At 68.1% G+C, this 56966-nt stretch carries 53 protein-coding genes and 1 riboswitch (1 of these 54 running past the window's edge); of the genes, 29 read left to right on the top strand and 24 right to left on the bottom strand.

Annotated elements, in window-relative coordinates; genetic code table 11:
- Both ABZ909_RS27700 and ABZ909_RS27695 read left to right on the top strand, forming a co-directional pair.
- On the top strand, positions 1 to 328 hold the 3' portion of the coding sequence (locus ABZ909_RS27700) for an enoyl-CoA hydratase family protein (RefSeq protein ID WP_357004893.1). Its footprint begins 467 nt before the window's first position; 328 of the gene's 795 nt are visible here — the last part of the coding sequence; the start codon falls outside the window, past its left edge; its stop codon occupies positions 326 to 328.
- A gap of 6 nt (positions 329 to 334) precedes the next feature.
- Positions 335 to 949 carry a TetR/AcrR family transcriptional regulator gene (locus tag ABZ909_RS27695; protein WP_357004891.1) on the top strand — a complete coding sequence of 205 codons (615 nt, stop codon included), beginning with the start codon at positions 335 to 337 and terminating at the stop codon, positions 947 to 949.
- A gap of 75 nt (positions 950 to 1024) precedes the next feature.
- Here ABZ909_RS27695 and ABZ909_RS27690 read toward each other — a convergent pair whose 3' ends face one another.
- Positions 1025 to 1591 (bottom strand): TetR/AcrR family transcriptional regulator, encoded by a 567-nt coding sequence (locus ABZ909_RS27690; RefSeq protein WP_357004890.1) that lies wholly within the window; start codon positions 1589 to 1591, stop codon positions 1025 to 1027.
- Between the two features lie 94 nt (positions 1592 to 1685).
- Between ABZ909_RS27690 and ABZ909_RS27685 the strand changes: the two genes are divergently transcribed.
- The gene (locus ABZ909_RS27685; protein ID WP_357004889.1) at positions 1686 to 2138 is read left to right on the top strand and encodes a DUF6463 family protein; all 453 of its coding nucleotides are present in this window, start codon (positions 1686 to 1688) and stop codon (positions 2136 to 2138) included.
- A 214-nt stretch (positions 2139 to 2352) separates the two neighbouring features.
- Here the strand turns inward: ABZ909_RS27685 and ABZ909_RS27680 are convergent, their stop codons facing one another.
- Together ABZ909_RS27680 and ABZ909_RS27675 are read right to left on the bottom strand one after the other, a co-directional pair.
- Positions 2353 to 2730 carry a DoxX family protein gene (locus tag ABZ909_RS27680; RefSeq protein ID WP_357004888.1) on the bottom strand — a complete coding sequence of 126 codons (378 nt, stop codon included), beginning with the start codon at positions 2728 to 2730 and terminating at the stop codon, positions 2353 to 2355.
- Positions 2731 to 2854: 124 nt separating this feature from the next.
- Positions 2855 to 3991: a GTP-binding protein gene (locus ABZ909_RS27675; RefSeq protein ID WP_357004886.1), complete on the bottom strand. Its 1137-nt coding sequence runs from the start codon at positions 3989 to 3991 to the stop codon at positions 2855 to 2857.
- A 217-nt stretch (positions 3992 to 4208) separates the two neighbouring features.
- Here ABZ909_RS27675 and thiD point away from each other — a divergent pair, with 217 nt between their 5' ends.
- The 4 genes from thiD (at position 4209) to ABZ909_RS27655 (ending at position 8953) form a co-directional block, all read left to right on the top strand.
- The gene (gene thiD, locus ABZ909_RS27670; RefSeq protein WP_357004885.1) at positions 4209 to 5060 is read left to right on the top strand and encodes a bifunctional hydroxymethylpyrimidine kinase/phosphomethylpyrimidine kinase; all 852 of its coding nucleotides are present in this window, start codon (positions 4209 to 4211) and stop codon (positions 5058 to 5060) included.
- Between the two features lie 137 nt (positions 5061 to 5197).
- A complete protein-coding gene (locus ABZ909_RS27665; RefSeq protein WP_357004883.1) occupies positions 5198 to 6442 on the top strand; it encodes a glycosyltransferase in 1245 nt (414 codons plus the stop codon).
- A gap of 157 nt (positions 6443 to 6599) precedes the next feature.
- Positions 6600 to 8636: a glycosyltransferase family 39 protein gene (locus tag ABZ909_RS27660; RefSeq protein ID WP_357004882.1), complete on the top strand. Its 2037-nt coding sequence runs from the start codon at positions 6600 to 6602 to the stop codon at positions 8634 to 8636.
- Positions 8637 to 8800: 164 nt separating this feature from the next.
- Complete coding sequence (locus ABZ909_RS27655) at positions 8801 to 8953, top strand: hypothetical protein (RefSeq protein WP_357004881.1); 153 nt, start codon at positions 8801 to 8803, stop codon at positions 8951 to 8953.
- A 200-nt stretch (positions 8954 to 9153) separates the two neighbouring features.
- Here ABZ909_RS27655 and ABZ909_RS27650 read toward each other — a convergent pair whose 3' ends face one another.
- On the bottom strand, positions 9154 to 10293 hold the full coding sequence (locus ABZ909_RS27650) for an epoxide hydrolase family protein (protein ID WP_357004880.1): 1140 nt from the start codon (positions 10291 to 10293) through the stop codon (positions 9154 to 9156).
- An 87-nt stretch (positions 10294 to 10380) separates the two neighbouring features.
- On the opposite strand from ABZ909_RS27650, the gene ABZ909_RS27645 reads away from it, so the two are divergent.
- Both ABZ909_RS27645 and ABZ909_RS27640 read left to right on the top strand, forming a co-directional pair.
- Positions 10381 to 11031, top strand: coding sequence for a TetR/AcrR family transcriptional regulator (locus ABZ909_RS27645; protein ID WP_357004879.1), 651 nt, complete (start codon positions 10381 to 10383; stop codon positions 11029 to 11031).
- Between the two features lie 101 nt (positions 11032 to 11132).
- On the top strand, positions 11133 to 11537 hold the full coding sequence (locus tag ABZ909_RS27640) for a VOC family protein (RefSeq protein ID WP_357004877.1): 405 nt from the start codon (positions 11133 to 11135) through the stop codon (positions 11535 to 11537).
- A 112-nt stretch (positions 11538 to 11649) separates the two neighbouring features.
- On the opposite strand, the gene thiC is transcribed toward ABZ909_RS27640, so the two are convergent.
- Together thiC and ABZ909_RS27630 are read right to left on the bottom strand one after the other, a co-directional pair.
- Positions 11650 to 13311: a phosphomethylpyrimidine synthase ThiC gene (gene thiC / locus ABZ909_RS27635; protein WP_357004875.1), complete on the bottom strand. Its 1662-nt coding sequence runs from the start codon at positions 13309 to 13311 to the stop codon at positions 11650 to 11652.
- A riboswitch (TPP riboswitch) is annotated at positions 13305 to 13415 on the bottom strand. It overlaps the preceding gene by 7 nt.
- Before the next feature lie 102 nt (positions 13416 to 13517).
- Entirely contained in the window at positions 13518 to 14909 is a 1392-nt protein-coding gene (locus ABZ909_RS27630; protein WP_357004872.1) for a lipase family protein, read from the bottom strand.
- 98 nt (positions 14910 to 15007) lie between these two features.
- Between ABZ909_RS27630 and ABZ909_RS27625 the strand changes: the two genes are divergently transcribed.
- Positions 15008 to 15682 (top strand): TetR/AcrR family transcriptional regulator, encoded by a 675-nt coding sequence (locus ABZ909_RS27625; RefSeq protein ID WP_357004870.1) that lies wholly within the window; start codon positions 15008 to 15010, stop codon positions 15680 to 15682.
- A gap of 124 nt (positions 15683 to 15806) precedes the next feature.
- Here the strand turns inward: ABZ909_RS27625 and ABZ909_RS27620 are convergent, their stop codons facing one another.
- The 4 genes from ABZ909_RS27620 to ABZ909_RS27605 all read right to left on the bottom strand — a co-directional run bounded on the left by ABZ909_RS27620 (position 15807) and on the right by ABZ909_RS27605 (position 21393).
- The gene (locus ABZ909_RS27620) at positions 15807 to 18155 is read right to left on the bottom strand and encodes an MMPL family transporter (RefSeq protein ID WP_357004867.1); all 2349 of its coding nucleotides are present in this window, start codon (positions 18153 to 18155) and stop codon (positions 15807 to 15809) included.
- Positions 18156 to 18257: 102 nt separating this feature from the next.
- The gene (gene fahA / locus ABZ909_RS27615) at positions 18258 to 19436 is read right to left on the bottom strand and encodes a fumarylacetoacetase (protein ID WP_357004864.1); all 1179 of its coding nucleotides are present in this window, start codon (positions 19434 to 19436) and stop codon (positions 18258 to 18260) included.
- 55 nt (positions 19437 to 19491) lie between these two features.
- Positions 19492 to 20697 carry a homogentisate 1,2-dioxygenase gene (locus ABZ909_RS27610; RefSeq protein WP_357004862.1) on the bottom strand — a complete coding sequence of 402 codons (1206 nt, stop codon included), beginning with the start codon at positions 20695 to 20697 and terminating at the stop codon, positions 19492 to 19494.
- A 69-nt stretch (positions 20698 to 20766) separates the two neighbouring features.
- Positions 20767 to 21393, bottom strand: a complete 627-nt coding sequence (locus tag ABZ909_RS27605) for a TetR family transcriptional regulator (RefSeq protein ID WP_357004859.1) — start codon at positions 21391 to 21393, stop codon at positions 20767 to 20769.
- Positions 21394 to 21548: 155 nt separating this feature from the next.
- On the opposite strand from ABZ909_RS27605, the gene ABZ909_RS27600 reads away from it, so the two are divergent.
- The gene (locus ABZ909_RS27600; RefSeq protein WP_357004856.1) at positions 21549 to 23468 is read left to right on the top strand and encodes an acyl-CoA dehydrogenase family protein; all 1920 of its coding nucleotides are present in this window, start codon (positions 21549 to 21551) and stop codon (positions 23466 to 23468) included.
- 503 nt (positions 23469 to 23971) lie between these two features.
- A complete protein-coding gene (locus ABZ909_RS27595; RefSeq protein ID WP_357004853.1) occupies positions 23972 to 25798 on the top strand; it encodes an acyl-CoA dehydrogenase in 1827 nt (608 codons plus the stop codon).
- A 51-nt stretch (positions 25799 to 25849) separates the two neighbouring features.
- Here the strand turns inward: ABZ909_RS27595 and ABZ909_RS27590 are convergent, their stop codons facing one another.
- Complete coding sequence (locus ABZ909_RS27590; RefSeq protein WP_357004850.1) at positions 25850 to 26062, bottom strand: hypothetical protein; 213 nt, start codon at positions 26060 to 26062, stop codon at positions 25850 to 25852.
- A 495-nt stretch (positions 26063 to 26557) separates the two neighbouring features.
- On the opposite strand from ABZ909_RS27590, the gene ABZ909_RS27585 reads away from it, so the two are divergent.
- Positions 26558 to 27196 carry a hypothetical protein gene (locus ABZ909_RS27585; RefSeq protein ID WP_357004847.1) on the top strand — a complete coding sequence of 213 codons (639 nt, stop codon included), beginning with the start codon at positions 26558 to 26560 and terminating at the stop codon, positions 27194 to 27196.
- Here the strand turns inward: ABZ909_RS27585 and ABZ909_RS27580 are convergent.
- Genes ABZ909_RS27580 through ABZ909_RS27570 form a run of 3 tightly spaced genes read right to left on the bottom strand, consistent with a single transcriptional unit; the run spans position 27193 to position 29640 of the window.
- Positions 27193 to 28008 carry an exodeoxyribonuclease III gene (locus tag ABZ909_RS27580; protein ID WP_357004844.1) on the bottom strand — a complete coding sequence of 272 codons (816 nt, stop codon included), beginning with the start codon at positions 28006 to 28008 and terminating at the stop codon, positions 27193 to 27195. The genes ABZ909_RS27585 and ABZ909_RS27580 overlap by 4 nt on opposite strands.
- A 51-nt stretch (positions 28009 to 28059) precedes the next feature.
- Positions 28060 to 29010, bottom strand: coding sequence for a GNAT family N-acetyltransferase (locus ABZ909_RS27575; protein ID WP_357004842.1), 951 nt, complete (start codon positions 29008 to 29010; stop codon positions 28060 to 28062).
- A gap of 6 nt (positions 29011 to 29016) precedes the next feature.
- Positions 29017 to 29640, bottom strand: coding sequence for a peptide deformylase (locus ABZ909_RS27570; protein ID WP_357004840.1), 624 nt, complete (start codon positions 29638 to 29640; stop codon positions 29017 to 29019).
- Positions 29641 to 29977: 337 nt separating this feature from the next.
- On the opposite strand from ABZ909_RS27570, the gene ABZ909_RS27565 reads away from it, so the two are divergent.
- From ABZ909_RS27565 to ABZ909_RS27545, 5 genes are all read left to right on the top strand, one after another.
- On the top strand, positions 29978 to 30295 hold the full coding sequence (locus ABZ909_RS27565) for a DUF3263 domain-containing protein (protein WP_357004837.1): 318 nt from the start codon (positions 29978 to 29980) through the stop codon (positions 30293 to 30295).
- A 91-nt stretch (positions 30296 to 30386) separates the two neighbouring features.
- Positions 30387 to 30938, top strand: coding sequence for a LytR C-terminal domain-containing protein (locus ABZ909_RS27560; protein ID WP_357004835.1), 552 nt, complete (start codon positions 30387 to 30389; stop codon positions 30936 to 30938).
- 173 nt (positions 30939 to 31111) lie between these two features.
- Positions 31112 to 31777, top strand: a complete 666-nt coding sequence (locus tag ABZ909_RS27555; protein ID WP_357004833.1) for a superoxide dismutase family protein — start codon at positions 31112 to 31114, stop codon at positions 31775 to 31777.
- 18 nt (positions 31778 to 31795) lie between these two features.
- Positions 31796 to 32944 (top strand): glutamate--cysteine ligase, encoded by a 1149-nt coding sequence (locus tag ABZ909_RS27550; RefSeq protein WP_357004832.1) that lies wholly within the window; start codon positions 31796 to 31798, stop codon positions 32942 to 32944.
- 244 nt (positions 32945 to 33188) lie between these two features.
- On the top strand, positions 33189 to 34490 hold the full coding sequence (locus ABZ909_RS27545) for a DUF5933 domain-containing protein (RefSeq protein WP_357005143.1): 1302 nt from the start codon (positions 33189 to 33191) through the stop codon (positions 34488 to 34490).
- Positions 34491 to 34512: 22 nt separating this feature from the next.
- Here the strand turns inward: ABZ909_RS27545 and ABZ909_RS27540 are convergent, their stop codons facing one another.
- The 4 genes from ABZ909_RS27540 to ABZ909_RS27525 form a co-directional block, all read right to left on the bottom strand.
- Complete coding sequence (locus ABZ909_RS27540; RefSeq protein ID WP_357004829.1) at positions 34513 to 35859, bottom strand: hypothetical protein; 1347 nt, start codon at positions 35857 to 35859, stop codon at positions 34513 to 34515.
- Positions 35860 to 36009: 150 nt separating this feature from the next.
- Positions 36010 to 38268, bottom strand: a complete 2259-nt coding sequence (locus tag ABZ909_RS27535) for an AAA family ATPase (protein ID WP_357004826.1) — start codon at positions 38266 to 38268, stop codon at positions 36010 to 36012.
- 71 nt (positions 38269 to 38339) lie between these two features.
- A complete protein-coding gene (gene pssA / locus ABZ909_RS27530) occupies positions 38340 to 39257 on the bottom strand; it encodes a CDP-diacylglycerol--serine O-phosphatidyltransferase (RefSeq protein ID WP_357005140.1) in 918 nt (305 codons plus the stop codon).
- On the bottom strand, positions 39257 to 39973 hold the full coding sequence (locus ABZ909_RS27525; protein ID WP_357005137.1) for a phosphatidylserine decarboxylase: 717 nt from the start codon (positions 39971 to 39973) through the stop codon (positions 39257 to 39259). The genes pssA and ABZ909_RS27525 overlap by 1 nt, the downstream gene beginning before the upstream one ends.
- A 293-nt stretch (positions 39974 to 40266) precedes the next feature.
- Here ABZ909_RS27525 and ABZ909_RS27520 point away from each other — a divergent pair, with 293 nt between their 5' ends.
- Positions 40267 to 41295, top strand: a complete 1029-nt coding sequence (locus ABZ909_RS27520) for a beta-ketoacyl-ACP synthase III (protein ID WP_357004823.1) — start codon at positions 40267 to 40269, stop codon at positions 41293 to 41295.
- Between the two features lie 42 nt (positions 41296 to 41337).
- Here the strand turns inward: ABZ909_RS27520 and ABZ909_RS27515 are convergent, their stop codons facing one another.
- Together ABZ909_RS27515 and ABZ909_RS27510 are read right to left on the bottom strand one after the other, a co-directional pair.
- Positions 41338 to 42042, bottom strand: a complete 705-nt coding sequence (locus ABZ909_RS27515) for an SIMPL domain-containing protein (RefSeq protein ID WP_357004820.1) — start codon at positions 42040 to 42042, stop codon at positions 41338 to 41340.
- Positions 42043 to 42057: 15 nt separating this feature from the next.
- Entirely contained in the window at positions 42058 to 42516 is a 459-nt protein-coding gene (locus ABZ909_RS27510) for an SRPBCC family protein (protein ID WP_357004817.1), read from the bottom strand.
- A gap of 266 nt (positions 42517 to 42782) precedes the next feature.
- Here ABZ909_RS27510 and ABZ909_RS27505 point away from each other — a divergent pair, with 266 nt between their 5' ends.
- From ABZ909_RS27505 to groL, 10 genes are all read left to right on the top strand, one after another.
- Complete coding sequence (locus ABZ909_RS27505; RefSeq protein WP_357004814.1) at positions 42783 to 42986, top strand: hypothetical protein; 204 nt, start codon at positions 42783 to 42785, stop codon at positions 42984 to 42986.
- A 108-nt stretch (positions 42987 to 43094) separates the two neighbouring features.
- On the top strand, positions 43095 to 44768 hold the full coding sequence (locus ABZ909_RS27500) for an FAD-dependent oxidoreductase (protein ID WP_357004811.1): 1674 nt from the start codon (positions 43095 to 43097) through the stop codon (positions 44766 to 44768).
- Positions 44769 to 44778: 10 nt separating this feature from the next.
- Complete coding sequence (locus ABZ909_RS27495; protein ID WP_357004808.1) at positions 44779 to 46266, top strand: ATP-binding protein; 1488 nt, start codon at positions 44779 to 44781, stop codon at positions 46264 to 46266.
- Entirely contained in the window at positions 46266 to 46619 is a 354-nt protein-coding gene (locus ABZ909_RS27490; protein WP_357004805.1) for a UBP-type zinc finger domain-containing protein, read from the top strand. The genes ABZ909_RS27495 and ABZ909_RS27490 overlap by 1 nt, the downstream gene beginning before the upstream one ends.
- Positions 46620 to 46733: 114 nt before the next feature.
- Positions 46734 to 47165, top strand: coding sequence for a hypothetical protein (locus ABZ909_RS27485; protein ID WP_357004802.1), 432 nt, complete (start codon positions 46734 to 46736; stop codon positions 47163 to 47165).
- A gap of 150 nt (positions 47166 to 47315) precedes the next feature.
- Positions 47316 to 48218 (top strand): RNA polymerase sigma-70 factor, encoded by a 903-nt coding sequence (locus ABZ909_RS27480; protein ID WP_357004799.1) that lies wholly within the window; start codon positions 47316 to 47318, stop codon positions 48216 to 48218.
- Positions 48219 to 48373: 155 nt separating this feature from the next.
- On the top strand, positions 48374 to 49459 hold the full coding sequence (locus ABZ909_RS27475) for an FAD-dependent oxidoreductase (RefSeq protein ID WP_357004796.1): 1086 nt from the start codon (positions 48374 to 48376) through the stop codon (positions 49457 to 49459).
- Positions 49460 to 49515: 56 nt separating this feature from the next.
- The gene (locus ABZ909_RS27470; RefSeq protein WP_357004794.1) at positions 49516 to 50271 is read left to right on the top strand and encodes a Clp protease N-terminal domain-containing protein; all 756 of its coding nucleotides are present in this window, start codon (positions 49516 to 49518) and stop codon (positions 50269 to 50271) included.
- 107 nt (positions 50272 to 50378) lie between these two features.
- Positions 50379 to 50681 (top strand): hypothetical protein, encoded by a 303-nt coding sequence (locus ABZ909_RS27465; RefSeq protein WP_071343351.1) that lies wholly within the window; start codon positions 50379 to 50381, stop codon positions 50679 to 50681.
- 225 nt (positions 50682 to 50906) lie between these two features.
- Positions 50907 to 52529 carry a chaperonin GroEL gene (groL, locus tag ABZ909_RS27460; RefSeq protein ID WP_357004792.1) on the top strand — a complete coding sequence of 541 codons (1623 nt, stop codon included), beginning with the start codon at positions 50907 to 50909 and terminating at the stop codon, positions 52527 to 52529.
- A 123-nt stretch (positions 52530 to 52652) separates the two neighbouring features.
- Here groL and ABZ909_RS27455 read toward each other — a convergent pair whose 3' ends face one another.
- The 4 genes from ABZ909_RS27455 to ABZ909_RS27440 all read right to left on the bottom strand — a co-directional run bounded on the left by ABZ909_RS27455 (position 52653) and on the right by ABZ909_RS27440 (position 56794).
- On the bottom strand, positions 52653 to 52868 hold the full coding sequence (locus ABZ909_RS27455; protein WP_357004790.1) for a TetR-like C-terminal domain-containing protein: 216 nt from the start codon (positions 52866 to 52868) through the stop codon (positions 52653 to 52655).
- 732 nt (positions 52869 to 53600) lie between these two features.
- Positions 53601 to 54467 carry an SDR family NAD(P)-dependent oxidoreductase gene (locus tag ABZ909_RS27450; RefSeq protein WP_357004787.1) on the bottom strand — a complete coding sequence of 289 codons (867 nt, stop codon included), beginning with the start codon at positions 54465 to 54467 and terminating at the stop codon, positions 53601 to 53603.
- Positions 54468 to 54520: 53 nt separating this feature from the next.
- The gene (locus ABZ909_RS27445; protein WP_357004785.1) at positions 54521 to 56353 is read right to left on the bottom strand and encodes a glycosyltransferase family 39 protein; all 1833 of its coding nucleotides are present in this window, start codon (positions 56351 to 56353) and stop codon (positions 54521 to 54523) included.
- A 141-nt stretch (positions 56354 to 56494) separates the two neighbouring features.
- Positions 56495 to 56794, bottom strand: a complete 300-nt coding sequence (locus ABZ909_RS27440) for a hypothetical protein (protein WP_357004782.1) — start codon at positions 56792 to 56794, stop codon at positions 56495 to 56497.
- Positions 56795 to 56966: the final 172 nt, after the last annotated feature.

Below are 56966 nucleotides of genomic sequence, written 5' to 3'. Positions count from 1 at the left end.
GCTGCCGCGCATGACCGGCCGGTCGGCGGCCCGCTACTTCCAGACCGGCGAGACCTTCGACGCGGCCGAGGCCGAACGCATCGGCCTCATCACCGTCGCCGCCGACGACCCCGCGACCGAGACCGCGCGCCTGCTCGGTGAGCTCCGCAAGGGCTCACCGCAGGGCCTGGCCGAAGCCAAGCAGCTCGTCAACGCGGACCTGCTCACGGCCTTCGATCGCGGGGCCGAGGACCTGGCCAAACGCTCCGCGAGCTGCTTCGGCACCCCCGAGGTGATCGAGGGCATCACAGCCTTCATGCAGCGCCGCCCGCCCAGCTGGGCAGAATAGGCAACCATGGCGACACCCCACGAACCCAAGCAGGACCGCAGCCGGGCCACCCGGCAGCGGCTGCTGGAGGCGACCATCGACTGCCTGGCCCAGACGGGCTGGGCGGCCGCCACGGTCGCCGTGGTGGCCGAACGGGCCGGGGTGTCGCGTGGTGCGGCCCAGCATCACTTCCCCACCCGTGAGGACCTGATCACCGCCGCACTGGAGTACATGTTCGACACCCGGATGGACCAGGCCAAGGCCGACGCCCTCGCGGTCGCCGACGTTGCCGAGGGCGTCGCCCGCACCGAGGCGGTGGTGGCCGGCCTGGTCGAGTCCTACACCAGCCCACTGTTCAAGGCGGCGCTGCAGGTGTGGACCCACGCGGCCGCCGACCCGGCCCTGCGTGAACGAATCGTCCCGATGGAAGCCCGTTTCGGCCGCATCTCGCATCGGATGGCGGTCGAGGCACTGGGCGTGGACGACTCGGATCCGGTCGCGCACCACCTGGTGCAGGCCACCCTCGACCTGGCCCGCGGCCTGGGGCTCGCCGATGTCCTCACCGACGACTCCTTGCGCCGCAAGGAAATCGTGCAGCAGTGGGCGGCCACCCTCCACACCGCCTTGGCCGCCCGGCACTGACCATCCGGCGACCGGCGCCACTCACTACCGACCGCTGAACAGTGGCGATCCGGCTGGTCGGAACAGCGTTGACGGCTATCGGTCCGGCTCTGCTGGGCGGTTGAAAACGATCGCGGAGGCGTGGGCGAGGACCTGGGTGCGGGTGCGGCCGGGATGGTCGGCGGCGAGGAACTGGTTTCCGATGGCCAGGCAGAAGGCGAGCAGGCTGCGGGCCTCGATCTCGTCGGGGTCGGAGCAGAAGGTGCCGATCGTCTCGCGCAGCAGGGCCATTCGGCGGTCGTCGACGCGGCGCAGTCGGGCGGCGACCGATTCGTCGCGGCGGGCCCAGTCCCGGATCGCCAGATCGATCGCAAGCAAACGGTTGGGGGACAAGGTCAACTGGCCTGCGAGCACGATCTTGTCCCGCGGGTCATCCTCGAGTGCAACGGTTTCGAGCACTTCGTCGGTGCTCTCGCGCTCCCAGACGTCCAGCATTGCCTCCAGAAGGGCTGCGCGGTCGGGGAAGTAACCGTAGAACCCGCCCTTGGTCACGCCCAGCTGCTTGGCCAGGACTTCGATGCGGACCGTTTCCACGCCGCTGTCGACGAGCGTCTGCAAGCCCTGCTCGATCCACACCTCGCGAGGGGTGCGGGCCACGCCCATGCGGTGACTCCTCTCACGCTTCGCCTTCTATACGGCACCGTATATCAGGGCTAGCCTCTCTGTTATACGCCACCGTATAACAGGACCCGCGGGGATGAGACACGCATCCCCGCACGGGAGATCGGGAGTTCTGATGATCAAATGGGCTGGTCGGCTCATCGTATTTTTCGGGGCCGCACACACCGTGAGCGCGTTGACGATCGAGCACGCGGCACGCCACGCCGGAGCGTGGTTCAGCGGGGAGCTGTGGGGCGACGACTTCGCCGCGATGAGCCCGGCGGACAGCGCCTACTGGCTCTCCCTGGACAGCTTCGGGATACCGCTGATCGTGGTCGGCTTGATCGTGCTCTGGCTGGACAACCGACGCGTCACGCCCCCGCCCTTCATTGCCTGGATTCTGGGGGTCTGGACCGTGATCGGCGCCATCGTCCTCATGCCCACACCCTGGCCGATCATGGCGGTCGCGACAATCCTCCTGTTCATCGGAACCCGCCGCGCCGCACACCACGACAGCCCTGCCCTGCGCACCCAAGGCGCCGAGAGATGACGAACGAAACGCTCACTCAGCGCGAAAGCCCCGACGTACACGCAATTTTCGCGAAGACTACTACGACTGGATGAACATCGTTCTGACACGCGGTGGAAACCTTCCCCCGAGTGGCCCTGCAAGACCGGCCGTGCAACGGGGAGTGCGAACCATCGTCCGAACGGGCCGCGAGCTTCTCAGCTCTCGGTTTGGGCACTCGGCAGTTGGGTGCTGGTCAGAACGGGTGGAGCCAGAAGCGGCCCACCGCGATGAAGAGGGCCAGGGCCAGGTAGAGCACGTTTGCGATCAAGGCCGCTCGGTCGCCGTGGCGGAGGTGGGTGATCATGGCGCCGATCATCAGGAGGATCCAGCAGACGGCGGTTACCGGGACCATGAACGGGGCTATGTCCAGGACTGCGGGGAGGGTGAGGCCGAGGGCGGCCAGGACTTCCAGGGCGCCGAGGGTTTTGACGAATGTGGCGGTGGCGTCGCCGGTCCAGCCGCCGCCGGGGGCGGCGGCCAGCTTCTCCTTGGGGACGACGATTTTCGTGAGGCCGCCGAAGAGGGCTACGGCTGCGAGCAGTCCGGCGCAGATCCACAGGGCGATATTCATAGTGGCGACTCCTTTTCAGCGATTCGCACACAAGAGTCGAAATCCTCCGGTCTTGTGACATCACCTTCGAATGACCTGCGTCACGGGCGGTGGGTTCGAGTGCGGTCGTAGCCGGATCGGCTGGTCAGGCGTGGTGGTGGGATGGTCCCCACGACGGGAAGGGGTCGGCGTAAGTGAGCCATTCCTGTTGGCCCGCAGCCAGTTCGGCGTCGGTGAGGAGGGCTGAGGTCAGGAGGTCGTGGACGTGGGGCCGGTCGAGTTCGATGCCGATGAAGACGATCTCCTGGCCGGGCCGCATGTCGAGGACGTCCCAGTAGGCGCCGGCTTCGAAGGTCAGGTTCGGGCCGGCTTGAGACCAGATGGCGGCCAGGTCGGGGCGGCTTGCCAGCCAGAAGAAGCCTTTGCTGCGGAGCAGTCTCTGTAGTCGGGCGAGGGCGGCGTCCAGGCGTTCGGGGTGGAAGGGGCGGTCGGCGGTGAAGGTGAGGCTGCTGATGCCGTATTCCTCGGTTTCGGGGGTGTGGCCGCCGGCCAATTCCTCGTCCCAGCCGTCGAATTGGGCCGCGAGATCGGGGTTGTAGCGCCCGGTGTCGAGGACCTCGGCGAGGTCGACGACGCCGTGTGCGGCCCGCAGGATTCGCGCGCCCGGGTTCAACCGCCGGATCGTGGCCTCCACGGTCCCGAGCGCATTCGCGCTCACCAGGTCGGTCTTGTTGAGTACCAGCACGTTCGCGAACTCGACCTGATCGACGAGCAGGTCGGCGATGGTGCGCGCATCCCCGGCTCCCGCTTGCAGATTCCGCTCGGCCAGGGCCTGCCCCCGCACCACGTCGGCGAGGAAGGTGGAGCAGTCCACGACCGTCACCATGGTGTCCAGGCGCGCGAGTTCACCGAGCTGAAAGCCGTCCTCGAACTCCCACTCGAAGGTGGCCGCCACCGGCATCGGCTCGGAGATCCCGGTGGATTCGATGACCAGCTGGTCGAAGCGCCCCTCCCGGGCCAGTTTTCCCACCGATTCGATGAGGTCCTCGCGCAGCGTGCAGCAGATGCAGCCGTTGGTGAGCTCGACCAGTTTCTCCTCGGTGCGGTCCAGGTGCCCCTGTCCCGCGACCAGTGCCGCGTCGATGTTCACCTCGCTCATGTCATTGACGATGACCGCCACCCGGCGGCCCTCCCGGTTGGCCAGGATGTGGTTGAGCAGGGTCGTCTTGCCCGCGCCGAGAAACCCGGACAGCACAGTCACAGGCAGCTGAGTTGAAGTCACGACTTAATGATAATGATTTTCAACAATGGGATCTGATCGCCCCCTGGTTCGCGGCGCGTCTCGTTCTGGACTGAGCGGAGCGGGGGAGCGAAGCGGAGGAGCGGAGGGAGGGAAGAACGAGACTCAAGCGCCGCGAACCCGCCCGGAGCGAAGCGGAGGGCAAATCGAACACGACCGCGAACCCGCCCGGAGCGAAGCGAAGGGCAAGATAGGCACAGTGCAACTCCTACCGCTTGCCCCGAACGGCACCACCCCGGTCCGCGCCCTCACCATCGCGGGCACCGACTCCGGCGGCGGCGCGGGCATCCAGGCCGACTCCCGCACCATGGCCCTGTGCGGTGTGCACGCGTGCGTGGCGGTCGCCGCGGTGACCGTGCAGAACACCCTCGGCGTCAGCGGTTTCCACGAGATCCCGCCGCAGGTCGTGGCCGACCAGGTGCGAATCGTGGTGGGCGACATCGGAATCGGCGCGGCCAAGACCGGCATGCTGGCCTCCACCGCCATCATCGAGGCGGTGGCGGGGGTCTGCCGCGAGGTCGGCATCGGACGCCAGGGCAGCATCCCGCTGGTGGTCGATCCGGTCGCCGCCTCCATGCACGGCGACGCGCTGTTGCACGCCGAGGCCCTGGATGCGGTGCGCAACACCCTGATTCCGCTGGCCACCGTGGTCACCCCGAACCTCGACGAGGTCCGCTTGATCACCGGCATCGACGTGGTCGACGACGCTTCCGCCCGCAAGGCCGCCGAGGCGCTCATCGCGCTCGGCCCGCAGTGGGCCATCGTCAAGGGCGGCCACCTGCGCACCTCCGAGCAGTCCACCGACCTGCTCTTCGACGGCGACACCTTCCACGAGCTCCCCGCCCGGCGCCTGGCGACCGGCAACGACCACGGCGGCGGCGACACCCTGGCCGCGTCCATCTGCAGCGCGCTTGCCCACGGCTACTCGGTCCCCGACGCCGTCGCCTTCGCCAAGGAATGGACCTTCCGCTGTCTGGAAGCGTCGTACGACCTGGGCAAAGGACACGGACCGGTCTCCCCGTTGTGGCGGCTGCATCTCGGACCGAGCTAGCGCGATCACGGCGGGGTCCGCGCGATCTCGATCCGGGGTCGCGCATCGCACGAAATCGACGCCGAGGCAAGCGGCTCCCAGGAACCTCCCAGGCAGGCCGCAGACTGATGTGAGTCTGGTGATCGAGATTGGTCTGCATGAGCGACACCGTGACCGCCGTGCGGGCGGCGGAACCCGCAGAAGCAGTGACCGCGCCCGTCGTGGACGTGGTCGTTCCGGTCTACAACGAAGAGGTCGACCTCGGCCCCTGCGTGCGCAGACTGCATGCGTTCCTCACGCTGAACTTCCCCTTCACGGCGCGCATCACCATCGCCGACAATGCCTCCACCGACGGCACCCTCGAGGTGGCCCGGCAGCTGGCCGACCAGATGGACGGCGTGCGGGTGGTGCACCTGGACCGCAAGGGCCGCGGCCGCGCGTTGCGCGAGGTCTGGCAGGCCTCCGACGCCCAGGTCGTCGCCTACATGGACGTGGACCTGTCCACCGACCTCAACGCGCTGCTACCGCTGGTCGCGCCGCTGGTGTCCGGGCACTCCGACGTCGCCATCGGCACCCGGCTGGCCTCCTCCTCGCGGGTGGTGCGCGGGCCCAAGCGCGAGATCATCTCCCGCTGCTACAACCTGATCCTGCGGGCCTCGCTGCAGGCCAGGTTCTCCGACGCGCAGTGTGGCTTCAAGGCCATGCGCGGCGACGTGGCCAAGCTGGTGCTGCCGCTGGTCGAGGACGGCGAGTGGTTCTTCGACACCGAACTGCTGGTGCTGGCCGAGCGCATCGGGTTGCGCATCCACGAGGTGCCGGTGGACTGGATCGACGACCCGGACTCCCGGGTGGACATCGTCGACACCGCCCGCAAGGACCTGCTCGGCGTCTGGCGGGTCGGCCGCGCGCTGACCACCGGCCGACTGCCCATCAACGAGCTGCGCGCCGCCATCGGCCGCGAGCCGCTGGTCGAGGGCGTGCCGCTGGGGATGGTCGGGCAGCTGGTGCGCTTCGGCATCGTCGGCGTCACCTCGACCCTGGCCTACCTGCTGCTCTACGTCCTGCTGCAGGGCATCACGGGTGCGCAGGCCGCCAACTTCCTGGCCCTGCTGGTCACCGCGATCGGCAATACCGCCGCCAACCGCGCCTTCACCTTCGGGGTGCGCGGGTCCAGTCAGGCGGTGTCGCACCACTTCCAGGGGCTGATCATCTTCGGCGTCGGCCTGGCGCTGACCAGTGGCTCGCTCTACACCCTGCACCACTGGGCCCCGAATGCGGCGGTGCATCTGGAACTGCTGGTGTTGGTGGTCGCCAACCTGGTCGCCACCCTGCTGCGGTTCGTCGGTCTGCGCTGGGTCTTCCGTAATGCCGGACGGCATCCCGTGCCCGAGGCAGTTCGGTGACCACGATCTTCCCTGCGCCACAGGCGCTTCCGAACGACGGCTTCCGGCTGGTGCGAGTGGACTTCCCCGGCCGATGCCACCCCGAACACGGCGACTTGCCGTACTGGGCCACCCCCTCCGACACCCCCACCGATCGAGCTGACCGAGGAGGCGACCGATGACCGCGACACTGACCGAGCCCCGGCTCGCCCCGCCCCCGGCCGAGCCGGCCGCGGCCCGCACCGACCGCCGGGAGTACCTGGCGCTGACGGCCCTGCTGATCGGCACCGCCATCGCCTACATCTGGAACCTGTCCGCCAACGGCTGGGCCAACTCCTTCTACGCGGCCGCCGTGCAGGCGGGTTCGGTGTCGTGGAAGGCCATGTTCTTCGGCTCGTCCGACGCGGCCAACTCCATCACCGTGGACAAGACGCCGCTGTCGTTGTGGCCCATGGAGATCTCGGTGCGGATCTTCGGCCTGCACAGCTGGAGCATGCTGCTGCCGCAGGCCCTGCTCGGCGTGGCCTCGGTGGCGCTGCTGTGGGCCATCGTGCGCCGCACCTTCGGCGCGAGCGCCGGACTGCTGGCCGGCCTGGTGCTGGCGGCGACTCCCATTGCCGCCGTGATGTTCCGGTTCAACAACCCGGACGCCATGCTGGTTTTCCTCATGCTGGCCGCGGCCTGGGCCATGACCCGCGCGGTGGCCGACGGCCGCTGGCGCTGGGTGCTGCTCACCGGCGCGTTCGTCGGACTCGGCTTCCTGGCCAAGCAGTTGCAGGTGCTGCTGGTGGTGCCCGCGCTGGCGCTGACCTACCTGATCGCGGGCCCGCCCAAGCTGGGCAAGCGCATCGCGCAGCTGTTCGGTGCGGCCGCGGCCATGGTGGCGGGCGCGGGCTGGTGGGTGCTGCTGGCCGAGCTGTGGCCGGCCTCCGATCGCCCGTACTTCGGTGGCTCACAGCACAATTCGATCATCGAACTCACCCTCGGCTACAACGGTCTGGGCCGCCTCGACGGCAATGAGCGTGGCAGCGTCGGCGGTTTCGGCGGCGGCGACCAGCTGCCGACCGGCGGTGGCGGCATGTGGGGCACGCCCGGCATCGGGCGGCTGTTCGAACCGGCGCAGGCCGGTCAGATCGCCTGGCTCATCCCGGCCGCCCTGGTGCTGCTGGTGGCCGGAATCGCCCTGCGCGGCAAGCTGACCCGCACCGATCCCCAGCGCGCCACGCTCATCCTGTTCGGCGGCTGGCTGGTGGGCACCGGGCTGGTGTTCAGCCTCATGAAGGGCATCTTCCACCCGTACTACACGGTGGCGCTGGCTCCGGCCGTGGCCGCGCTGATCGGTGCGGGCTCGGTGCTCGCCTGGCGGCACCGTGATCGGCTGTGGGTGCGCCTGGCCGCCGTCCTCGCCATGGGCCTGACCACGGCCACGGCGTGGATCATCCTGTCCCGCAGCACGTCCTTCGTGCCGTGGCTGCGCTGGGTGATCCTGGTGGGCGGCATTGTCGCCACCGTGCTCCTGCTGATTCGCCTGCCCCGCAAGGCCGGTCTGGCCGGCGCGGCGGCCGCGTTACTGGTCGGTCTGGCGGGTCCCGTCGCCTACGCCGTGGACGGCATCGCCACCGCGCACCAGGGGCCGATGCCTTCGGCCGGACCCGCGGTGCGCGGCGCCTGGGGTCCGGGCGGGCCGCGCGGCGGCAACCATGGCATGCCCGGCGGGCAGCCGGGTGGCGGTCAGCACGGCATGGGCATGAATCACGGTGACACCGCGGCCGGCGGCCCCGGCGGCAATGCCGGAAACGACGGCGGCCCGGGCGGATTCGGCGGCCCGGCGGGCAACATGATGAGCGCGAGCAAACCGAGCGACAAGGTCACCGCGCTGCTGAAGACCGACGGCTTCGAGTACACCTGGGTGGCGGCGACGGTCAGCTCGAATTCGGCTGCCGGATTCCAGCTGGCGACCCAGCTGCCGGTGATGCCGATCGGTGGCTTCAACGGCAGCGATCCCTCGCCGACACTGTCCCAGTTCGAGGAGTACGTGCAGGTCGGCCGGATCCATTACTTCATCAGCGGCAACCAGATGGGCGGCGACCGCGGAGGCAACGGCAACAACCAGAGCCAGAGCTCGCAGATCACGGCGTGGGTGAAGGAGCACTTCAACTCGCGGGAGGCGGACGGCATCACCCTCTACGACCTGACCTCGCCGAAGACCACATAACCGGCGGGCTTGCCACCGCCACAACAGAACTGAGCGCTCGTACCCGATGTGGGACGAGCGCTCGGTTCTGTTGTGGCGCACAAGTGGCGCTGCGACTCGGCCGCAAGTGATCTACCCGGTCGCTAGAATCGATGTGACGGTCGTCACGATCCAGGGAATCCGCCATGAGCACGCCGCATCCTCTCAGCGATGAGTATCGAGAAGCCTTCTGGCGCAGGGCCGGATGGGATCCGTACCTGCCGGATGCCGAGCGCGCGGCCATAGAACGGCGCTGGGACGACGAATCCATCTCTATGGCAGAGGTTTTCGGTTTCTGATCGGCGGCCCACCGGGTCCGGCCGCTCCGGAAACGACGACCTTCATGGTTCTAACGTCGTGTAATTCGTTGTTGCGACAATGAATTCAGTACATCAACGGGAGCGGGCCGGGATCATCGCCGCGCGTCTCGCGGACACGGGAAAGGATCCGGGCCGGCCCGGGGATGAACCAGGCCGGCCTTCGAGGGGAACCGGGCGAATCAGCGCAGCCCGGCAAAGAATTCGCGAATATCCGCGACCAGCACGTCGGTCGCCTCGTGCGCGGCGTAGTGTCCCGCCGCATCATTGGCGCTGGTCGAGCCCATCGAGTTCACGTCGTAGGCGTGCCAGCTCACGATGTTCGCGTGATCCCGCTCGGCGAAACGGCGGATGGACTGGAAGTCGCCCTTGAACATGGCCAGTCCCGTCGGGGTGGTGGTGGGCCCCTGCGGCACCTCGGTGGCGTGGGCGTCCTCGTAGTAGAAGCGGATCGACGAGGCGGCGGTGCCGGTCAGCCAGTAGAGGGCCACATTGCCGATCACGAAGTCCATGTCGGCGCTCTCGGGGAACAGCTGGGAATTCCAGCCCAGCAGGCCCACCGGCGAATCCGCGAGCGCGAAGGCCAGGGTCTGTGGCTGCTGGCTCTGCAGGGTGTTGAAAGCCATCTTGTTGTCGTAGAACCACTTCAGGTGGGCCAGCCCCGCCTGATCCTCGGCGGACAGGTCCGCCATTTCCGCCGGATCGCCGGAGGGGAACGAGAACAGTTGCGTCACATGGACTCCCACCACCCGATCGGGGGCGATGCGGCCGATTTCGGGGGAGATCATGGAACCCGCGTCATTGCCGATGGCGCCGTAGCGGGCGTAGCCCAGCCGCTCCATCAGCTCGGCCCAGGCCCGGGCGGTGCGCCACCGGTTCCAGCCGGTGGACCGGGTCGGGCCGGACCAGCCGTAGCCCGGCAGGGACGGGATGACCAGGTGGAAGGCGGGATCGTCTGCGGACTCGGGCTCGGTGAGCGGCTTGATGACGTCGAGGTACTCCAGGACGGAACCGGGCCAGCCGTGGGTCAGGATGACCGGGGTGGCATCCGCCCTGGAGGACCGGATGTGCAGGAAGTGGATGTCCTCGCCGTCGATCTCGGTGGTGAACTGCGGGTAGGCGTTGAGCTCGGCTTCCAGTGCCCGCCAATCGAATTCCTCGAGCCAGTACTCGGCGAGCGTGCGGACGCGGTCGCCGGTGACGCCGTACGCGTCGCCCACGCCCGGAAGCTCGTCCGGCCACAGCGCCTTACGCAGCCGGTCGGCCAGATCGTCGAGCCGGGCCTGCGGGACATCGATGCGGAAGGGGCGGATGGCGTTCATCATTCTCTCCTTGGTGGAACGGAATGCTTCGTTCTGTTCAAACCATAACGGAACGGATCATTCCGTTCAAGTGGTAAGCTCGGATTCATGCCGAACACAGCCGAACCCGCAGCTCAGCGCGCCCTGCCCGGTCGCAAGGCGCAGGCTGCGCGCAATGACGAGCTCATCCTGGCCGCCGCCCGGGACGTGTTCCTGGCCGAACCCAAGGCGCCGATCTCGGCCGTCGCCGAGCGCGCGGGGGTGGGGATCAGCGCGCTGTACCGCCGCTATCCGAGCAAGGAGGAGCTGCTGCGCACCCTCTGCTACGACGGACTGCGCCGCTACAACGCGGAAGCCGAAGCGGCCCTGGGGAATTCCGGCGGCTGGGCGGCACTGGTCGACTTCCTGCACCGCGTGGTCGACGCCGATGTGCACTCGCTGACCGTGCATCTGGCCGGCACCTTCACCCCGGACGAGTCGATCGTCCCGGACGTCCAGCGCGCGGCCGAACTCAATGACCAACTCCTGCACGGGGCCCGGGAATCGGGGCGGCTGCGGCCCGGGGTCACCGTCGCCGACTTCGGTCTGATCCTCGAAGCCTGCGCGACGATTTCACTGCCCGATCCCGAGCGCACCGCCCAGCTGCGCCGCCGGGTCCTGGCCCTGCTGATCGACGGCCTCACCGCCACCGGCGACCTGCCCGGCCCGCCACCGGTTCCCGGCGAATTCGCCCAACGCTGGCAGCGTCGTGACCAGTGAACGGTAGCGTTCGCCGTGTGCCGGCATTCGTTTCCGAACCATGATGAATTCCGCGGCTCGGCTCCGACTTCGGCAAGAGCACTCGAATCGGAAGGGCTGTCATGAACTGGACACTCGAAGTGGTCATCGTCCCCGTGTCGGACGTGGACCGCGCCAAGGATTTCTACAGCAACAAGCTCGGGTTTCATGTGGACCACGATGTCCGGCCCGTGGAGGGGACGCGGATCTGTCAGCTCACGCCGCCGGGATCGGGCTGTTCGATCGTCATCGGCGAGGGCGTGGTGCCGAAGATGGAGCCGGGATATCTCAAGGGGCTGCAGCTCGTAGTGCCGGATCTGAAGCGCGCCCACGCTGAACTGGTCGAGCGTGGAGTCGAGGTCAGCGACATCCAGGTGCTGCCGGGGCCGCCGTCCGCGGGCGACCCGCTGGACAACAGCGGGTTCATCTTCTTCGACGACCCGGACGGCAACAGCTGGGCCGTCCAGCAGATCTCGAACCGAGGCTGACGCGACTACGGGCCGGGGCCGAGGCGACCGGACCGGGCCGGAACGCGATTCGGGGCGGACAGCTCGAAAGCCGCTCGCCCCGAATCGGATTGGCTGACTACCGGGTGCGGTCCTAGGACACGACCGGCAGGTACACCTGGTTGCCGGTGGCGGCGAACTCGGCGGACTTCTCCGCCATGCCCGCTTCGATGGCGGCGATATCGGTGAGGCCCTGCTTCTCGGCGTAGTCGCGCACGTCCTGTGAGATGCGCATCGAGCAGAACTTCGGGCCGCACATGGAGCAGAAGTGCGCGGTCTTGGCGGGCTCGGCCGGGAGGGTCTCGTCGTGGTACTCGCGGGCGGTGTCGGGGTCCAGCGAGAGGTTGAACTGGTCGGTCCAGCGGAACTCGAAGCGCGCCTTGGACAGTGCGTTGTCGCGGTCCTGGGCGCGCGGGTGCTGCTTGGCCAGGTCGGCGGAGTGGGCGGCGATCTTGTAGGTGATCACGCCGACCTTCACGTCGTCCCGGTTGGGCAGGCCCAGGTGCTCCTTGGGCGTCACGTAACAGAGCATGGCGGTGCCCGCCTGCGCGATGATGGCCGCGCCGATGGCCGAGGTGATGTGGTCGTAGGCCGGTGCGATATCGGTGGCCAGCGGGCCGAGCGTGTAGAAGGGAGCCTCCTCGCAGAGCTCCTCCTCCAGCTTCACGTTCTCGACGATCTTGTGCATCGGCACGTGGCCCGGGCCCTCGATCATCACCTGCACGCCATAGGATTTCGCGATCTTGGTGAGCTCGCCCAGGGTGCGCAGCTCGGCGAACTGGGCCTCGTCATTGGCGTCCGCGATGGAACCCGGGCGCAGACCGTCACCCAGCGAGAAGGTGATGTCGTACTTGGCCAGGATCTCGCACAGCTCGGCGAAGTTGGTGTACAGGAACGATTCCTGGTGATGCGCCAGGCACCACGCCGCCATGATGGAACCGCCGCGCGACACGATGCCGGTGACCCGCTTGGCGGTCAGCGGCACGTAGCGCAGCAGCACGCCGGCGTGCACCGTCATGTAGTCGACGCCCTGCTCGGCCTGCTCGATCACGGTGTCGCGGTAAATCTCCCAGGTGAGCCTGGTGGGATCGCCATTCACCTTCTCCAGCGCCTGGTAGATCGGCACGGTGCCGACCGGCACGGGGGAGTTGCGCAGGATCCACTCACGGGTCTCGTGAATGTTCTTGCCGGTGGACAGATCCATGATGGTGTCGGCGCCCCAGCGGGTAGCCCACACCATCTTCTCCACCTCCTCGGCAATGGAGGAGCTCACGGCCGAATTGCCGATGTTCGCGTTGATCTTGACCGCGAACTTCTTGCCGATGATCATCGGCTCGGACTCGGGGTGGCGGTGGTTGGCCGGGATCACCGCGCGACCGGCGGCCACCTCGTCGCGCACCAGCTCGGGCGCGACGCCCTCGCGCGCCGCGATGTAGCGCATCTCGTTGGTGATGAGGCCCTGGCGGGCCCAGGCCAGCTGGGTCGGCGGGCCGTCGACCTGCGGCTTGTCCCAGGTGTCGCGGAGCTTGGGCAGCCCCGCCTCGAGATCGATGGTGGCGGTGTCGTCGGTGTACGGACCGGAGGTGTCGTACACGTCGAAGTGCTCGCCATTGGTGAGATTGATGCGCCGCACCGGAACCCGCAGTGTCGTGCCGTCGGCCTCGACCTGCTCGTAGTGCTTTACGCTGCCCGCGATGGGACCGGTCGTCACGGTGTCGACGGGCGCAGAGTTGCTCGGGACGTGACTCGATGACATGGGTGAATCCTCCCTACGCCGGCATTACCCGGTCAGGTTCATACGGTCGACGGCCCACTAGCCGTCCTCTCAGCCCGCTGGTGCGAGCCCCCGTTGGCATACGTGCTTTTCCGCAGCGACCATACCGCGCTCCACGGCGCGCACGCTCCGAGACCGCGGAATATACGATTCGGTCTGCTCAGGGGATGGATTCGGCCGGGTGAGGTTCAGCGCTCCTGCGGGCCGATCGGCCGGCCCAGTGCGCCGAACGCGGCGTTCAACTCGATCTCGGTCTGGGTGGCGAGGGCGTCGAGGCTGCCGAGCATGGTGATCACATCCTCGGTGCGGCAGCCGGACGGGTCGGCCGCGCCGGGGGCGAGGCGGGACTTGATCCAGTTGAAGGCATCGGCCATACCGAGGGTGGTCAGGGTCAGGTGCTCGCTGAGGTGATCGCGCTTGTAGTAGACCGACGCGCCCCCGTCGCACCACCGCTGAACCATGCGGTCGTTGGTGTACCACGGCACCGCCTCGTCGTAGACGCCCTGGTAGACCATGGTGGGCGCGGTCGGCGGACTACCGCCCAGCACAGTCGAATCGAAGACCTCCTTGATCTCCGGCAGCGCCAGGTAGTCGGCGATCGGGATGGTCAGCATGCGCTGGTAGTCGGTGAACATCAGGTTCAGCACATTGCGCGCCAGGCACTGGTTCGCGGTGCGATCCATGACCGCGCGGCCCTCCGGTGTCAGGTACTCCTCGGTGGTCTCGGCGAACTTCGGGTACGCGTTGCGCAGCGAGGCGATACCCACGCCGATCAGGCCGGCGAACATCGAACCATTGACGTGCAACAGGGATTCGACATCCGAAACCGGCGCGCCCAGGGCGATGCCCTTGATGTTCAGCTCCGGCGCGTAGCCCGGCTGCATCTCCGCCGCCCAGCCGCTGCCCATGCCGCCACCGGAGTAACCCCACAGGGCCACCGGCGTATTCGCCCCGTCCAGGCCGAGCGGCTGGAAGCTCTCGGCGGCGCGCACGCTGTCGAGAACCAGGTATCCGGGTTCTCCGGCGACCGCGAGATGCCCGTTCAGGCCCTCGTAGTCGGGCACATTGATGGCGTAGCCCTGGCTGATGGAGGCCGCGAGCTCCAGGTACTCGACCGTGGAGTGCACCCCCTCCAGTGCGGGTAGCCCGCCGCCCTGCTGCAGCACATAGGACGGCGCGCACGCGGGCGAGGCGCTGTCGTAGAAGAACTGGTGCGAGACCAGTGGACGACTGTGAGAAGTGTTGGCCCCCTCCGGAATCGCCACCGTGGTGGCCGCCACCGTCGGCTGCCCGAACAGGTCGGTGGTGCGGTACAGCAGCTGCCACGACCGCACGTGCACCGGCAGCACGGTGAGCACCGCCAGCTGCACCTCGCGGCTGCGCAGGATCGTGCCCGGATCGGTGGATTCGAACCCGTCGGGCGCTTGATAGAACGGGTCCATGTTCGCCGGGAGTGGTTGCGCGGCAACCGTTCCCGTGGTGACTCCCCCCAGTAGCACGGCCGAGGCGGCCGTCAGCGCCGTCGCGAGCGCGGCCGCGAGCAGCCGCCTCCCGCGTCCGCGATCCCCAGTGCTTGCCACGTCACTGTTCCTTCCTCATCGACGTGACAGCGATTACAGCACGGCACCCAGTTACCAACAAGATGTCTTTCTGACATGAGCTTGGCTATCGTTTAGGCATGTCCCGCAGCAAATCTGCCGCGCTGACCGACCGGACCCCCGTGCGGCGTCGCATCCGCGGCCTCGACGCCGACGAGCGCAGCGCCCAGCGCCGCCGTCAGCTGCTCACCGCCGCCACCGAACTCTTTGCCCGGCAAAGCTATTCGAGCACCTCCATCGAACAGATCTGTCAGCACGCCTACGTCGGCACCAAGGGCTTCTACGATCACTTCGACAGCAAGGAAGCCTGCTACACCGCCCTGCTGGAGCAGATCACCACGGGCATCCAGCAACGGGTGGCCGAGGCGGCCGCCGAAACCGCCGACGGGGACTGGCCCACCCGTCGCGCCGCCGTGCTGGCCGCCTTCGTCCACGCCATCACCGACGACCCCCGCCTGGCCAAGGTCACCTTCGGTGAAGCCGGCGGCATCTCACTCACCGTCGAAGCCATGCGCCGCTCCAACCGCCGCTGGTCCGCAGAGTTTCTGAAACACCAATGGCTGCAAGCCGATCCGCGCGAAGACCCGCGCCTGCTGGCCCTGGCCCTCGCCACCATCGGCGGTATGTTCGAACTGGTCGCCGACTGGCTGCACCACCACGACGACGGTGGCGCACCGGATTCCGTGGACACCCTCGTCGCCGATCTGAACCACTTCGTGGCGGTGGTCGACGCGGGCCGGGCCGCCGCCCGCTGAGCGAACCCCCGGCGCGGCGCTCGGTCGCGCGGGCTGGCCGAAATGCGCGTCGGATTGCACTCCGCCGCACGGGAATTCGATACTTCAGTCGGTGGGTGCCGCGGTGATCGGCACCGTCAAGGCCTCAGATGACGGAGACGGCGCCCACCCGGTCGCCTTCGCCGACAGCATGGGTCTCGGTCTCCGCGTGCTCGCCGCCGGTGTGGTCGCCCTCGGCTACCACCTCGGCTGACTGCTCCTCCAGCCCGATCCGCTTGTGCAGTGCCGCAAGCGGTTTCGGAGACCACCAGTTGGCGGTGGACATCAGGCGCATGAGGGCCGGGGCCAGCAGCCCGCGAATGATGGTGGCGTCGGAGACCACCGCGAGCGCCAGGCCGATGCCGAACAACTTCATGGGTGAGACCTCGGAGGTGGCCACGGCCAGCAGCACCACCGCCATCAAACCCGCGGCGGCGGTGAAGATCCGGCCGGTGCGGGCCACCCCGAGGGCCACCGAGCGGGTATTGGCCGTCCGGCCGCGATCGGAGGCCAGCCATTCCTCGCGAATCCGGGACAGCAGGAAGACCTCGTAGTCCATCGACATGCCGAAGGCCAGGCAGAACATGAGGATCGGCATGAACAGATCGATGCTGCCGGTCGAGGTGAACCCCAGCAGTCCGGACAGGTGGCCCTGCGCGAAGACCCAGATCATGGCGCCGAAGGTGGCGGTCAGCGACAGCATGTTCAGCAGCAGCGCCTTCACCGGGAGCACCACGCTGCCGGTGAACAGGAACAGCAGGATCAGGGTGATGACGGCGATGAGCGCGGCCGCCAAGGGGATTCGGCTGATGACCGAGTCCATGGTGTCCTTGTTCAGGGCGGCCGCGCCACCGAACAGCACCTCGCCGGGAGCCGGAACCGCCCGAAGCGCCGCGAGCTGCTGTTTGCCCGCGGCGGAGTAGGGCGCGACCTTGGTGCCGACCGAAAGGTAGGTCCCGTTCGGGCCGACCATCTGCGGGATACCGGCCGCCACCCGCTTGCCGATCGGCGGGACGCCCTCAGCAGGCGGTGGGGCCAGGTAGACGCCCTCGCTGGACAGCACCGCCGCGACTCCCGGCACCTCCGACAGGCTCTTGGCGTAGGCGCCGATTTCCGCTGCGCTGCCGTGGAATCCGGGCAGCACGATCACCGCGCTGGAGGCCATGTCGGCATCGAAGTCCTGCCGCAGCGCGTCACCCACCTGACGGCTGGACGCGAAGGTGCCGATCACCCGATCGTCCGGGGTACCGAAATGCGCCTTCAGGAACGGGGATCCGAGCGCCAGCAACACGGCCGCCGCGATCACGGCGACCGGCAGCGCCCGCCGCATGACCGCGGTCACCAGCCGGTACCAGAAGGTGGTCTCGACCGGCTTGGGCGCGGGCTCGCCGCGACCCAGCAGACGGCGCACCGGTTTCCACAGATCCCAGGCGTTCACCCGATCGCCGAGCAGCACCAGCGCGGCGGGCAGCAGAAGCACCGACGCGCCCACGGCCGCGGCGACAACCGCGACACCGGCATAGGCGAAGGACTTGAAGAACGGCTGCGGGAACACCGCCAGCGCCGCCAGGGCCAGCGCGACGGTCAAGCCGGAGAACACGACGGTGCGGCCCGCGGTCTGCACCGAACGCAGAATCGCCGCCCGGGTATCGCGGCCATTGGCCAGCTCCTCGCGATACCGGCTGACAATGAACAGGCTGTAGTCGATGGCCAGGGCCAGGCCCAGCGCGCTGGTCATGTTCAGCGCGAAGATGGAGACATCCATGACCGTGGTCAGCCCGCGCAGAATGCCCAGCGTCGCGGCGATCGCGAACAGTCCCACGCCGACCGGCAGCAACGCCGCGACCACGCTGCCGAACACCAGCACCAGCAGCAGCGCCGACACCGGCACCGCGATGGCCTCGGCCAGCAGCAGGTCCTTCTCCACCTGGTGATTGATATCGGCGAAGGAGCCCGCCATGCCGCCGACCCGGACCCGCACGCCGTCGTTGTCCCCATTGAGCTGGTTCGACAGCTCGGCGGCCCGGTTCTGCACCTCGGTGTCGGTGCCGGTGACCGTGGCCATGATGAGCCCGCGCTGCCCGTCCTTGCTCTTCAGCGCGGCGGCCAGGTCGGGCCGGGCGGTGAGGCTGGTCCAATACGACTGCACGCCGGTCACGGTCGGGTCCTGGCTCAGCTCGTCGGTGACGCGTTGCGCCTCGCCGCGCACCTGCGGGCTGTTGACGCCCCCGTCACCGCTGACCATGACGATGAGGTTGGGATTGCCGCCGGGGAAGTTCTTCGTGATGAAGTCATTGGCGCGCACCGACTCCAGCGAGTCGGTGAGATAACCACCGCCGACCATGTGGGATTTCACGGTGGCTCCGAAGCCACCGCAAATGAGCATCAAGAGGAGGGCGGCCACCAGGACCGCGCGCGGCCGTGCCATGGCGAACCGGGCAGAACTGGTCAACATGGACGCCACCCTCCGAAGTCTTCAGACGTTCGGAACGGTAACGTTCCTGACCTACCGGTCGGTAGGGTCAGTGATGATACTCATGGTCATGCTGATTGGCTATCACTCGGCTTTCACAATGCGCCCGCGCACCTCACCCAGCTCCAGGTGACCGCCCCCGATGGCGGGTGCGGTGGCCGTGATGACCACCTCGTCGCCGTCCTGCAGGAAGGTCCGCTGGACCCCGTTCAACTCGATCGGTTCGGTACCGCCCCAACTCATTTCCATCAGCGACCCGCGCTCGGCCCGCTCGGCCCCCGAGATGGTGCCGGAGGCGAACAGGTCGCCGGTGCGGGTCGACGCGCCGTTGACCGTCAGATGCGCGAGCATCTGCGCCCCCGACCAGTACATGCGCCGGAACGGGGGAGTGGAGATCACCTGACCGTTCCACTCGACGGTCAGCGTGATGTCCAGTCCCCAGGACGTGTCGTCCCGCAGATACGGCAGCGGCTCCGGATGCTGCGGCGGCAGTGGAATCCGCGCGGCGGCCAGCGCGTCGAGCGGCGTCACGAACGCCGACAGGCTGGTCGCGAACGACTTGCCGAGGAACGGGCCCAGCGGTTGCCCCTCCCAGGCCTGGATATCCCGGGCCGACCAGTCGTTCACCAGCGCCACCCCGAATACGTGCTCGGCGAACTCGCCGGTCCCGATGGGCGTGCCGAGCCGCGAGCCCGCGCCCACCACGAAGCCCAGTTCGGCCTCGATATCGAGGCGGCGGCTCGGACCGAAATCCGGTGTGCCGGAATCGTTCCGGCGCTGTCCACGTGGCCGGACGACATCCGTGCCCGACACCACCACGGTGCCCGCGCGCCCGTGATACCCCACCGGCAGGTGCCGCCAATTCGGCAGCAGCGGTTCACCGGCCGGCCGCAGCATCCGGCCCATGGCGGTGGCGTGATCGAGGCTGGCGTAGAAGTCGACGTAGTCGCCGATCTCCATCGGCAGGTCCAGCCGCACCGCCCGCACCGAATGCACCGCCGCCGCAGGCAGTTCCGCGTCGGCCACCGCGCGCACCCGCTCGCGTACCTCCCGCCAGCACTGCCGGCCCTGGGTCATGAAGGCGTTCAGACTGGGCTGCGCGAACATCGGATCATCCAGCGCCACCGCCAGATCGATGATCGAATCGCCCAGCCGCACCCCCACCCGCGGGTCCCCGCCCAGCGGGCGGAACACGCAGTACGGCAGATGCGCCGGTCCGAATCCGGAACCCGGAGGCACCTCGATACGCACCCGGCTGCTCATTTCCCCACTGCCCGATCCCATGTCACCAACCCCTGCACCGTTGCCTCACTCGGACTCAGATCCACTCGGACGGCCCTCGCCCCGACCAGGTCCAGGCATACCGCGCGTCCTCGCACGCCAGCGCGCCCTCGCCCAGCTGCAACGGGTGGAAGGTGTCCACCATGACCGCCAGCTCGTCGAAGAAATCGATGCCGATGCTGCGCTCGTAGGCCCCCGGCTGCGGCCCGTGCGCGTACCCGCCCGGATGCACCGACACCGAGCCCTGCCCGATCCCGGATCCCTTGCGCGCCTCGTAGTTTCCGCCGCAGTAGAAGAGGATCTCGTCGGAGTCCACATTCGAGTGGTAGTAGGGGACCGGTATCGACAGCGGGTGGTAGTCCACCTTGCGCGGCACGAAATTACAGATCACGAAGTTCTGCCCCTCGAAGGCCTGATGTGCGGGCGGCGGCTGATGCACGCGGCCGGTGATCGGTTCGAAGTCGGCGATATCGAAGGTGAACGGATACAGGCAGCCGTCCCAGCCCACCACATCGAAGGGGTGGGTGGCGTACACCATGCTGGTGCCGACGATCTCACCGGCGGGGCGATGCTTGACCAGCACTTCCACGTTCTCGCCGTCGATCTGTACCGGTTCGGTGGGCCCGTGCAGATCCCGCTCGCAGTAGGGCGAGTTCTCCAGGAACTGGCCGTACTTCGAGAGATATCGCTTGGGTGGGGCGATGTGGCCGGCGCCCTCGATGACATAGGCGCGCAAGGGTTCCGGGCCGTCGGGAATCCAGCGATGCGTGGTGGCGCGCGGCAGCAGCACCTGATGCCCCTGCCGCACCGGCAGGGCCCCGAACACGGTTTCCACCCGCCCCGAACCGGATTCGATATAGACGAGCTCATCCCCGACGGCATTGCGGTACAGGGCTGATTCCCGCAGCGCCGCCACATAGGAGATGCGCACATCGGCATTGCCCAGCAGCAGCCGGCGCCCGGTCACCACATCGCTGTCGCCCGGCTTGTCGCCCAGGAATAGTTCGTGCAGCTTCAGATGCCGGTGCCGCAGTGGATGATTCGGGTACAGCCGCTGCTCGGGCAGTATCCACACCGACGAATCCACAATGGCCGGAGGCAATCCCCGGTGATAGAGCAGCGAGGAATCGCCCGAGAAGCCCTCTTCGCCCATCAGCTCTTCGTAATAGAGCGAGCCCCGCTCATCCCGATGCTGCGTGTGCCGCTTGGGCGGCACCGAACCAACCTGCCGATAGAACGTCATGGCGGCCTCCCGCTGACCGATGGTCCCTTTTCCATCGTAGCCATCGGATAACGGCAGGACCCCGGATTCTCAGGCGTGGCGCAGGGCTCGATACACCGCCGCGCCGACGAACTCGCCCAGTGTGTCGGGGGTCCACTCGCCCGGATCGGTGAGCAACGTGCGCACCGCGCCCTCACCGGCCGAGACCCACAGCTCGACCAGGGCCGGCAGTTTGCGTTCGGCGTGCGCGGTGCCCCAGGCCTTCAAGGTCGGGCGCAATCGCCGGGTGCAGCGCTCCACGGCCAGCAGTCGGCCCTTGCCGAACGAATCCGCCACGGCCGGATCGGGATTGCCGTACAGCAGGCGCCAGGTGTCGGGCCGCTGGGACACCGTGTGCAGCAGGGCGCGGAAGCCCTCCACGAAGACCGCCTCGTCGGCTTCGACCCGGCGGCGCGGCAGCGTGTCCAGCACGCCCTGCACCAGGTAGTCCTCCTCGCGGCGGATGAGCGCTTCGAGGAGTTCGACCCGATCGGCGAAGCAGGCGTAGACGACCGGGCGGGTGACCTTCATGCGATCGGCCACGGCGGCGATGGTCACCGCCGCGATGCCGTCGGCGACGGCGATCTCGAGGGCGGTGTCGAGGACCTGCGGGCGACGCCGTTCGGGACCCAGATGCCGCGCGCGCTGGCGTGGTCGTATCGCCGAATCGGTGCCCATGCGCACCGACGATAGCAGCGCGCGCGGGCTGGGGACCCGCTGGTCCGAGCCGGTAACAAGATCGTTTCCTACAGCCCTGCACAAAAATGCTACATTCACGAAGGAAACAACCCGGAGGAGCCGAGGACGCCCCCGGCCGGAGGAGGCGAAGCCCCGTGAGCCAGAACCTGTTCAACCCGAAAACCTGCGAATTCACCGAATTCGACGCCGAGACCCGGCGACTGCTGCGCGCCACCGTCGACTACTTCGAGACCTTCGGCAAGATCCGGCTGCTGGCCGAGAGCCGGGACCGGGTCTGGTACGCGGACTTCCTGGACTTCATCAAGCGCGAACGGGTCTTCGCGACCTTCCTGACCCCGGCCGCGCAGGCCGGCGGCGACCCGAACAAGCGCTGGGACACCGCACGCATCGCCATGATGAGCAAGATCCTCGGCTTCTACGGCATGCAGTACTGGTACGTGTGGCAAGTCACGATCCTCGGCCTGGGCCCGATCTGGCAGAGCGCCAATGCCGAGGCCAAGGCCCGCGCCGCCGCGTTGCTGGAATCCGGCGAGATCTTCGCCTTCGGCCTCTCCGAGAAGGAACACGGCGCCGACATCTACTCCACCGACATGGTGCTGGAGCCGGAACCGCGCGGCGGCTACACCGCTACCGGCGGCAAGCACTACATCGGCAACGGCAATCTCGCGGGCATGGTGTCGGTCTTCGGCCGCCGCGCCGACAAGCCGATCATCGACTCCTCGGATTTCCTGCGGAAGATGACCGACGAGGAGTACTCGGGCTACCTGTTCTTCGCCGCCGACTCCAGGCACAAGAACTACAAGCTGCGCAAGAACGTCGTCGACTCCCAGATGTACGTCGCCGCTTTCGATCTCGACAAGTACCCGGTCGCCGAATCCGACATCCTGCACACCGGGCGGGCGGCCTTCGACGCCGCCATGAACACGGTCAATGTCGGCAAGTTCAATCTCGGCTTCGGCGCGGTCGGCGCGTGTGAGCACGCCATGTTCGAGGCGGTCGGCCACGCGTACAACCGAATCCTGTTCGGGCACCGGGTGACCGAGTTCCCGCAGGTGAAGTCGCTGTTGGCGGACAGCTACGCCCGTCTGATCGGCATGAAGCTCTACAGCGAGCGGGCCATCGACTACATGCGCTCCGCCGATGAGAACGACCGGCGCTACCTGCTTTTCAACGCCATCGAGAAGATGTCGGTCACCCGGCACGGCCAGCGGCTGTACGAGGATCTCGCCGACGTGATCGCGGCGCGCGGCTTCGAGAACGACATGTACTTCCCGATGGCCATGGTCGGCATGTTCGGCTTGCCGCGGCTCGAGGGCACCGTCCATGTGAACATGGCCCTGTCGCTGAAGTTCATGCCCAACTTCATGTTCCATCCCGCCGATGCCGGACTGGCCGCGCTGCGCTACCTGCCGGGCGCGGGCGTCGCGCCCGGGAGCGCGGTGCGCGCGGTGTCCGGGGTGCTGAGCTGGACCAGCCGTCGTGCCAGCGGCCCGGCCGCCAAGGCGGTGCCCGCGCTGAAGAGCGAATTCGCCCGGGCCGCATACGCTCCCGTGCCCACCCGCCGCGACGCCGCCGACGACGAATTCCTCTTCCGCCAGGGCCCGAGCAGCGGCCTCGGCAAGATCCGCTTCACCGACTGGCGACCGGTCTTCGAGAAGTTCGCCCACATCCCGAATGTCGCGGTCTTCCTGGAACAGGCCCTCGCCTTCCAAACCTTGCTCGCGGCCGCCACTCCGACCGCGGAGCAGCAGCAGGACGTCGACTTCCTCTTCGCCCTCGGCGAGCTGTTCACCACGCTCCCGTACGCCCAGCTCATCCTCGAGCAGGCCGAGATCGCCGGCGCCGACGAGTCGGTACTCGACCAACTCTTCGACCTGTTCGTGCGCGAGTTCTCGAAGCACGCCCTGACCCTGCACACCAAGCCGACCGCGACCAGGGCCCAACAGGTCCGCGCCCTCGATCTGATCCGCCGCCCGATCGCCGACCCCGCCCGCTTCGATCACGTATCGGCGCAGGTCGAGGCCCTGGCCGGGGTCTACGAGATGAACCCCTGACGTCGTCCGCCGCGTCCCGGCCGCCCGGGCCGCGACCCGTGGCGGGCAGTCGTCCGGTGGCCCCGTCGGCCATCGCCACATTGCCCAGGTGGATGCGCGAGACCGGCGGTTTCCGCCAGCTGCTCGACGCGGCCTACCCGCACGGCCATGGCCGCCCTGAAGAACGACCACTCGAAGCCGAAGGTGGCCGAGCAGTTCGTCGGCCGCATAGCCGGCCGTCTGCTCGAGGAGCACATGCGAGCCGGGGTTCCCGCGAATCCCGTGACCGTCCCTTCGCAGCAGGCCAAGGAACCGTACGGCCGCGGCGTCCCGGTCCAGCGCATAACGGCGGGGTTAACTTTTCGGGATTCTTCCCGGTCGGATGGGGCTTTCCGGGTAAAGAGGCGTACCTACGCTTGCGTAACAGGACAGGCGTACGGCAACCTCGCCTTGATCTTCGAGATGCTCGATCAGATCTTCCGACATCGCTCGACCAGTTCAGACTCAGCCGAGGAGGCCCTTCCGTGTCCCATTACAAGGCGAACCTACGAGACATCGAGTTCAACTTGTTCGAAGTACTGGGTATCGGGGAACTGCTGGACCAGGGCGCCTACGGCGACCTGGACGCCGACACCGCGCGGGAGATGCTCGCCGAGGCGAAGCGCCTGGCGGAGGGGCCGATCGCGGAGTCGTTCGTCGACGCCGATCGCAACCCGGTCGAGTTCATTCCGGACCAGCACACCATCATCGTGCCGGAATCGCTGAAGAAGACCGTGGCCGCGGTCAACGAGGCCGGGTACTCGGGTCTGGGCATGGCCGAGGAGATGGGCGGCGTGCCCGCCCCCAATGCCCTCATCTGGGGCATTCAGGAAATGCTGGTCGCCGCGAACAACTCGGCCTCCTTCTTCAACATGGGTCCGCTCATGCACAAGGTGCTCTTCGACGAGGGCACCGAGCAGCAGCAGAAGTGGGCCGCTCACGCGTGGGAGAACCGCTGGGGCGGCACCATGGTGCTCACCGAGCCGGACGCGGGCTCCGATGTCGGCATGGGCCGCACCAAGGCGATCCAGCAGGCCGACGGCACCTGGCACATCGAGGGCGTGAAGCGCTTCATCTCCGGCGGCGACGTGGGCGACACCGCCGACAACATCTTCCACCTGGTGCTGGCCCGCCCCGAGGGCGCCGGCCCGGGCACCAAGGGCCTGTCGCTGTTCGTGGTGCCGCGCTTCCTGTTCGACACCGAGACCATGGAACTCGGCGCCAAGAACGGCGCGCTGGTCACCGGCGTCGAGCACAAGATGGGCATCAAGTCCTCGCCCACCTGTGAGATCACCTTCGGCGGCGACATTCCGGCCGTCGGCTACCTGGTCGGTGACAAGCACAATGGCATCGCGCAGATGTTCAAGGTCATCGAGAACGCGCGAATGATGGTGGGCACCAAGGCCACCGGCGCGCTGTCCACCGGGTACCTGAACGCCCTGGAGTACGCCAAGCAGCGCGTGCAGGGCGCGGATCTGACCCAGATGGCCGACAAGAGCGCGCCGCGCGTCACCATCACCCACCACCCGGATGTGCGTCGTTCGCTGGCCACGCAGAAGGCGTACGCCGAGGGTCTGCGAGGGCTGTACATGTACTGCGCCTCGTACCAGAACGCCGATGTGGCGCAGGCCAATTACGGGGTGGACGCCCAGCTGGCGGAGAAGGTCAACGACCTGCTGCTGCCGATCGTCAAGGGCTGCGGCTCGGATCGGGCGTACGAGAGCCTGACCGAATCGCTGCAGACCCTGGGCGGTTCCGGCTACCTGCAGGACTACCCGATCGAGCAGTACATCCGCGACTGCAAGATCGACTCGCTGTACGAGGGCACCACCGCCATCCAGGCGCAGGACTTCTTCTTCCGCAAGATCATTCGCGACAAGGGCGTGGCGCTCGCGCACATCGCGGGCCTGATGCAGAAGTTCATCGACTGCGGCCCGGACCAGTTCAAGATCGAGCGCGGGCTGCTCGGCGCGGCGCTGGCCGATGTGCAGGCCATGGCGGCCACCCTGACCGGTTACCTGATGGCCGCGCAGCAGCAGATCGACGAGATCTACAAGGTCGGCCTGGGCTCGGTCCGATTCCTGTACGCCGTAGGCGATCTCGTCATCTCCTGGCGACTGCTGGAGCAGGCCGCCATCGCCCAGACGGCCCTCGATGGCGGCGCCGCCGAGAAGGACAAGGCCTTCTACACCGGCAAGGTCGGCGTCGCCTCCTGGTTCGCCAAGAACAAGCTGCCCCTCATCAGTGGCGTGCGTTCGGTCGTCGAGAACATCGACAACGACATCATGAAGCTGGACGAGGCCGCTTTCTGACCCACCCCAATCCCCCGGCCCCGCACCTGTTCGGTGCGGGGCCGGTTTGTTTCACGCCACCCGGCTCGCGGGTCCCCGGTCGCCGGGGTCTCGAAGACGGTGCCGTCCGCCCGCGGCGGGAGTGACCACGGGGATGGGGAGCACGATGGTCGGTGGTACGTCCAGCGCCGCGTGTAGGTGGGCGCTGAAAGCGTCGAGGCTGCCGTAGCGCGTGAGGATCTCGTCGAGTACCTGGTGCGCACTCGAGCCTGTCGGATTGTTCATCTCGCCCCTCCGAGGTCCGCCACCGGCCGGGGCCGGTTCTGTCCGGCATTCTGCATGAGATATTCGAACGTGTAGCTACTTTGGGGATAACTGTGAGAGTCCGCGCCGCGAGCAGTTTCGATTCGTGCCATTGGTGTGGATCTGGGCCGCTCCATCCCCAGATCGCACTACCGTCCGGTACGGGTGAACGGAGTGGGACCGGTGGCGTAGCTCGGGAGTGGCTATCTCGCCGCACCCTCGGTCCGGATCGCCTGCCCGGGCCGTCGCCGGACGGTCCCGGAACGCGGTGCCCCGCTGCACCGAACCCGAGTGGTGCACCGTGCGCGGAAAGTTGCTCGACGGCCCGGTGCATCAGCCCACAGACTCCCCGATCAACCCGGACCCCGAACGAGCTCCTGTGTGTCTTGTCGGCGAGGCGCGACTCGCCGATGTGACACGCACATTCGAAGTGTGACGGGGCCGTGAGGTGTCGTTCCCAGCGGGTACAACTACGGCATGGTCTTCCCGGTTACCTTCGGCTGGATCCAGCTGCTGCTGCTGGTGCTCGGCATCGCGGCGATCGGATTGCTCGTCACGGCCGTTCTCAAAGCGCGCAAGGTCGGGTGGCGGGTGCTGGCCGGCCGGGGCGCGGGTGCGGCCGGGCTGGTGCTCGTCGCGGCCGTGATCCTGTGGATCACCACGCTGCTGCAAACCTTCCTCGGGCTCACCGGAGAGGTGAAGGCGGCGCACATCGAGGTCAAACCCGTTGCAGGGCAGGAACACATGATGAACGTGGATCTGACCCTCTACGGTGACAAGGACCACGGCGACCAGCACAAGACCTATCAGGTCGAGGGCGACCTGTGGGTGTTGCAGGCCAATATCGTGGAACTCGAACCGTGGGTGAACGCGCTCGGCTTCAACTCCGGGTACAAGGTGACCCGGCTCTACGGCCAGCGGCTGGACGGCATCGCCACCAAGCAGAACCAGATCTTCCTCGACGGCAGCGACGCCGACTTCTTCCAGGACATGAAGAATCAGTCCTGGTACACAAGGCCTTTCGTGCGCTCGGCCTACGGCAACGCGGTCATCGCCGCCGCGGGCAGCTACGACGTCTTCATCTCCCGCGACGCCATCAAGACCCGGTCCGTCTAGTCGGCGAGCTCGGCCACCACGGGCGCATGATCGCTGGCGCCCTTGCCCTTTCGCTCCTCGCGGTACACGTTCGCCTCGGTGACCCGGGCCGACAGGGCGGGGGAGCCGAGGATGAAATCGATGCGCATGCCCTCTTTCCGGGGGAAGCGCAGCTGCGTGTAGTCCCAGTAGGTGTAGACACCGGGGCCGGGGTGGAAGGGCCGCATCACGTCGCTGAAGCCCGCCTCGCCGAAGGCGTCGAAGGCGTCGCGTTCCCGCTCGGACACGTGAGTCTTGCCCTCGAAGAACTCCGGCGACCAGACATCCAGATCGGTCGGTGCGATATTCCAGTCACCCACCAGCGCGATCCGCGCGTCCGGATCCTCCGACAGCCACTTGCTGCCCGCACTGCGCAGGGCGGCAAGCCATTCCAGCTTGTAGGTGTAGTGCGGATCGTCCAGGGCGCGCCCATTCGGCACGTACAGGCTCCACACCCGCACCCCGCCGCAGGTCGCGCCGATCGCGCGGGCCTCCACCACCGGCGCGCTGAGCAGTGATTCCCCGGCGTCCTTGTCGAACCCGGGCTGATCCGGGAAGCCGATCTCGACATCCTCGATCCCGACCCGGGAGGCGATGGCCACGCCGTTCCACTGGCTGTAGCCGACGTGCGCGACCTCGTACCCGGCCGCCTCGAAGGCCTCGAACGGGAACTGCTCGTCCTTGCACTTGGTTTCCTGCATGGCCAGCACGTCGATATCGGCGCGGTCCAGCCACGCCAGCACCCGATCCTGGCGGGTACGAATCGAATTCACGTTCCAGGTAGCGATGCGCACGAGTGGTGAACCTTTCAGAACTAGTGTCTTGCGAAAGCGAGGGGCGCGCAATCAGGGCGCGGCGTACCGGTAGCGGTGGTGTTCGACGAACCCCATCTCGTGGTACAGCGCCAGGGCCACCTCATTCTCGTCCGACACCTGCACGTACGCGTGCGTGGCCCCGTGCGACTGCCCCCAGCGGATCATCTCCGCGCACACCAGCGCGCCCAGCCCGTGCCGCCGATGCCCGGTCGCCACCGTGACGCAGGTCAGCCCCGCCCAGCAGCGGCCGTCCGGGGCCGTGGTAACCGCGACCCGGCCGATGGCCAGCGGCGACTGCAAACCCAGCGTGGCGAAGGCGACCTGACCGTCGCGGACCGCCGTCAGCACCTCCACCACCGGGGTCGACCCGAGTTCGGCGTCCCCGCCGCGATGCCGGTGCATGGACAGCCAGGCTCCGTCCGGATCCGGGGTGAAACGCACCATCGGCGGTCCGGACGGCAACGCCATGGTCTCGATATCGACGGCCAGCACCTGGGTTTCGTTCCAGCTGTGCCAGTCCGCGGGCGCGGTGGCCAGCCGGTCGGGCAGCTGGAACTGTGCGGGCAGACCGTGCGCGGCGTACCACTCACCGATCCGATGCAGGGTTTCGGTGTCCATCAAGGCGGGTCCGTCCGTACCGCCCAGCGGCACTGCGGAATTCGCGCGATTGGTGTACCCGTCCCCGGCGCGCAGCAGCCAGCCGCCGATCCAGGACCGCCGCAGGCCCGGCCAGCCGTCGGCCGTGGCCGCCTCCAGGCTGCGGATCTCGCTGGTCCGAATGGGCCTGGGCCCGAGCGGTTTCCAGGCCACCACCCGATCCCACGCGATGGAGACCACCTGGCCGTCGGCGGTGCGCACGGTCAGCGGATCGGTCCCGGTGAGTTCACCGATGACATCTGTCAGCGGTTGTGGATAGCCCGCGGGCAGGCGGTAGCGAACCACTACCCGCTTACCGATCGGCGGGAGTTCGGAATCGGTCATGCCCGATCAGTCGTCGAGATCGTCGTCGTCGTGTCCGAAGGGATCCGGCACGGTGCCCGGCACCCAGCTCAAACCCGGTTTGCCCCAGCCGTTTCGCTTGATGGACTTCTTGGCGGCCCGGGCATTGCGCCCGATCAGCACGTCGACGTAGAGGAAGCCGTCCAGATGCCCGGTCTCGTGCTGCAGCATGCGGGCGAAGAAGCCGCGGCCCTCGATCTCGACCGGTTCGCCGTGCTCGTCGGTGCCGGTGACCTTCGCCCACTCCGCGCGACCGGTGGGGAACTGCTCGCCGGGAACCGACAGGCAGCCCTCCTCGTCATCATCGGGATCCGGCATGGATTCCGGGATCTCGGAGGTCTGCAGTACGGGATTCACGACGCAGCCGCGGCGGCGGACCATCTTCGCGCCGTCGGTGTCGTCCGGGCAGTCGTAGACGAAGATACGGGGCGAGACCTCGTCCTCGTCCTTGATGATGACCTGGTTGGCGGCCAGGCCCACGCCATTGGCGGCGTCCATGGTCTCGTACATGTCCGCGATCAGCTCGGCCAGCTCCTCCGGGGCCTGCGTGACCGGAGTGGTCGCGCGGTGCAGAACCGGGTCGCCGACAATGCGAATCGGGAGAATAGCCATGCTGAGCAGCCTACTGGGCTGCTTTTTCCAAGAGATCGCCCCCTGGACACCCGCCCGCAGGTTCGCGGCCGTCTCGATTCTGGACTGCGCTCCGCCTCGCCGCGCTCGGAGCGGATACGGGAGCGAAGCGGAGGAGCGGAGGAGGGAAGAATCGAGACCTCGGGGCCGCGAACCCCGCCCCCGGGGCGAAGCGGAGGGGCAGAACAAGCACGACACGCCGGGGGGTTCGTCAGAACACGCCGATTGGCACACATCGGGACGACTCCGCCGCGTGGTTGAATGATCGGCGACGCACAAGCACCATATTCGTCTGGTGACCACTCGGCGAGGGAGCACTATGGACAGCGCAGCGGCACGCGACATTCCCGCAAGCGAGGACGGCCCTTCCAGCGAGGATGGCGTACACGGGCTTTCCCGCCGCGAGCTCGACATTCTCGACTTCGAACGCAAGTGGTGGAAGTACGCCGGTGCGAAAGAGGAAGCCATCCGTGAGCTGTTCGACCTCTCACCCACCCGCTACTACCAGGTCCTGAACACGGTCGTCGACAAGCCGGAGGCGCTGGCAGCCGACCCCATGCTGGTCAAGCGCCTGCGCCGGCTACGCGCCAGCCGCCAGAAGACCAGGGCCGCACGCCGTCTCGGTTTCCAGGTGTGAACCACCGCCGGAACGTGAAGCAGCTTCCAACACCGCGTGCGTACGCGCTTGATCCCGCGCGGGCGCCCCTTCACCCATTAGGCTCGACGCTGTGAGCAACCCGAATTCGCCGGCCGGCGGCCCGCCGCTGCGGGCCTTGGCGATGGTCCTGATCGCGCTGGCCATCGTGTTCGCCGGGCTGGGCGCGATGTCGCTGTCGAGTTCGGACTCCTCGAGCAGCAGTGCCGACTCGACCTCGCAGTCCAGCGCCGCCGCGGCCACTACCCCTGCGGCACAGCAGAATTCGGCCCAGGCCACCACCTCGCCGGTCGCGACCACCACCACGGCGCTGTCCACGACCACCACCACCGCGGCCGCGGGCGTCGACAAGACCCTTCCCGTGCGGGTTTACAACAATGGCACCGTGCCCGGCCTGGCAAAGAAGACCGGCGACCAGCTCAGCTCCGACGGGTACAACGTCACCGAGGTGGGCAACTACCCGAACGGTGTCATTGCGAAAACCACCGTGTACTACGGCAATTCGCCCAAGGAGCAGGCGCTGGCCCAGGCCATCGCCGCGCAACTGGGCTGCTCGGCCGAACCCCGGTTCCCCGGAATCTCGGACTCACCCACCGGCGTCATCGTCATCGTCACGGGCAACTGAATCGCTGTCGAGACGGCACTGAATCGCTGTTGGCAGGGCGCCGTCAGGTCGCTCGAAAGAAACCGTGCGGCCCCTCCACGGGACACACGCACGTCTCTGGCATCATCTTGTCCGGTACGAACTATGTCCACCCTGCTTTCCCGATAAACTCGGACTCGTAAAGGAGTTCCCCGATGGCCTCGTCCACAACTCGTCGCCCGTCCTGGTGGACTGTTGCTCCGGTGCTCGCGGTCGCCGCCCTCGGCCTCACGGCCTGCTCCAACAGCCAGGAGTCGAGCGACGTCAAGGGGACGACCCCGCCGGTGTTCACCAGTTCGCAGGCCCCCGCCGGCACCCCGAGCGGTCTGGGAGCCGCCGAGCCGCGTGACTCGGTCTCGGCCACCCTGAAGGACTCGAACGGTCAGTCCATCGGTACCGCCACCTTCACCAACAAGGGCGGGCACCTGGAGTTGGTCGTCGAGGCGCACGGGTTGAAGCCCGGCTTCCACGGCCTGCACGTCCACCAGGTCGGCAAGTGCGAGCCCAACTCCACGGCACCGGCGGGCGGCGCGCCCGGCGACTTCCTCTCCGCCGGTGGCCACCTGCAGGTCGGCGACCAGAACACCCACCCGGCCAGCGGCGACCTGACCTCGCTCGAGGTGCTCAAGGACGGCACCGCCAAGCTGACCACCACCACCGACGCCTTCACCCTCGACGAGGTCAAGGGCAAGGCCCTGATCATCCACGCCGGCGCCGACAACTTCGGCAACATTCCCACCCGGTACGCGCCCGCACCGGATGCGGACACCCTCGCGACCGGCGACGCGGGTGCACGGGTCGCCTGCGGCGTCGTCGCCTGAACCCTCTCGAGGTGAGCCATGGCCGGGGCAGGCAGAACGAAGGTCCCCTTCAACTCATCGCCCCGGCCCACGCTCGGCGTGGAGTGGGAGGTCGCGCTCGTCGACAAGCGCACGCGCGACCTGTCCAACACCGCCGCAGCGGTTTTCGAAGCCTGCGGTGATCTGCGCGCCTGGGACGGCACCCCGCAGATCACCAAGGAACTGCTGAAGAACACCGTCGAACTCGTCTCCGGCAAGCACGACACCGTGAGCGAGGTGGTCGACGAACTGCGCGCCACCCAGGACGCCGTGCGCCGCGCCGCCGATCAGGTCGGTGTCGACCTGTTCTGCGCCGGCACCCATCCCTTCGCGCAGTGGTCCACCCAACAGCTCACGCGCAGTGCGCATTACGACGAACTCATCGCGCGCACCCAGTGGTGGGGCCGCCAGATGCTCATCTGGGGCGTGCACGTACACGTCGGAATCTCCCACCCGGACAAGGTCTTCCCCATCCTCAACGGGCTGCTGCGGTCCTATCCGCACCTGCTGGCGCTGTCGGCCTCCTCGCCCATGTGGGCCGGCGTCGACACCGGATACGCCAGCAACCGGGCGCTCATGTTCCAGCAGCTGCCCACCGCTGGACTGCCCTTCCAGTTCGAGAACTGGGACCAGTTCGAGGGTTTCGTGCACGACCAGATGAAAACCGGTGTGATCGAGCAACTCGGCGGCATGCACTGGGACATCCGGCCCGCGCCCAAGTGGGGCACCATCGAGGTCCGCGTCTGCGACGGCACCCCCACCAAGGCCGAACTGGCCGCCATCGTGGCGCTGATCCACTGCCTGGTGGTGGATCTCGACCGCCGGGTGGAATCAGGCGAGACCATGCCGGCCATCCTGCCGCCCTGGCATGTGCAGGAAAACAAGTGGCGCGCAGCACGATACGGGCTCGACGCCATCGTCATCACCGACGTCGACAGCAATGAGCGACTGGTCACCGAAGACCTGATGGAACTACTCAACCGGCTGGAGCCGACCGCCAAGAGCCTCGGCTGTGAGAACGAGCTCGCCATGGTCGCCGACATCCCGAAGAAGGGCGCGTCCTATCAGCGTCAGCGCCGGGTGGCCGCGGCCGCGCATGGCGATCTGGTCGCGGTCGTCGACTCGCTGGTCCACGAACTCGAGTACTGAGGTCCCCGAACTCGCGCACCGCCGAACCGTCTTGCACGCCTGTGATTTCGATTACGACCGGATACGTACGGTGTACGCGTGGCCAGGTGTGATGCCGCGCTGACCGGGGCCTGTTCATCCGATGAGATGGGCGGCGTTCAACTACTCACCGAGCTGGCGTTCATGCGGCGTTTACTATGGCTGGATGCTGCTCGACGATCCGCACTTCCGAATCGGCGGCGAGGCGCGCCGAACCGGGTTGCGGATGCTGTCGCCGCGCGCCGGCCTGACAGCCGCGCTGTCCGTGGGGGCGGCGCTGCTCATCGTTCTGCAGCTCGTGGCCACGCACCACCACTTCACCGGTCCGCTCGAAAGCATCTGGGACGACTTCGCGGGTAATGCCAAATCCTTCACCGTGCCGTGGGCCGGGCTCGGGCTCGCGCTCATCGGACTGAGCTGGCGGCGGCGGTTCCTGGCGGTCGGCGCGGCGCTCGGCATCGACCTTGTGTACCAAGCGGTTCGGACGCTGTCCGGTGGACCACTGGCCATGGGCAACGGCCCCGTCCTCGTGCTGCTCGCCATCATCGGGCTCGCGTGCTGGAAGTGGCAGGGCAAGGATCGGACCAATGCGCTGCACGCCGCCGCGCTCGGCATCCTGCTGGTGCTGTCCAGCAAGGTCGCCGACGTCTGGCTGGGCATCACCGTGCTGGCCGGGCCCCGGGTGCTCGATGAACACATCGTGCTGGTGGACCATGCCCTCGGCGACCCCTCCTGGCTGATCGGGCAGCTGCTGGACTGGCTGGGTCCCATCGCCTCCACCGTGCTGCACTGGGTCTACATCGAACTGCCCGTCGGCGCGATGATCGTGACCATCTGGCAGCTGCGCAATGTGGTCGAGACGGGGGACTGGCCCAGGCACTACCTGGTGCGCACCTTCCTGGTGCTCGGCCTGATCGGCCCCGTCTTCTACGTCGTATTCCCCGTCGTCGGGCCGATGTTCGCGTTCGGCGCGGACGGCCACGCCTTCTCCCTGGGCGGCTACTGGCCGAATGTCGTGCCGCCGGTGGATCTCTCGCCGGGTTCCATCGCCTTCGACCACTACACCCCGCGCAACTGCATGCCGTCGCTGCACACCGCGTGGGCGCTGTCGATCTTCGTCCACTCCCGCCGCGACCCCTTCACCGGTGCGCCCGCGCCGGTCTGGCTGCGCTGGGGCGGGACCTTCTGGCTCCTGGCCACCCTGTCGGCCACCCTGGGCTTCGGCTACCACTACGGCGCGGATCTGGTGGCCGGCGCGGTGCTGTGTCTGACCATCGAATCCGCCCTGCGTGCACCGGAACGCGGCTGGGACCGCACCCGCGTGCAGCTGGTATCGGCCGGCGCCGCGCTCTTCGCCGGGCTGCTGCTGTCCTACCGGTACCTGTCGACCGGCTTCGCCGAACACCCGGTGCCCGCGGGCATCGTCATGCTCGGCCTGCTGGCCGGTTATGTGACGGCTTTCTACCGCACCTGGTTCGGCGATGCCGTGACCGCGGCTCCCGCACTCGAATCCGCCGTGCGCGCCTGACCGTTCGCCGGTCGCTGCGCCGTCAGCCGGAGGTTGCCGCGCCGTTCGGAGATTCAGGCGAATCGGGCGTGGTGTCGGTCGCGGCCGGGGTCCGCGGGCGACTGCGCCGCAGCAGGTAGATCCCGGCCAGGCAGCCGCCGGCCACCAGCATCGCCGTCCAGCCCGGGGCCGCAGTGCTGGTGGAGCTCACCGCGCACATCAACGCGTTGTCGGCGGATTGCGTGGCGTAGTGCCCGTGCGACACATAGTCCCGCATGCCCAGCACCGCCGACGGGACGAACAGCACCAGGGTGCCCAGCACCCGGCTCGGCACATAGCGCGGCCGAGTGGACAGCAGAGCGAAACCGATGAGCCAGGACACGAACGCCGCACTGCCCACTATCAGCCAGGCCCGGGTCGAATCGGCCGTGAACGCCGTGAACACCCCGAGCGCCATGCCCGCGGCCAGGGAGACCGTGGGTCCCCCGAGCCTGCTGCCCACCCACATGCCGACAGCTGCTGCCGCCGCCAGCACCGGGATCGACCAGGCCGGCATCTCGGCCGCCACGGTCGCCGCACCCACCGCGCCCAGGCCCACCGCCAGCAGCACGATCTCGCCGTCCCGGCCCGGCAACAGCATGGCAGCGACAATGGCGGTCCCCACCGCGGTCGCCACCGCGAGGCCGATGCCCGCATGGCTGTCGCCGTGCCGGGCCAGCCATTCCGCACTGGCCAGCGTCACCAGCACCAGAACCACGCCCGCCAGGATGGGGGCCAGCGGCAGCTCCGCCGAGAGTCGTTGCTGCACCTCGAGCTTCCGATGGGTCAGGAACCCGAAGCCGACCAGGATCAGCGCCAGCACGAGCATCCAGATGGGCGGTATTTCGCCGGCGTGCCAGTGATCGCTCCGCGTCTGGTCGATGCCGCCGCCGGTCCGCGGCACCGGATCGACAGAACCCAGCAGCAGGCTGATCAGAATGCCCAGGGTCCAGCCGAAGGCGGGCAGCCGACGATGTAGCACCGCCGCCCCCAGCGCGCCCAGGATCAGGCCGCCGGTCAGGGAATCGGTGAAGTTCATGGTGGACAGCGACGAATTCGGGTCGCTCGCATGGCCGAACACATGATTGGCCAGCAGGATCAGCAACCCGCCCAGTGTGGTCGCCCACGCCGCGACGGGGCTGCCCAGCGTGGTGATGAGAACCGCCGCGATCATGGCGATGAGCGCGCCCGCCGACACGGCGCGGGGCAGGGTGTAGGCCAGCAGGTCTCGCTGCAGGGCTGAAGTTTCCGAGGTCCAGCCGAAGTCGATGGGCAGGGTCAGCGCCAGGCCGGCAACCGTTGCTGCGACCAGCGCCGTGATCGTCTCGACGGCTACCTGATGCGACCTCACCAGCGCAAAATTACCGGCGATAGGCGTACCGATTGGTACGACTCGCCTACTTTGTACAGATTCGGCGAACGACCGGCGCACATGGCGGACACGCCGCGAAACCGGGGCCGCAACAGACTTATCGGTCTTGTATGGCCTGCTGGAAAGGCCTCAGACGTAGCCGGACGGGTCTCCGGGCGGAGTCGACGACTCGCGCTGGGCGGCGTAATTCCGCAGGGCCTCCACCTGGATCGGATCCAGCGACGGCCGCACGGCCTTGCGAGCCGCGGTCACATCCGCGGCAGTGACCTCGGCGGCCTCGACATCGCGCCGCATGGCGGCCAGCGCGGCCTCGCGCAGCAGCGCCGAGCAGTCGGCGGCCGAATACCCGTCCAGATCGCGAGCCAGCCGCCGCAGGTTGACATCCGTGGCCAGCGGCACGGATTTGGCTGCCGTGCGCAGGATTTCGGCACGGGCATCGGCATCCGGGGGCGGCACGAACACCAGGCGCTCCAGCCGCCCGGGCCGGGTCAGGGCCGGATCGATGAGTTCCGGGCGATTGGTCGCGCCGATCACCACCACATCCCGCAGCGGCTCGACCCCCTCCAGTTCCGTCAGCAGCGCGGCGACGACGCGATCCGAGACGCCGGAATCGCTGGATTGCCCACGCCGCGGCGCCAGCGCGTCCACCTCGTCCAGGAAGATCAGCGACGGCGCGGAATCCCGTGCGCGCTGGAACAACTCGCGCACCGCCCGCTCCGAGGAGCCGACCCACTTGTCCATCAGCTCCGCGCCCTTCACAGCGTGCACACTCAACTGGCCCGATCCCGCCAGCGCCCGCACCAGAAAGGTCTTGCCGCACCCCGGTGGCCCGTACAGCAGCACCCCGCGCGGCGGCTCGATGCCGAGCCGCTGAAACGAATCCGGATGCTTGAGCGGCCACAGCACCGCCTCGGTGAGGGCCTGCTTGGTCTCCACCATGTCGCCGACGTCGTCCAGGCTCAGGCTCCCGATGGTCAGCTCCTCGGACCCGGACCGGGACAGCGGGCGGATCACCTCCAGCGCACCGGCCAGATCCTCCTGCACCAGCACGGGGTCCGCGTGCTCGCGGCTGGCCCGCGCGGCCGCCCGCAGGGCGGCCTCGCGCACCAGCGCCGTCAGGTCCGCCGCGACGAATCCCGGTGTTCGCGAGGCGATCTCATCCAGTTTCAGGCCATCGGTGGGCACATTGCGCAACAGTTGTTCCAGCAACGCCGTGCGCACCCCGGATGTGGGTAGTGGCAGGGAGACCTCCCGGTCGCACAGCTCCGGCGCACGCAGCCGCGGGTCGACACCTGCCGCATTCGACGTGGTGGCCAGCACCGCGACCGCTTCACACGCCACGGCGCCGCGCAGCTGGTCGAGGATCAGCGTGGCCACCGGCTCCGCCTGCGCCGACAACAGGGCGTCGATATCGGTGATCAGCAGGACTCCGCCCGCACCGGAACAGATTTCGGCCACCCGGTCGGACACCGCGCGCAGCCGGGGCCCGGCCTCGGTCGCGCCGGTCGCCGGGCCATCCAGCTCCACCAGCCGCCGCGATCCGGTCACCGCCCGGGCCAGCGTCGCCTTGCCGACGCCCGCGGGGCCGGTGATCAGTACGCCCAGATGCGAGGAAGCTCCGAGCTTCTTCAACAGCTCCGGCTCGTCCAGCGCCAGGCTCAGCCACTCCGTCAGCTTTGCGGCCTGAGCCTGGACCCCGGCCAGATCGGCCACCGCGACCGCCGATTCCGGTCGTGACGCCGGGGCGCCGATCCGGAGGTCGGACCGGGTATCGCAGTCGTCCAGCAGGGCCCTGGGCTGGTCGGTCTCCGCGATTCCCGAACCCCAGGCCACCGCGCTGTTGGTGCTGATGACCACCGGGCCGGGCAGGGGATCGACCGCCGTCACCCGCAGCAGCTCGGAGGTCCAGGCGATATTGAGGGCTCTCGAAAGCTGCTGGGCCACACCGGATCGGCTGGTCCCGGGCTTCAGATCCATCGGGCGCAGCGAGACGGCGTCCTGGATCGACACCACCTTGCCCTGCAGGGCTTGGCGCAGTGTCGTCTCGTCGATGGCACGCATGACGTCCGGCGAGCCCGTGACCGAAATCCGGGTGGCCCGGCGCGGAATCACCTTCGCGATGGTCAGTTTCGAGCCCGCCGAGATGTGCGCGTTCGACAGCGTCACCTCGTCGAGCAGCGCCTCGCCGCGCCCGACGGGTTTGCCTTTCGCCGGTGTCGCCACCAACGCCGAGGTCTGCCTGCCGCCGGCGATCGAGATCACGTCCCATGGATTCACACCCAGCAGCGCCAGCGACTCCGGATGTAACCGGACCACCCCCCGCCGATCGTCGGCGGGGGAGGTGTTCAGGCGAGCGGTGAACTGAAAACCCGGCTGTGCGTCGGTCACGCCCTCAATTCTGCCCGGGCCGACCGTCCGCCGACGTCACCGCGGGCGAATTGTGGCCCGGCCGTTGGGTCTCAGCTCCCGGGGCGATTCGATACCCGGTCGCGCTGACCCGGTCGGCGCAGCCGCAGCCGTGCCGTGGACACCGACACCCGCGGCACCCGACCGGCCAGCGGGCGCTGGCGGCGCTGCGCCTTGCGCTGGGCGCGGCGCTCGGCGGGCTTGTGGTTCCAGGTCTCGGGCCGAGCCGCCACCCAGCGCGCGGAGTGCACCGCGAACGGAATGTGGCCGAGGTACAGCACGACCAGCGCCATCATCAGAATGAGCGGGTACGTGACCAGCAGCGCGGCGGCCAGCGCGACCAGCACCAGCAGGATGGGCGCGCTGCGCGGGGCCACCGACACCGACTTGACGGCCAGGGTGGGCAGCGTGCTCACGCACAGCAGGCCGGTCAGCACCGTCCACACCGCCACCACCGGGAAGCTCACCCACCAGCCGTCGCCGAACTGCTCGGACAGCGCGATGGGTGTCAGCACGATGAGCGCGCCCGCCGGGGCGGGCACGCCGGTGAAGTACTCACGCTGCCAATCCGGGCGGTTGTCGTCGTCCATCAGCGTGTTGAAGCGGGCCAGCCGCAACACCATGCAGACCGCGAACATCAGCGCCAGGATCCAGCCGATGCTGTCGGCGTGCAGGAAGGTCACATACAGCACCAGGGCGGGCGTGACGCCGAACGCGATGGCGTCCGACAGCGAATCCAGCTCCGCGCCCATCTTGGTGGTGGCGTCCAGCATGCGGGCGATGCGCCCGTCCAGCATGTCGAAGACCGCGGCCGCGCCGACCAGCGCCAGCGCGATCCCCAGCTTGCCCTCCATGCCGAACTTCACCGCGGACAGGCCCGAGCACAGTCCCAGGATGGTCACCATGCTCGGCAGCAGCCGGATAGTGCGGTTACGGCGACGCCCGTTCGGTGTGGGCGCGAGTTGTTCCATCATGAATCCAGTTCGGCCAGCACCGTTTCCGCACCGATGGTGCGCTGCCCCGGGGTGACCAGCAGCCTGGTCCCGGCCGGGAAGTAGGTGTCCACACGCGAACCGAACCGGATCAGGCCGTAGGTGTCACCGATGCTCAGCTTGTCGCCGGCCTTGGCCTCGCAGACGATGCGGCGCGCCAGCAGCCCGGCGATCTGCACCACCACCACGCGCTGCCCGGAGGCGGTCTCGATGACCATGCTGTTGCGCTCGTTGCGGTCGCTGGCCTCGGGCAGGTCGGCGGAGAGGAAGTGGCCCTTCTGGTAGGCGACCTGGTCCACCAGGCCACTCACCGGCACCCGCTGCACGTGCACGTCCAGCACCGACAGGAAGATGCTCACCCGCGGCAGCGGCGCGTCGCCCAGGCTGAGTTCGGCCGGCGGCACCGCCGTGTCCACCAGGGCGACCTCACCGTCGGCGGGGGCCACCACGACGCCGGCGCGGTTCGGCGGCACCCGGTGCGGGTGCCGGAAGAAGGTGGCGCAGGCCGCGGCCGCCAGCAAACCCGTGCGGCGCAGCCACTTTCGCCGATAGCCGAGGGTGGCCACCGCCAACGGTGCGGCCACGAACGGCAGACCTGCCGGATGCAGCGGCGGAACGGCTTTGCGGACCAGGTCGGCGACGTGACCGAGGCCGGTCTGTTCCGGAGTGCCGGGCGGGGTGGGTCGGCGGGCCACAGGCTCCTCTTTCATGCAGGGGTAGATGCGGTCAGGGACCGCGATCACACGATACGTGAAGTGGGTTCGACGCTCGCGTTCTCGGTGACCGAACACCCGCCGCCCGGCCTCCCGGACCGGAGGTGCGCCACCCGGCAATGACCACTCGATTGTGATCAGAAGAACTGGCATGAGAGGCTATCGCGATTAAGATGAGGGAGCCTCATGTCTGCGGCATTGTGGGTCCGCGGGGGGTGAGGAGCCCGATGAAGGTCACGTTCGACGCGCGGTACGCAGTACATAGGAGAGAACCAATGTCTGCTCGAATTGCCTCGATCAACGGGGCAGAGCACACGGCCATGCTCGGGCTGGGCGTGTACCGGCCGGAGCGAATCGTCACCAATGACGAGGTGGCCGGGCCGATAGATTCCAGTGACGAGTGGATCCGGACGCGTTCCGGCATCCGCAACCGACGCTTCGCCTCCCCCGAGGAGACGATTGTCAGCATGAGCGCCGCGGCTGCCCGCGACGCCATCGAAGCAGCGGAGATCGACGCGAATCAGATCGATTGCGTCATCGTCGCAACGTCTACCTGGCTACTGCTCACGCCCGCCGCTGGCCCGCAGGTCGCCACCGCACTCGGTCTGAACAATGTGGCCGCCTTCGATGTCTCGGCCGGTTGCGCGGGCTTCTGCCACGCGGTCGCCATGGCGTCCGATCTGGTGAAGGGCGGCACCGCCCGGCACGTGCTGGTCATCGGCGTGGAAAAGCTGACGGACACAGTCAACCCGAAGGATCGTGGCACCGCCTTCCTCTTCGCCGACGGCGCCGGCGCGGTGGTGATCGGCCCCTCCAGCGAGCCGGGCATCGGCCCGACCGTCTGGGGATCGGACGGCACCCAGCACCACGCCATCCGCCAGGACAAGGACTGGCTTCAGTTCTTCGGCGAGATCGACGAGAAGGGCCTCGACGCCGTCCGGCCCTACCTCGCCATGGAAGGAACAGCTGTCTTCCGCTGGGCCGCACACTCTTTGGAGGGGGTGTGCCGCGAGGCCATCGAGCGGGCGGGCCTGACCACGGACGATCTGGACGCGATGGTCCCGCATCAGGCCAACGGTCGCATCATCGAGATCATGGCGCGGGTGCTGAAGCTCCCCGAGCGGTGCGCTCTGGCCAACGACATCGAGGAGACCGGCAATACCTCGGCGGCTTCGATCCCGCTGGCCATGGAGGCCATGATGCGCGCGGGCGACGCCAAACCCGGCGGCACCGCACTGCTCATCGCCTTCGGTGCGGGGTTGTCCTGGGCGGCGCAGGTGGTCCAGCTGCCGAACTGGAAGTGAGCGCCGCTGCGCGCTGCCACCCGGCGGCGCGCAGCGGACGAGCTATCCCATATCCCAGGCGACGGTCACAGTGAACGTGACCGTCTGCTGGCCTGGTTCGAGGTTGATACTGGGTGCGGCGCCCGGAGCGGTGTCCCGGTACATCGGTTTCGGTGTCGGCGTTGTGCCGCTGCCGTTTTCGCTGATGGTCTTGACCGTCTTCAGCTTCAGCCCGGACAGGCCCGCGTACTGCTCGGCGCGGCTCTTGGCGTCGTCGAAGGCCCGCGCGCGGGCGTCGGACAGCAGCTTGGTGTTGTCCTCCAGTCCGAAGGCCACCGAGTTGATGCGGGTGTCGTTGCCGCCCGCCTGCACCGCCGCCGACAGGATGCCCGAGGCCTTCGGCAGGTCCCGCACGGCCACGTGCATGGTGTTCGTGGCGCGATAGCCGGTGATGTTGTGGCCGTCGGTCCCGTAGGTGGGCTGCACGGACAGGTCGCTGGTCTTGATGTCCTCGCGCTTGGCCCCGGCCGTGACCATGGCGTCGGTGATCGCCTTGGCCTTGTCGTTGGCCTGGTTCACGGCCGCGGACACGTCGGCCGCGCTCACCTCGGTGCCCAGGTCGGCATTGAGCACATCCGGTGTGCCCTGGACCTTTCCGGTACCGGTGACGGTGACCGTCCGGTCACCCGAGGAGTCGGAGCTGCCGCAGCCGGTGAGCACGAGCGCGGCACCGGCCGTGGCGGCGCAGAGCGCTGTCAATCGTCGCATAGGGCGAACCTACGCTCAGCGCTCCACGGTTTGCTTGATCTTCCCGAGGGTTACCTGCATGCCGTCCTCGAGCGCGCCTTCGAAGGACTGTTCACCGCCGAACACGGTGTCGATGGTGAACTGCAGCCACCGGGGCAGCTTGCCGCTGGGGACGTCGCGCCGCTGGACCAGCTTGGTGCCGCCGTCCGCGGTGGGCTCGAGGGTGTAGCTCCAGATGGTCCGGTTCTCGGTCATGCGGAAGGCGATCGCGCGATTCGGTTCGAACCGCACCACCCGGGAGGTGGTCGGGTAGATGTAGCCCTTGGCCTTGTTGAGGTTCACCGTCCAGGTGCCGGTGTGCACCACGCGGCCCAGCGGCTGCATGCGCAGGGTCTGCGGACTGAACTCGGGAATGCGCTTGAGGTCGGCGACGACGCTCCAGACCTGCTCGGGTGCTGCCGCGATATCGATGCTGGCTTCGAGAGTTTTCGGCAACGTTGCCTCCGGGGACGTAACGATCGGTACCACGCATCGTAGTTCGGGTGGCGTGGATCACCTCGGCTCCGTGGTGTGGATCACCACACCCCACCTGCACGTACAGCGTGGGTCGGTCGGTTCATTCCGCGGTTGAAAACCAACTAGATCACATTCCGGGGTTGTTGATATCCGAAATGTAATGCCCGGCGCACAATGTGGGATAGACGAAGCAGCAACAGACACTGCCACCAGCTTTCCGATTGGGAAACGTGAGGTGATCGGCCGTGAACCTGCGTTCGCTCCTGCACTTCGAGACCAAGACGGTCCCACTCCTCCCCGCTGAAGAGTCCGGTACCAATGCGGAGTCCATGACGCTCGACAAACCGACGAAGCGCTTCCGCCGCAAGGCCAACGGCGCCCTCGAAGAGCGACTCGAGCGATTGCTCACCCCCACCGAAATGGATCTCATTGAGCATCACCGGATTTGAACCGGTGTGCCGGGGGCGTTCGAGCAAGAACGCAGGTCTGTTCCGCCTGACGCGAACATGGCACGGTCTGGCCTTCGCGGTCTTGCCTCATCAGCCCATACTCGTTAGGTGACTTCACCAGCTACCGCAAAGCCGGCCATCCTCAGCGTCGACGACGATCCTGGCGTCTCGCGCGCGGTCGTGCGGGACCTGCGCCGCCGGTACGGGGCGGACTACCGGATTCTGCGGGCGGAGTCCGGCGCCGATGCGCTCGAGGCCCTTCGGGAGATGAAACTGCGCGGCCAGCCGGTCGCGGTCATGATCGCCGACTACCGGATGCCCGGTATGAACGGCGTCGAATTCCTCGAACAGGCCATGGACCTGCACCCGTACGCGCGCCGCGTGCTGCTGACCGCCTACGCGGACACCAATGCCGCCATCGAGGCCATCAATGTGGTCGACCTGGACCACTACCTGCTCAAGCCGTGGGATCCGCCGGAGGAGAAGCTCTACCCGGTCGTCGACGCCCTGCTGGAGGCCTGGCGGGGAGACGAGCACAAGCCGGTGACCGAGACCAAGGTGGTGGGCCACCGCTGGTCGGCCCGCTGCTCGGAGGTGCGGGAGTTCCTGGCGCGCAACCAGTTGCCGTATCGCTGGTACCAGGTGGACGAGCCGGAGGGGGCGCGGTTGCTGACCGCCGCCAATGCCACCGAGGACCAGTGCCCGGTCGTCATCAATCCCAGCGGCGATGTGCTGATCATGCCGACCGACGCGCAATTGGCCGAGGGCGTGGGCCTGAACACCGACGCCTCCAGCGACTTCTACGACCTGATCGTGGTCGGCGGCGGCCCGGCCGGTCTCGGCGCGGCGGTTTACGGCGCGTCGGAGGGTCTGCGCACCGTGCTGGTGGAACGCACCGCCACCGGCGGCCAGGCCGGGCAGAGCTCCCGCATCGAGAACTACCTGGGCTTCCCCGACGGTCTCTCCGGCGCGCAGCTGGCCGACCGGGCCCGCCGGCAGGCCGTGAAATTCGGGGCCGAGCTGATCACCGCGCGGGAGGTGGTGGCCCTCGAGGCCTGCGGTTCCGCGCGGGTGGTGCGGTTCGCCGACGGCGGCAGCGTGGCGGCGCACTCGGTGCTCATCGCCACCGGCGTCAACTACCGCCACCACCCGGCCCCCGGCGTGGACGAATACACCGGCCGCGGCGTCTACTACGGCTCGGCCATGACCGAGGCCAGCGACTGCGCCGACAAGGACGTCTACATCGTGGGTGGCGCGAACTCGGCGGGCCAGGCGGCGGTGTTCCTGTCCCGGCGGGCCCGGACCGTGCACATTCTGGTGCGCGGGGCGTCGCTGGAAGCGTCCATGTCGCACTACCTGATTCAGCAGATCGCGGATATCCCGAACATCAAGGTGCATACCCGCACCGAGGTGGTGTCCGCCGACGGCAACGACCACCTGGAATGGATCGTGCTGCGCAGCAACGAGACCGGCACGGAAGAAAAGGTGGACGCGGAGCGTTTGTTCCTGTTCATCGGCGCGGCGCCGGAAACCGACTGGCTCGAGGGCATCGTCAAGCGAGATGACGCCGGCTACGTGCTGGCCGGACCGGACCTGATGGTCGGCGGCGAACGGCCTGCGGGCTGGGAACTCCCCCGTCCCCCGCAGCATCTGGAGACCAGCGTGCCCGGTGTGTTCGTGGCCGGCGACGTGCGGTCGGAATCCGCGAAGCGGGTGGCCTCCGCGGTCGGCGAGGGCGCCATGGCCGTCATGCTGGTGCACCGCTGGCTCGCGAAACAGTAGGAGTAGGCGAATGGGCAACACCCGATTGATCTGCGACCCGAACGAACTGCGGAAGCTGTTCCTGTTCGAGAAGCTCGACGACGAGCAGCTGGCCTGGCTGTGCAAGGACGGCCGGGTCGAAATGTTCGAGCCCGGGCTGGTCTTCCGCGAGGGCGACCCGGCCACCTGCTTCTACGTCCTGATGGAAGGGGAGGTGCGGCTGACCAAGATGTCGGGCGGCGAGGAGATCGAACTCGTCCGCACCGAGCACGTCGGCTCGTACTCGGGCGCGTGGACGGCCTACATGGGCGACAAGGTCGAACAGACCTACACCGCGTCGTTCTATGTGACCCGGCCTTCGAAGTTCTTCGTGCTGGACGCCGGCACCTTCGCGAAGATGATGCAGGAATGGTTCCCGATGGCGCTGCACCTGCTGGAGGGCGTCTTCTTCGGCAACCGTAATGCCAATGAGCGCATCGGTCAGCGGGAACGGCTGCTGGCGCTGGGTTCGCTCTCCGCGGGCCTGACCCACGAGCTGAACAATCCGGCGGCCGCCGCGGTGCGCGCCACCTCCTCGCTGCGCGAGCGGGTCGCGGGCATGCGGCACAAGCTGAAGATGATGGCGCACGGCAAGTTCAACTCCGAGACCATGGAGGCGCTGGCCCAGCTGCAGGAGGAGGCGGCCGCCCAGGTCGCCAAGGCCCCGACGCTGACGCCGCTGGAGGCCGCCGACCGCGAGGACGAGCTGGGTGACTGGCTCGAGGACCACAGCGTCGCCAATGGCTGGGACATCGCGCCGAACTTCGTGCAGGCGGGATTCGACATCGACTGGATGGAGAAGGTGCACGGCACCCTGTCCGGTTGTGGCGGTGACGTTTTCGAGGCGGCCATGCGCTGGCTCAACTACACGGTCGAGACCGAGCTGCTGATGAACGAGATCACCGACTCGACCAACCGCATCTCTTCTCTGGTGAACGCGGCCAAGCAGTACTCGCAGATGGACCGGGCCCCGTTCCAGGTGGTGGACCTGCACGATCTACTGGACAGCACGCTGGTCATGCTGGCCCGCAAGATCGGCGACGACATCACGGTGGTCAAGGAATACGATCCGGCGCTGCCGCCGGTGCCGTGCTACGCCGCCGAGCTCAACCAGGTGTGGACCAACCTGATCGACAACGCGGTCTCCGCCATGGCCGGGCGCGGCACCCTCATCGTCCGCACTTATCGTGAGAACGAGTGCGCCGCAGTGGAAATCGGCGACAGCGGGCCCGGTATCCCGGAAGAGATCCGCACCCGCATCTTCGAACCGTTCTTCACCACCAAACCGGTCGGCGAGGGCACCGGGCTCGGGCTGGACATCTCGTTCCGGATCGTGGTGAACAAGCACCACGGCGACATCCGCGTCGAATCCGAGCCCGGGAATACGCGTTTCATCGTCCGGCTGCCGCTCGAGGTGGCCGCCCCCGACGCCGCGCAGTCCACCCTCGCGGCAGCGCAGTCAACGACGGAAGGCAACTGATGACCGAACAGATCGAAGGCATCGACCCCAGCATCGCGCCCAGCGGATCCGGTTGCGTCGAATGCGATGCCGCCGGCGGCTGGTGGGTGCACCTGCGCCGGTGCGCGCAGTGCGGGCACATCGGCTGCTGCGACATGTCGCCGAACCAGCACGGCACCAAGCACTTCGAGAGCACCGGGCACCCCTTCATCCAGAGTTTCGAGCCGGGTGAGGACTGGTACTACAACTTCGAGAACAAGGAGATGTACGAGGGCGGCCCGGAACTCGCTCCTCCGCACGCGCATCCGCTGGACCAGCCGGTGCCCGGTCCGCGCGGCCGGGTGCCCGCGGACTGGCAGCAGCACCTGCACTGACGAGAGCCGCGGGTCGGAACTTTTTCTACCGGGAGTTGCCGGGGCCGGGTACGCTGCTGCGAGCGCCGGGCCGGTCCGGTGCTGGCACTCTCGGGAAAGTTCGGAAAGCAGGGTATGAAGCGTCTTTCGATCGTCGCCCTCGCCGCCGGTGCGATGGCGTTGACTCTCGCCGGTTGTGGTTCGGACAAATCCAGTGATACGAACGGCCTGAAGCAGGCCGGGACCACCACTGTGGCCAGAACCACCAGCGCGGGCGCTTCCACCAGCGCCGTGGCTCCGGTGCAGCCGCCCGCCGAGGCGCCCACCAGCGCCTCCGCGGCCAAGAAGACCGCCGCGCCCGCCGGCGCCCAGACCACCTGCGGCGACTTCCGCGACCTCACCGAGGATGCCGAGAAGCAGGTGATCGACCAGGTCCTGGCCGCCAATCCGGGGTCGTTCCTGGACGGCAGCCCGAACGTGGCGCTGGGCACCGCCAAACTGGCCTGCCTGGCCTCGACGTATTCGAATACGCCGGTCGCGGTGGCGATCCGGGTGGCGCCCAAGTAGTTTCACGCCGATTCTCGGTTGGGCGGCCGTTGGTTCTTCATTGGGCGCGGACCGCACCCTGATGGCGTGTGGCGGGTGGTAACCGTCGTGGCCCGCGGCGGCAGGCGTATCGTGCTCAAACGATTGCGTGCGACGAGAACTGGGGCACTGATGGACGCGAATGGGCTGGCCGAATTCGAACGGCATCGGCCGCGCCTGTTCGCGCTCGCCTACCGGATGCTCGGCTCCGCCGCCGAGGCCGAGGACGCTGTGCAGGAGACCTACCTGCGCTGGGACGGCACCGATCGTGCCGGAATCCGCTCCGCCGAAGCCTGGTTGACCACCATCCTGGTGAATCTCTGCCGCAGCTGGCTGGATTCGGCCCGTGCCCGCCGCGAGACCTACGTCGGCCCCTGGCTGCCCGAACCGGTCCCGACCGGGCACGGCGAACTCGGTCCGCTGGAATCGGCGGAACAGCGGGAACTGGTGTCGATCGCCTTCCTGGCGCTGGCGGAACGGCTCAGCCCCACCGAGCGCGCTGTCTTCGTCCTGCGCGAGGCCTTCGGCTACGCCCACCGCGAGATCGCCGACATGCTCGAGCTCACCGAGGCCAATTCACAGCAGGTCTACCGCCGCGCCACCCACCGCGTGCACGAGGAGCGCCCGCGCTTCGAACCCGCCCCCGCGCACGCGCGCGAACTGGTCGAAAAGTTCCTCAGCGCAGCGCAATCCGGTGATCTGGCCGCGCTCGAGGCCATGTTCACCGCCGATATCGTCGCCGTCGCCGATGGCGGCACGAAGATCAATGCGGCCAAGCGGCCCATCGTCGGCGCCGCGAACGTCGCCCGCTACCTGGTGGGTCTGTTCACCAAGGTGCCGGGTCTCACCTTCGCGGTCGAAGAGGTCAATGCCGCACCGGCGTTCGTGGCCCGGCTGGCGGGGACCGTGATGGGCACGGTGTCCGCCGACTTCGACGGCCCTTCGATCGCCTCGATCCAGCTCGTGGTGAACCCGGACAAGCTGGCCTATCTCGCGCGTGCCGACAAGCAACTCGCCGACGAAGCCGCCGGATAGCGACGATTTCCGCGTCGTCGCGAATTCGCATATGACGCAGGACACATCCGGAAGCTGTCAGGGATCGTGGGACTGTCCGGTCTAGAGGGTGTCGGACCGAGCGGGCCGGGGCGTGAAGTCCCCGAAACTCCCGCCAGAGCTGGAAGGACCCTCTCATGACCGGAGAACATCGGATCGTCGTGCTCGGCGCGGGGTACGCGGGCCTGTCCGCGGCGCGGCAGGCCGCCAAGGCCGCGGGGGCGCGGGTCACGGTCGTCGACGCCCGTACGGAATTCGTGGACCGGGTGCGACTGCACCAGGCGCTGGCCGGGCAGCAGGTGCCGCGCGCGGATCTGCGGAAGATGCTGGCGGGCAAGGGTATCGAGTTCGTGCAGGGGCGGGTCGAACGCATCGACGCTGTCGCACGCCGCATCGCGCTGGCGGACGGCGGATCCCTCGGCTATGACACCCTCGTCTACGCTCTCGGCAGCGCCGGTGACCGCTCGGCCGTGCCCGGTGCGATCGAATTCGCACATTCCGTGGCGGTTCCGGAGGACATCGCCCGCGTTCCCGCGCTGTCCGGCCGGATCGCCGTGGTGGGCGGTGGTGCGACCGGTATCGAGGTCGCCAGTGAGCTGGCCGAATCGCGACCGGACCTGCTGGTGTCACTGATCAGCGCGGACGAACCCGGCGGCTGGCTCTCAGCCAAGGCGCACAACCACATTCGCGCGGCCCTGGACCGGCTGGGCGTGCGGGTGCTGACCGACGCCAAGGTGGCGGCCGTGGCCGCGGACGGTATCGCGCTGGTCGGCGGTGAGCACGTGCCCGCCGAAACCGTGCTGTGGACAACCGGTTTCGCGGTGCCGCGGGTGGCGGCCGAATCCGGCCTTGCCGTGGACCCGCGCGGTCGGATCCTGGTCGACGAGGAGCTGCGCTCGCGTTCTCATCCGGACATCTACGCGATCGGCGACGCCGCGGTTATTGCCGGTCCGGATGGCCGCGACCTCCGAATGGCCTGCGCCACCGCCATTCCGGCGGGCACCTACGCGGCCACCGCCATCGCGGCGCGGCTGCGCGGCAAGGCTCCCGCGGCCCGCAAATACCGCTATGTCTTCCAGTGCATCAGCCTGGGCCGACATGACGGGGTCATCCAGTTCGTGCACGCCGACGATTCGAATGCCCGCACGGTCCTGACCGGCCGCACGGCCGCGTGGTTCAAGGAACAGATCGTGCGCATGGTCGGCAAGGTGGCGCAGGCGTAGCCAAAATCGTCAACTAATGGTTGACCACAGCAGTATGGTCAACCTACAGTTGACGCATGACGAACTCCATCCGCCTCGACGATCTGATCGACGGCATCAAGAAGGCCCGCCCCGACGACGTCCTCGAACAGCTCTCCGACGCCGTGGTCCTCGGCAACCACATCGGCGAGGTGGCCGACCATCTGATCGGCCACTTCGTCGACCAGGCCCGCCGCTCCGGCGCGTCCTGGACCGATATCGGCCAGAGCATGGGCGTGACCAAGCAGGCCGCTCAGAAGCGCTTCGTCCCCAAGACCCCCGCCGACCCGGGCCAGGCCGCCGCCCTCGACCCCAATGCCGGGTTCGCCCGCTTCACGCAGCGCGCCCGCCACGTGGTGATGGCGGCCCAGGAGGAGGCCCGGGCCGTCGGCAACCTCGAAACCCGTCCCGAACACCTGATCCTGGGCCTGTTGGCCGAGCCGGAATCCCTCGCGGTGAAGGTCATCCAGGCCAGGGGTGTCTCGGCCGACGCAGTCCGCCGGGTGGCCACGGCCGCGCTCCCGGCCGCCACAGGCGAGCCGGTGCCCGCGCTCATCCCGTTCGACGCACAGGCCCGCAAGGCCCTCGAGCTGACCTTCCGTGAGGCCTTGCGGCTGGGCCACAACTACATCGGCACCGAGCACCTGCTGCTCGCCCTGCTGGACCAGGAGAACGGCGCCGGCATCCTGTCCGGCCTGGGTCTGGACAAGGACTCGGTGCAGGCCGATATCGCGGACCTGCTGAGCTCGCTGCCGGTGCCCGGCGTCACGACGCCCGCGCCCGACACGCAGTAGTCGGCGTGTCGCTCCACCATGCTGCCGACCTGGTGATGTAGGGCTCGTGAACGCGCCCGCGTCACCGGGTCATCTGGTGTGCATGATGCGGCAGATACGATTGTGGAATGGCGGGCGACGAGGGTTCCGACCTAGTTGCGGGGGAAAAGCGCGCCGATCTGCTGCGCGCGCTCAGTTATGTCTCCACCGAGGACACGCCGGACGGCGGCTACATCGTGAACGGAGATCTCCCACCGGAGGTCGCACCACCGTTCATCCGGGCCATCATGCGAATCGAAGCCGAACTCCTCCTCCAGGATGCCGAACTCGTCACCGTCGAACACGGTGAGCCGCGCACCCCGGAGGAACGTCGTACCGACGCCCTGATCGCCCTGCTGCTGCGCGTAGACGACCGCTCCCACTTCTCGTAGTCCTCGGAGGATCCGGGCCGCCGAGACGACTCGTGCGGCCATCTCCCCAACCTTGCACTCGTCTGGGGCGAGTGCTAAAAAGGGGATTGGCACTCCGCACCTGCGAGTGCTAGGTCGGAAACGGTGAGACCGGGCTGTATTTGACCAAATGAGCCGGGTCGTCCGTCGCGGGCACCGAACCTGACCAGATCATGCCAATCCCCTGATCTGGAGGATCTCAACGCAATGGCCAAGACAATTGCGTACGACGAAGAGGCTCGCCGCGGACTCGAGCGTGGCCTGAACAGCCTCGCCGACGCTGTCAAGGTGACCCTGGGCCCCAAGGGCCGCAACGTCGTGCTGGAGAAGAAGTGGGGCGCCCCCACCATCACCAACGACGGCGTCTCCATCGCCAAGGAAATCGAGCTCGAGGACCCGTACGAGAAGATCGGCGCGGAGCTCGTCAAGGAAGTTGCGAAGAAGACCGACGACGTCGCAGGTGACGGCACCACCACCGCCACCGTGCTGGCCCAGGCGCTGGTCCGTGAGGGCCTGCGCAACGTGGCCGCCGGCGCCAACCCGCTCGGCCTGAAGCGCGGCATCGAGAAGGCCGTCGAGGCCGTCACCGCCAAGCTGCTCGACACCGCCAAGGAGGTCGAGACCAAGGAGCAGATCGCTGCCACCGCCGGTATCTCGGCGGGCGACTCGTCCATCGGTGAACTGATCGCCGAGGCCATGGACAAGGTCGGCAAGGAAGGCGTCATCACCGTCGAGGAGAGCAACACCTTCGGCCTCCAGCTGGAGCTGACCGAGGGTATGCGCTTCGACAAGGGCTACATCTCCGGTTACTTCGTGACCGACCCGGAGCGTCAGGAAGCGGTCCTCGAGGACCCGTACATCCTGCTCGTCGGCTCGAAGATCTCGACCGTCAAGGACCTGCTGCCGCTGCTGGAGAAGGTCATCCAGGCCGGCAAGCCGCTGCTGATCATCGCCGAGGACGTCGAGGGCGAGGCCCTGTCGACCCTGGTCGTCAACAAGATCCGTGGCACCTTCAAGTCCATCGCCGTCAAGGCCCCGGGCTTCGGCGACCGCCGCAAGGCCATGCTGGCCGACATCGCCATCCTGACCGGTGGCGAGGTCATCAGCGAAGAGGTCGGCCTCTCCCTGGAGACCGCCGGTCTGGAGCTGCTGGGCACCGCCCGCAAGGTCGTCATCACCAAGGACGAGACCACCATCGTCGAGGGCGCGGGCGACCCGGAGGCCATCAAGGGCCGTGTCGCGCAGATCCGCACCGAGATCGAGAACTCGGACTCGGACTACGACCGTGAGAAGCTGCAGGAGCGCCTGGCCAAGCTGGCCGGCGGTGTTGCCGTGATCAAGGCCGGCGCCGCGACCGAGGTCGAGCTCAAGGAGCGCAAGCACCGCATTGAGGACGCCGTCCGCAACGCGAAGGCTGCCGTCGAAGAGGGCATCGTCGCCGGTGGTGGCGTGGCGCTGCTGCAGGCCGCCCCGTCCCTGGACGCCCTGTCCCTGTCGGGTGACGAGGCCACCGGCGCGAACATCGTCCGCGTCGCGCTGTCCGCCCCGCTGAAGCAGATCGCCTTCAACGCCGGCCTGGAGCCGGGCGTTGTCGCCGAGAAGGTCTCGAACCTCCCGGCGGGCCACGGCCTGAACGCCGAGTCCGGCGAGTACGTCGACCTGCTGGCCGCCGGCGTTGCCGACCCGGTCAAGGTGACCCGCTCGGCCCTGCAGAACGCGGCCTCCATCGCGGCCCTGTTCCTGACCACCGAGGCCGTCGTCGCCGACAAGCCGGAGAAGGCCGCCCCCGCGGGCGACCCGACCGGCGGCATGGGCGGCATGGACTTCTAGTCCGCGCCTCCGGCAACGGAATTGAACGACCTGGGCCCGGCCACCTGATGGTGGCCGGGCCCAGTGTTTTGTGGAGGGTGGCACGGGTGCCGTGGTGACTCGGGCCGATTCGCTTGTGTTGGATCAGCTTCCGGTGGGGAGGCGGACGAGGTCGGCCATGAGGTTCATGTGGTGGGTGAAGTAGTCGGCGACGGCTTCGATGGTGCCGTCGAGGCGGCCGAAGATCTCGAAGGTGGCCAGGCCGAAAAGCTGTGTCCAGGCTAGGAATACGCGGTCGAGGACCTCTTCGGGGAGATCGGATGACTGCTGTTCGATGAGGGTGCGCAGATCCGCGCGCACCCGGGGCGGGGCGTGGGGTGGAGGCGGTCGGCGGCCGCGGCATGGGCGGCGATGCCGGCGAGCAGCATGACGACCGTGGCGGGGCCGACGGTGTCCTTCGGAGCGTTGTAGCCGGGGGTGGGCTGCCGTAGAGCAGTCCGTATTCGGCGGGGTTGGCGTCGGCCCGGTCCCGGACCGATGTGCAAACCGAAAGCCACTGTGCGCGTTCGTTGTTCGCGGGAGCGGTGGCCTGGGCTGCTAGCGCTACTGGCCGGCCGCCGCGATGATTCGGCGTGCATGCGCTGGGCGGTGCGGGCGGGGGTCGCGGCGGGCGTGGGCGCAGGCCGTCGGCAGGCTGCGCTGGCCGCTGCTGGTGCCGGGTCTCGTGGATCGCGCCGTGTCCGGAAGTGGCTCCGCCGCAACCGAGTTCGAGTTCTGGAATCGCTTGCCGGGTACGGCGCTCGGTGAGCTGTGCGGTTATTCGCTGACCGCCGCATGGACGGTGCTGTCGGCATCAGCTCTGTGGCACAGGGGCTTTCCGAGCTGGTTCGCGGTGCTCGGAACAGTGGCGGCGGCCCTGATCCTGGCCGGTGTGGCGGCTCCGCGGCACGTGCCGGGTGCGCAGCAGGCGAATTTCGCCGGGTATGTGCTGTGGAGCGGGTGGATGCTGGTGCCGGCCGTGCTGTGGGGGCCGCCGCACCGAATGAGGGCGGCCCCCAGACGCTGGCACGGCTCACCGGCCGGGCCGGATGTTTACATGCCGTGCCGGAAGCGGGCGCTGCGGATGCCGTCGGCGCGTTCGGGCAGGACGCTGTCGATGAGCGCGGTGACTCGTCCCATGACCGGGGCGAGTCGCCGCGGCCGGTCGATGATGGCGTCGCAGATGATCTGCCCGCCCTCTTCGGGGGTGAGGGCGTCGGCGTTCTGGTAGACGGCGTTGGGGGCGATCATCGGGGTGCGGACGAGGGGGAGGTAGATGGAGGTGAAACGCACGTTCTCGGTGTGGGTTTCGGCCTGGAGACTGGTGCTCAGGGAATCGAGGGCAGCTTTGGATGCGACGTAGGCGGCGTAGCCCGGTCCGCCGTAGAGGTTGGCCAGGGACAGGATGTTGATGATGTGGCCGTCGCGCCGGTCGCGCATGCCGGGGGCGAAGGCGAGGATGAGGCGGACGGCCGCGAAGTAGTTGAGCCGCATGGTGCGTTCGTAGTCGTGGAAGCGATCGTAGGACTGGTCGAGCGGGCGACGGATGGAGCGGCCGGCATTGTTGACCAGGATGTCGACGTGGTCGTGGTCGGCGAGCACCTTGGCGGTCATGGCGTCGAGGGCGTCGAAGTCGTTGAGGTCGCAGGGGTAGGCGACGGCCTTGCCGCCCGCGGCCTCGATGTCGATGACTACCTGTTCGAGTTCCGCGGCGCGGCGCGCGACCAGCAGCACGGTGGCTCCGGCCGCGCCGAGTTGTGCGGCGGCGACGCGTCCGATGCCGGAGGAGGCTCCGGTGATCACGATGGTGCGTCCGCTCGCGGCGTCCGCGAGGGTGCGGTGTCGCCGCAGCCGCGAGAGGCTCACCTGGGTGTCGAGGCCGTGCTTGATCTTGTGAATCAGCCCGTTGATGTCCTGCATGGTCAGTGATGCTAAGTGCCGCACAGTGATTCGGGACCGTTTCGGTTTCGCCGTCAGTGGCGGGCGCAGGTGTAGGCGAGGACCGCGGCGCTGTCCCCGCCGCCGGGCAGTGCACGGCAGTGTTGCCGGATCCAGGTCACGCGGTCGTCGTCCGCGGGGGTCACCAGGACCAGTCCGACCTCGCCGGCTTCGATCATGCGGGCGACCTCGGCGGTGGTCGGCACCGGGGCCGCGCCCGTGAAGCCGCCGATGGCCGGCACCTGCCGGCCGCTGCTCGCAATGAACGGCGAGGCCAGCGCGGAGGTGAAGGTGACCAGCGGATACCGCGGCTGGTCGGGCGCTTTCGCGAGCTGCGCATCGAGTTTCCGGGCCGAGGTGAGGGCGGAGGCCATGAAGCCCTGGGTTACCCGCCGGGCCTGCGCCGATTCATAAGGGGTGTCGAGCGGGCCGTATCCGTCCGCGACCACCGAGACCGCGGCCGTCGTCGGCGCGGCGAGTGCCGCGACGAGTAGCAGTGTGGTTGCCAACGATTCGCGGACACCCAGCGCCGCCAGGATGAGGACCACGGCGACGATCACGAGCCCGGCCCGCACCCAGCCGGGCGCGGCCGCGGACAGCCACCAGCCGTACGCGGCGGTAGCGGCCACGGTGGCCAGCCCCAGCCCACGTACCCGGCGGTCATCCGTCTTCCGGAAAGCCTCGGCCCCCATGCCGATCAGGGCCGCGATCGCGGGTGCGAGCACCGCCAGGTAGTAGGGGTTCACCGTCCCGATCGCCAGGAAGATCGCCAGGTGGACCACGAGCCAGCCGCCCCACAGCACCAGCGCCGCGGTCTCGCGGTCGGTGCGCGGCCGCCGCCGGGCCGCCCAGGCCAGGGCGATCAGGCAGACGAGCGCGAGCGGAATCAACCACCCGGTCTCGCGCCCGCCGCCGCCTCCGAAGAGATGGTCGAACCGGCTGTCCGGCCCGAGCACCAGCTCCGAGCGGAATCCCGAGCCCTGACCGCCGGTGGTGAAGTTGGCCGACCCCACGCTGAATCCGTCATTGGTGCGGCTGGCCGCGTTGTAGATGAAGACCTGCTCGAACAGCGAGTTGTGGTGGCTGCCGTCCACGTACGGCCGGTGCCCGGCGGGCAGCACGCTGACCACGGACATCCAGCTCAGCGACACCGCCAGCGCGGTCGCGCCGAACCAGGCCAGACTCGTGATGCGCTGCCGCAGTACGGTTCTCGGCGCGGCGAGCAGTAGCGCCGCCACCAGGACCGGGACGATCAGCCAGGCCTGCACCATCTTGGCCTGGAAGGCGAGGCCGATGCACAGCCCGCACCACACCAGATTCCGCACCCGCCCCGACACGATCACGGCCGCCGCCTGATCCGCGGCCAGCACCAGCAGCAGGATCAGCAGGGTGTCGGAGATATTGCCGCGGTCGAGCGCGACCACCGCCGGCGCCAGGGCCGCGACCGCCGCCGCGACGAGGGCCGCGTACGGACCGGACAGCCGCCGCACCGCACGGTAGAGCACGAGAACAGTGAGTACGCCCTCGATCACCTGCGGCAGGAGATACGCCCAGGTGTGCGGTCCGAATACCCGTACCGACAGCGCCTGGATCCAGATCGCGCCCGGCAGCTTGTCGATGCTGATGGTCGCGTCCGGGTCGAAGGCCGCGTAGAAGAAGTTGTGCCAGCTCATGCTCATCGAGCGGGCGGCCGCCGAGTAGTAGAGGTGTGGTGTCTGCGACCTGATGCCCCAGGCGTAGAGGACGACGGCCGTGACAGCGATGCCCAGGAGTGCGGGCCGGGCCCAGCGCGGTTGGTCGGACGGCCCCCGCAACCATCGTGACCAGTCGGTTCCGGATCGTTCGGGACGTGCGATTACCCCTGTCACAGCTCCAATCTCGGACCGATCCCGGTGTGTGTCAAAGGAATTCCACCCGTGGGCGGAGGGCTTCCGGCGGGAATCGGCCGCACGGCGTATCCGGGCCCACCGAGGGGTGGACGGTAACGGTGCGGCCGGACAGCGGTGGGGTCAGCGGTTGGGGTGTCGCGCCGAGAGGGTGACGGCCGCATCGATGGGCCGGATGCCGAGCTGTTCAGCGGTCGCGGCAATGGTGGCGTGGATATCGGCGCCCGCGGGGCGAGCGGGGTCGAAGAGGAGTTCCGTCAATTCGATGGCGGCCATTGCCTGGGCGCGGGTGAACAATCGGCCCGGCAGCCAACTAACACACCAATCGGTCTCTTTATGGCCGGGAAGTCGTTCCGCGAACTCGTCGACAACAGAACTGGTAATCGACCAATCGCAGACGTACACACCACCAAGGTCGCCCACCTGGCGACGGGTCGCAAGACCGAGAGCGCGCGAATTGCGTGAATTGCGCCTCTGACCAGCCGATTTGACTTCTGTTCGTAGCAACACGTAACTTATTCCAGGTCAGAGCGACACGGACACCGACCCGGAGCCCCAAGGGCCTGGGAAACGAGGTTGGACGAGGAGCGCCTGA

This window comes from Nocardia sp. NPDC046763 (assembly GCF_040645495.1).
Lineage (GTDB): Bacteria > Actinomycetota > Actinomycetes > Mycobacteriales > Mycobacteriaceae > Nocardia.
Note: the sequence above shows the minus strand (reverse complement) of the source record. Positions and strands in the feature narration are given on the sequence as shown.

Excerpts from the sequence above, each read along its gene's own strand:
- ABZ909_RS27695 (WP_357004891.1), top strand. The coding sequence starts at position 335 with ATGGCGACACCCCACGAACCCAAGCAGGACCGCAGCCGGGCCACCCGG.
- ABZ909_RS27690 (WP_357004890.1), bottom strand. The coding sequence starts at position 1,591 with ATGGGCGTGGCCCGCACCCCTCGCGAGGTGTGGATCGAGCAGGGCTTG.
- ABZ909_RS27685 (WP_357004889.1), top strand. The coding sequence starts at position 1,686 with ATGAGACACGCATCCCCGCACGGGAGATCGGGAGTTCTGATGATCAAA.
- ABZ909_RS27680 (WP_357004888.1), bottom strand. The coding sequence starts at position 2,730 with ATGAATATCGCCCTGTGGATCTGCGCCGGACTGCTCGCAGCCGTAGCC.
- ABZ909_RS27665 (WP_357004883.1), top strand. The coding sequence starts at position 5,198 with ATGAGCGACACCGTGACCGCCGTGCGGGCGGCGGAACCCGCAGAAGCA.
- ABZ909_RS27660 (WP_357004882.1), top strand. The coding sequence starts at position 6,600 with ATGACCGCGACACTGACCGAGCCCCGGCTCGCCCCGCCCCCGGCCGAG.
- ABZ909_RS27655 (WP_357004881.1), top strand. The coding sequence starts at position 8,801 with ATGAGCACGCCGCATCCTCTCAGCGATGAGTATCGAGAAGCCTTCTGG.
- ABZ909_RS27650 (WP_357004880.1), bottom strand. The coding sequence starts at position 10,293 with ATGAACGCCATCCGCCCCTTCCGCATCGATGTCCCGCAGGCCCGGCTC.
- ABZ909_RS27645 (WP_357004879.1), top strand. The coding sequence starts at position 10,381 with ATGCCGAACACAGCCGAACCCGCAGCTCAGCGCGCCCTGCCCGGTCGC.
- ABZ909_RS27640 (WP_357004877.1), top strand. The coding sequence starts at position 11,133 with ATGAACTGGACACTCGAAGTGGTCATCGTCCCCGTGTCGGACGTGGAC.
- thiC (WP_357004875.1), bottom strand. The coding sequence starts at position 13,311 with ATGTCATCGAGTCACGTCCCGAGCAACTCTGCGCCCGTCGACACCGTG.
- ABZ909_RS27625 (WP_357004870.1), top strand. The coding sequence starts at position 15,008 with ATGTCCCGCAGCAAATCTGCCGCGCTGACCGACCGGACCCCCGTGCGG.
- ABZ909_RS27620 (WP_357004867.1), bottom strand. The coding sequence starts at position 18,155 with ATGTTGACCAGTTCTGCCCGGTTCGCCATGGCACGGCCGCGCGCGGTC.
- fahA (WP_357004864.1), bottom strand. The coding sequence starts at position 19,436 with ATGAGCAGCCGGGTGCGTATCGAGGTGCCTCCGGGTTCCGGATTCGGA.
- ABZ909_RS27610 (WP_357004862.1), bottom strand. The coding sequence starts at position 20,697 with ATGACGTTCTATCGGCAGGTTGGTTCGGTGCCGCCCAAGCGGCACACG.
- ABZ909_RS27605 (WP_357004859.1), bottom strand. The coding sequence starts at position 21,393 with ATGGGCACCGATTCGGCGATACGACCACGCCAGCGCGCGCGGCATCTG.
- ABZ909_RS27590 (WP_357004850.1), bottom strand. The coding sequence starts at position 26,062 with ATGAACAATCCGACAGGCTCGAGTGCGCACCAGGTACTCGACGAGATC.
- ABZ909_RS27585 (WP_357004847.1), top strand. The coding sequence starts at position 26,558 with ATGGTCTTCCCGGTTACCTTCGGCTGGATCCAGCTGCTGCTGCTGGTG.
- ABZ909_RS27575 (WP_357004842.1), bottom strand. The coding sequence starts at position 29,010 with ATGACCGATTCCGAACTCCCGCCGATCGGTAAGCGGGTAGTGGTTCGC.
- ABZ909_RS27570 (WP_357004840.1), bottom strand. The coding sequence starts at position 29,640 with ATGGCTATTCTCCCGATTCGCATTGTCGGCGACCCGGTTCTGCACCGC.
- ABZ909_RS27565 (WP_357004837.1), top strand. The coding sequence starts at position 29,978 with ATGGACAGCGCAGCGGCACGCGACATTCCCGCAAGCGAGGACGGCCCT.
- ABZ909_RS27555 (WP_357004833.1), top strand. The coding sequence starts at position 31,112 with ATGGCCTCGTCCACAACTCGTCGCCCGTCCTGGTGGACTGTTGCTCCG.
- ABZ909_RS27550 (WP_357004832.1), top strand. The coding sequence starts at position 31,796 with ATGGCCGGGGCAGGCAGAACGAAGGTCCCCTTCAACTCATCGCCCCGG.
- ABZ909_RS27545 (WP_357005143.1), top strand. The coding sequence starts at position 33,189 with ATGCTGTCGCCGCGCGCCGGCCTGACAGCCGCGCTGTCCGTGGGGGCG.
- pssA (WP_357005140.1), bottom strand. The coding sequence starts at position 39,257 with ATGGAACAACTCGCGCCCACACCGAACGGGCGTCGCCGTAACCGCACT.
- ABZ909_RS27520 (WP_357004823.1), top strand. The coding sequence starts at position 40,267 with ATGTCTGCTCGAATTGCCTCGATCAACGGGGCAGAGCACACGGCCATG.
- ABZ909_RS27515 (WP_357004820.1), bottom strand. The coding sequence starts at position 42,042 with ATGCGACGATTGACAGCGCTCTGCGCCGCCACGGCCGGTGCCGCGCTC.
- ABZ909_RS27495 (WP_357004808.1), top strand. The coding sequence starts at position 44,779 with ATGGGCAACACCCGATTGATCTGCGACCCGAACGAACTGCGGAAGCTG.
- ABZ909_RS27490 (WP_357004805.1), top strand. The coding sequence starts at position 46,266 with ATGACCGAACAGATCGAAGGCATCGACCCCAGCATCGCGCCCAGCGGA.
- ABZ909_RS27485 (WP_357004802.1), top strand. The coding sequence starts at position 46,734 with ATGAAGCGTCTTTCGATCGTCGCCCTCGCCGCCGGTGCGATGGCGTTG.
- ABZ909_RS27480 (WP_357004799.1), top strand. The coding sequence starts at position 47,316 with ATGGACGCGAATGGGCTGGCCGAATTCGAACGGCATCGGCCGCGCCTG.
- ABZ909_RS27475 (WP_357004796.1), top strand. The coding sequence starts at position 48,374 with ATGACCGGAGAACATCGGATCGTCGTGCTCGGCGCGGGGTACGCGGGC.
- ABZ909_RS27470 (WP_357004794.1), top strand. The coding sequence starts at position 49,516 with ATGACGAACTCCATCCGCCTCGACGATCTGATCGACGGCATCAAGAAG.
- ABZ909_RS27465 (WP_071343351.1), top strand. The coding sequence starts at position 50,379 with ATGGCGGGCGACGAGGGTTCCGACCTAGTTGCGGGGGAAAAGCGCGCC.
- groL (WP_357004792.1), top strand. The coding sequence starts at position 50,907 with ATGGCCAAGACAATTGCGTACGACGAAGAGGCTCGCCGCGGACTCGAG.
- ABZ909_RS27450 (WP_357004787.1), bottom strand. The coding sequence starts at position 54,467 with ATGCAGGACATCAACGGGCTGATTCACAAGATCAAGCACGGCCTCGAC.